We start from the raw sequence: 57671 nt of genomic DNA on the forward strand, positions 1-57671 counted from the left end.
CTGCACAGAAAGGTGCCCGTGAGGTTCACCCCAATGACCCGCTGCCAGTGCGCGTCCGGGGTGTCGACAAAGCTGTCGACTGAACCGACACCGGCGTTATTCACCAGGATGTCGAGGGCGCCGAAACGGGCTTCCAGCCTGTGCATCGCCGCCGCCACCGAGTCGCTGTCGGCGACGTTGCACGCCAGCGCCAGGGCGTGCTCACCGAGCCCTTCGATCGTCTGCTCGGCAGCCTGCAGGTTGATGTCGGCCGCCACCACCCGTGCGCCGGCCTCGGCAAAGCGCTGGGCAATCGCCCGCCCCATGCCTTGCCCGGCGCCCGTGATCAGGGCCACTTTGTTCGCTAACTTCATCGTTGATCTCCCGCAAGCCTTGGCTTCCCCAATCACCGGCACAACGCGCTGGATGATCGAGCACGGGACAAATCATTAACCCTGTACAAAACCGCAACATCGTCCGATAAGACTACGCAGCCGCGCTTGCCCGAAGTGCCGCAAGCAAGTGGTCTGAATGGACGATGTGCCCGAGCGTGATCGGCGCCACGCTCCTGCTCACTAGAACAAAACCGGGAGCACCCGTCGTGAACTCTTCCAACCGCGTTACCTGGCGTAGCCACTACGCACTGTTCGTGCTGGCCGTGATTTACATCTTCAACTACATCGACCGGCAGCTGATGGCGATCCTGATCGAGCCGGTCAAGGCGGAGTTCGGCATTTCCGACACGGGCATCGGCCTGCTCTCGGGGGTGACATTTGCGGTGTTCTATACCCTGTTCGGCTTCCCCCTGGGCCGGCTTTCCGACCGTATCGGGCCGAAACCGGTTATTGCCGCCTGCTGCATTGCCTGGAGTGTGATGACCATGGCCTGCGGCCTGGCCACCAGCTTCTGGCTGCTGGTGTTGGCGCGGATCGGCGTAGCCGTTGGTGAAGCGGGCGGCACGGCGCCTTCGGTGGCGATGATTTCGCAGCTTTACCCAGCAAAAAATCGCTCCACTGCGCTGTCCATCCTGATGCTCGGCTCAAGCTTCGGCGCCATATTCGGCCTCGGATTCGGTGGCTGGATCGCCCAGCATTACGGCTGGCGCTCGGCGTTCCTGATCATTGGCGTACCGGGCATCCTGCTGGGGCTGCTGCTGTGGCTTACGGTCCGTGCGCCGAAAATTGCCAGCGAAGTGCAGACCAAGGTCCAGGTCGTTCAGGAAGGCTGGGCAAAGACAGTGGCCAAGCTGATGGAGACCCCATCGTTCCTTTGGCTGGTGCTGACCGGCGCGTCCAGCGCCATCGCCGGCTATGCGATTGGCACCTGGAGCCCGAGTTTCCTGATCCGCTCCCACGGTTTGAACCTGCAGGATGCAGGCTTTCTGGTCGGCGTGGTGGGCGGCAGCGGTGCCACCTTCGGCACCTTGGCCTGCGGCATCATTTCCGACCGCATGGCCCGCCGTGATGCCGGCTGGCAGATCGGCGTACCGCTGCTTGCCACCCTGGTCAGTATCCCGTTCGCGTTGGCGTACTTCCTCTGGCCAACCGGCATTCTGTTCCACCTGGGTAGCACCCCGGTACCGACCGCATTTCTCTTCTATGCAGGTTTTGCCTTCTTTGGTACCTGGTGGGCGACCCCGTGCCTGGGCGCCGTCACGCATTTGTTCCCGGCAGCGCGCCTGGCCCAGGCAACTTCAATCTTCGTCATGGCCATGACCCTGCTGGGTGTCGGCGTTGGCCCGCTGCTGATCGGGGTACTCAGCGATCTGTTCGCTCCGGCCCTCGGCACCGAGGCGCTGCGCTACGCGCTGGCCGCCTCCATTTCGATGCTGATGCTCTCGACCGTATTCCTGGGCATGGCCCTGCCCCGCTACCGCGCCCAACTGCAGCGATCGGCTGCACCGACTGCCACCCCTGAAAATGCCGTAACTGCCTGATCAATGGAGATTCGAAGATGTCAGAACAAGACCTACCGTTGCCTATCGGCCACTTCGTCACCCTCGACAACGGCCTGCGCCTGCATTACCTCGACGAAGGCAGCGGCCCCGTCGTGGTGTGGTTGCATGGCAGTGGCCCGGGCGCCAGTGGCTACAGCAACTTCAAGGGCAACTACCCCGACTTCGTTGCGGCCGGCTTTCGTAACCTGGTGATCGACCTGCCCGGCTTCGGCCGTTCGGACAAGCCCGACAACGTCCAGTACAACCTGGATTTCTTCGTCAACGCCGTGTCCGGCTTGCTCAAGGCCCTTGAAGTGCAACGTTGCACGCTACTCGGCAACTCCCTGGGTGGCGCCATCGCCATTGGCCTGGGGCTGGCCGAACCGCAATTGCTCGACAAGCTGATCCTCATGGCCCCGGGCGGTGTCGAAGAGCGCGAAACCTACTTCAAGAAGATCGGTATTCAGCGCATGGTCGAGCTGTTCAATGCCGGCCCGCTCGACATCGACAAAATGCGCCAGATCATGAGCCTTCAGCTGTTCGATGCCTCGCAACTGCCCGACAGCCTGCTGGCCGAACGCGTCGCCGTAGCCCAATATCAGCCGCACTGCCTGTTCTCGACCATGATGGTGCCGAACATGACTGAGCGCCTCGAGGAGCTGCGGGTACCGATTCTGGGGTTCTGGGGCACCAACGACAACTTCAACCCGGTCGGTGGCGCGATGAAAGTGCTCGACAACGCCCCTGACGCCCGCTTTATTCTGCTCAATCGCTGTGGACATTGGGTTCAGGTGGAGCACCGTGAGTTGTTCAACCGTTCCTGCCTCGAGTTCCTGCGCCAAGCCTAGTCGTCGTACGCAACGTACCTTGCGACAGCAGCAACCTGGCCGCTGTCGTATCGACTGGCTTCTACCAAGGGCTGACATAACAATGACAAAACTCTCCCACTTGCTTGCGCCTGGCCGCATCGGCCCCCTTCAACTGCGTAATCGCATCATCATGGCGCCCATGGGCTCCAACTTCGCCGAAGCCGACGGGCACTGTGGCGAACGTATCCAGGCCTACTACGAAGCACGTGCCGAAGGCGGTGCCGGGCTGTTGATCATGGGCGTGTGCGCCGTCGCCTTCCCCGCCGGTACCGCCGAGCCGTACCAGGTCGGTGTCTCTTCTGATGAATTCATCCCGGGCCTTGCCCAACTGGCTGAACGCGTGCACAGGCACGGTGCAAAGATCGCCATGCAGCTGCAGCACGCCGGCAAGAACGCCATACGGGACATGGCTGCGGGCCGGCCGCTGTGGGTGCCGTCGTTGCCCCCGGCCAGTACCTCCGACATGATGCAGGCCTTGACCCCGGAAGAGCTCGCCTCCTTTGTCAGCGCCGTACGCGGTCGCAAAGGCGGGATCGAGATGCGGGTGATGGACCAGGACGACATCGCACAGATGGTCGAGTGGTTCGCAGCCGCTGCCGAGCGTGCACAGCGCGCCGGGTTCGACGGTGTGGAAATCCATGCCGCGCACAACTACATCATCGCCGGCTTTTTATCGCCGTATTACAACCGCCGTGCAGACGCATACGGTGGCACAGTGGAAAACCGTGCGCGCTTGCTGCTTGAGGTCCTGGCCGCCATACGCGCGCGGGTTGGCACCGGCTTTGGCGTCTGGTTGCGGCTGGATGCCGAAGAACTGCTCACCCCCGGTGGCATCACCCTCGACGATGCCAAGGCGGTTGCCCGCCTGGCTGAGGGCGCCGGCGCCGATGCAGTCAGTGTCTCGGCCTACGCCATGACCAGTAGCGGCGTGGCCTTTACCGAAGCGCCGCTGGTGCAAAAGCCCGGGGCTTTTCTCCAATGGACAGCGGCCATCAAGCAATGCGTGAGCATTCCGGTTATTGCCGTCGGGCGTATCGAACCAGAAACCGGCGACGCCGCGATTGCCGCCGGCCAGTGTGATTTCATCGCCATGGGCCGCAAGTTGCTGGCCGACCCACAATTGCCCAACAAACTGCAGGCTGGTGAGCTGCAGGCCATTCGACCGTGCATTTACTGCTATGTGTGTGTCAGCCAGATCTTTATCAACGAGCGGGTCAAATGCGCGGTCAACCCGCAAACCGGCCATGAAAGCGAGCGCATCATCGCGCCGGTTGCAGCCCCGCAACATGTTGCGGTGATCGGCGGTGGCCCGGCGGGCTTGGAAGCCGCGCGCGTGGCGGCATTGCGTGGCCATCGCGTGACGCTGCTCGAGCGCAGTGACCGCCTGGGCGGCACCCTGTTCTTTGCTGCCCTCGCCTACCCCGAAAACGGACGCCTGCTCGACAACCTGCTGTACCAGGTGCGGCAACTGCCCATCGATGTACGCATGGGCAGTACGGTGGATGCAGCCTTGCTGCGCGACCTGGGCGTCGATCAAGTGATTGTTGCCACCGGCGCACAGCGCGCCGCACCGGGCATCCCAGGCGCCGAGCAGGATCATGTCTGGAGTGGTGATGAACTGCGCCGGCTGATGACCGGCGACCGTGCCGAAGAGATCGCCCGGCGCAAGCTGTCGCTGACGCAGCGCACCCTGATGAGGGCCGGCAACCTGATCGGCGTCACCGACAGCACCGACGCCATGCAAAAGCTGTCACGCGTGTGGATGCCCCTGGGCAAGCGCGTGATCATTGTCGGCGGTGGGCTGGTGGGGCTGGAGCTGGCAGAGTTCCTGATTGTACGTGGGCGTCAGGTGTGTGTGCTGGAAAGCAGCGGCCACCTGGGCCGCGAACTGGCCATTGTGCGGCGTTGGCGGGTGCTGCATGGCATCCGTGTGCACGGTGGGCAGCTGCTGACTGGGGTGAGCGTTACCGCCATCGACGGTACCCGCGTGCGCTATCAGACAGCCGAAGGTGAAGCTGCCGAGGTGCGCGGTGATTCGGTGGTGCTGGCCAGTGGTGCGACGCCTGATACCCGCCTGAGCGATGCACTGAGCAGTGCCGGGTTAAAGGTTGTCAGCATTGGTGACTGTGAGAGCCTGGGTTACATCGAAGGCGCCATCGCCGCGGGCAATCGCGCTGGGCGAGAAGCCTGAAGCCAAAAAAACCCAGGTTCTCGCCTTGATAATGTTCACTTAGGGCTGCTGCGCAGCCCATCGCGGCACAAGGCCGCTCCTACCACGACCGCGTTAGCCAATCTTCACGGGGCTCACGCGGATTCTGTAGGAGCGGCCTTGTGCCGCGAAAGGGCCGCAGAGCGGCCCCGACGATCTTAAGTGAACAGCATCAAGGTGCTTACCTAGGTTTTTTTGGCTTTGTCGTTACCGCCCCATCGCCCTCGCCGCATCGGCGGTGTACATGTCCGGGGTGAATTTGGCTTCGTTGAGAATCGGTCCTTTCTTCGATTCGTTGGTCATGGCGTAGCCGGTGTACTGGCCCGAGTTCAGGTCCATGAAGAACTGCGAACCGGCCTGCCAGGCGCTCATGTCCGGGTGGTAGTAGTAGTTGATCATCGCGTGCTTCCACAACGCACCACGGCTGTCATAGTTGTCCGCAACCACTGCGTTCCAGGTGTCTTCGTCAATAAACAGCACACGCTTGCCGTACACATGGCGGTAGCCTTCTTTCAACTTGGCCTCAAGCACCCACACACGGCGCAGCTCGTAGCGCATGTAGTCGGGGTTGGGGTGGTTGGGGGTAAGCATGTCGGCGTACTTGATGTCACCGGTATTGGGTTTGAAGGCGTTGGCCGGCACGTAGACTTCGCGCTTGCCGATCAGCGTCCAGTTGAAGCGCTCGGGCGAACCGTTGTAAAGGCGGTCTTCGTCAACCGTCATGGTACCGTTGGTGCCGATCATCGGCTGATCGTACCCGTAGCCAGGCAGTTGCCGCACACGCCGGGTGGACGGGCTGTAGCTCCAGGCCTGGCGAGGGTTGGCGAGGAAGTTATAGGGCTCTTGCGAAATACTCACCACACCGTTGTCGCGCACTGGCTTCAAGGTGGTGTTCCAGCTCATGGCCTGTATCTGGCCTTCGGTTTTTGGCTCGACGGTCGGTGAGTTGGCTTGAGAGAGGTTGCGCGCATAGGCGCGGCCCCAGCCGATGCTGCCGTTTGGCAACACCGAAGCCAGGTCGCTGACCTTTTCTTCGGTGTAGGCCCGTGCCGGCAACTGGTGGTTCCACAGCAGCTCCATGCCGTTTTTCGGAATCGGGAACGGGACTTGGCCAATCCCCTCGATGCCCATGCCGTCGTCGACCAGCTTGGCGCTCAAGGCGTTCTTCATCGCCCGCTCGCAGACATAGTCCGGGTAACGGAAGTCCCGGTGCCCCGGGTAGATGTTCATTTTGTAGGTGGTGGGGTAGCGCTTGAGCAGGGCCTTCTGGCCTTCGGTCAAATGGCTCTCGTACTGGCCCATGTTCTGCGCGGTGATCACCAGGATGGGCTGTTCGTTCGCGTAAGGGTCGACAGGTTGATCGCCAGAGAACTTCACATGGTTCCAGCCCGGCACTTCGCCAAGGTACTTGCCGGTGTAGGGCGGAATGGTGCCCTCGGCATTACCGGCTTTCTCGGCACCGACACAGGTCAGTTCCTTGCCGAGTTTGGCAGCCTCTTCAGGCGACACTTGCGCAAGTGCGTTGCCTTGCAGGCCGACATTGGCGGCCACTGCAGCTACGAACATCACGCCTTTTGTTGTTATTTTCATCGGTTGACTCCTTCGCAGACCAGGACTACTGGGGTACCTCCATTGTTCCTGATCTGCGGGGGAGTACATCGTCCGGAAAGACTAATCAGTCAGGCGCCGACCAATGATTCCTTCAGTTGCCCCTTGATCACCTTGCCCGACGCATTACGCGGCAGCGGATCGCGGCGCAGGTGTACCTCGGCTGGCACCTTGTAGGCCGCCAGGCGCTGGCCGATAAAGGCGCACACCTGCTCGTGGGTCGGCGCTGGCTGCAGGTCGCTGCGCAACACCAGGGCCAGGCGCTCGCCCAGTTCCTCATCGGCCAGGGCAAAGGCGGCCGCTTCGGTCACTCCAGGCATTTCGCAGATACACGACTCCACTTCACTGGCGGATATCTTCTCGCCCGCCCGGTTGATGAGGTCCTTGGCACGGTCGGTGATGTACAGGAAACCCTCGTCGTCCAGATGGCCAATATCACCGGTGTCGAGCCAACCGTCGCGCAAGGTCTCGGCACTGGCTTCGGGCAACTGCCAGTAGGCGTTCATCAGGGTCGGCGAACGTAGCCAGATCAAACCGCTGCGCCCCGCGGGTAGCGGTGAGTACGGGTCCGGGCCGATGCATACATCTACGATCGGCAGCGGCCAGCCCACCGAGTCGGGCTTGTAGACGAACTGATCGCCGCCCACTGCGGCACCGATGCCGTTGCTCTCGGTCAGGCCATAGCCACTGCCACCAATTGCATGGGGCTTGCGCTTGCTGATGTGCGCCAGCAGCCGGCTGGAAGCCACAGCCCCGCCCAGGCCGAGGCCGTACAGGCTGTCGCTGTCGGTGCTGGCAAACCGCGGCGAGCCAAGCAATTGCTGCATCATCACCGGTGCACCATTGAACTGGGTACAGCGCTCGTCGCGAATCAGGTCGAAGGCTTTGTCCACGTCCCATTTATACATCAGCAACAAGCGCCGGCCGCTGCGCAGCCCCAGCAAAAACTGCGCGTGCAGGCCACTGACATGGAACAGCGGCACCGCCATCAGGTTGGTCGGCGCCAGGCCACTGGCGATCACCGCCTGGATCCGCTCGGGCGAACTCACGGCGCAGAACGCCGACTGGAACTCCAGCGCTGCCAGTGCCTGGCAAATGGCCCGATGGCTGGACAGCACACCCTTGGCCCGGCTGGTGGTGCCAGAGGTGTAGAGGATAAGCGCCGGGTCAGCCGGATTGATCTCGATGGCCGGCAGCGCCAGCAGCGGCCCCTGGATCAGCTCTTCGAAACGCTGGCAGTTGGCCGCTAATGCTTGCCCCGCCGGCATGCCAACCACAATGCTGACCAGTCGCTGCGCGAGCAGGTCGCTGGTCAGCAACTGCAGGCGTTGTTCGTCACAGACCAGCACCTGCGCACCGCTGTCTTGCAGGCCATGGAACAATTCGTCACGCAGGCCCCAGCTGTTCAACGGCACGCACACCGCGCCACAACGCTGCACCGCGACAAAGGCCACCAGCCAGGCAGGCTGATTGCGCATGGCAATGGCCACTCGATCACCCTGCTTTACCCCGAAGCGCTGCGCCAGTTGCGCAGCCAGGCGGTCGACCTGATCGAAAAAGCCGGCGAACGTCAGCCGTTGCTGCTCCCACACCAGAAACTCACGCTCACCGTGCGCACGGCCTGCATCGATGGCTTCGAGCAAGCTCGCAGGTGCATGGCGAAAATACCGCAGGCCGTCGCTGGGCGAAGACACCACCTCGAACGGCGAACCAGGGCCAATCAATTGCTGCCAGGCGTTGCGCCACTGTTCCAACTTCATGTTCTTAGTTCTCCAAAGACGCAAAAGCGGCGTAGCGCGCGCACTGGAAATCACTGTCACCCAGGCACGCCTGGGCCACGCGAACCCGCTTGAGGTAAAGGCCGACGTCCAGTTCATCGGTGACACCGATGCCACCGTGCATCTGTACCGCCTCATCGCTGACCTGGGCGGCCACCTCGCCGGCCTTCCATTTGCCCAGGCTCACCAGCCGCCCGCGCTCGGCCGCGCTCAACGCGTTGTCATCGAGTGCGGCCAACGCCGCCATCACCGCGCTGCGGGCCAGCTGCAACTCCACATGCAAGCGCGCGGCCCGATGTTGCAGTGCCTGGAACGAACCGATGGGCACATCGAACTGCACGCGGGTCTTGAGGTATTCCAGGGTCATGGCAAACAGTTGCTCGGCAGCGCCGAGCAACTCGGCGGCCAGGCAAGCACGTCCCCGGTCCAGCGCCTCGTCCAGCACCGACCAAGCCCCACCGACCGTACCGAGCAAAGCTTCGCTGGCCACTTGCACGGCATTCAGACGCAGCCGCGCGCAATTGCGCGAGTCGATCAGCGTCAATGCGCTGACCTGCAAGCCCGGTGTGTTCGCCGGGATCAGGAATACACTGATGCCCTGCTTCTCACCCGCGCGGCCACTGGTGCGCGCCGCTACCAGGTAGGCATCGGCGCCCAGGCCATCGATGACGAAGAATTTCTCGCCATCCAGACGATAACCACCAGCCTCGGCCGTCGCCGTCAGTGCCGTATGCTCAGGGGCATGGCGCGGCTTTTCATCCAGTGCCAGGGCCACGCGCCGCTCGCCACTGATCACCGCCGTCAGCCACTGGTCCTGTTGCGCCGCGCCGCCAGCCAGGTGGATCAGCGAGCCACCGAGTACCACACTGGACAACAAGGGTGAAGCCGAGAGGTTTCTGCCCATGGCCTCGAAAATCGGCCCCAGGCCCATGCAGCCGAATTCAAGCCCGCCCAACGCCTCGGGAAATGGAATGCCACTCCAGCCCAGGCCCACGGCTTCTTGCCACAGCTGCGGGTCATACCCTGGCACGCTTGCCTCATCGCGCAGACGCCGCTGCGCCGCCACCGGGCTGCGCGCCGCGAGGAATTCGCGGGCGCTGTCGGCCAACAGGCGTTGCTCTTCGCTATACACCAGACTCATGTTCAAACTCCCCTCAAGCGCTGGGCAGGTTCAAGACCCGCTTGGCGATGACATTCAACTGCACCTCCGACGAACCGCCGGAAATGGTCAGGGCATAGCTGTTGAGCCAGCCACGGGTAATCGCCAGTTCCTGGCTGCTGAACGGCTCGCCTTCAACGCCCAGCGCGCGGTAGCCAAGGGCATCGAGGAGAATCTCGAACTTGTCGCGCTCCTGCTCGGTATGCACCAGTTTCATGATGGCCATGATCGCGCTGATATCCAGGCCAGCCCGGGCCTCCTCGCCCATGCGCTGCACGGTCAGGTTGTAGGCATGTTCATTCATCGCGCAGGCCTGGGCCCGAGCACGCAGGGCCTGGTCGGCAGGCGCCTGGCTGTCGGGCAGGTAGCGTTCGATCAACGGCAGCAGGTGAAAGTGCGTGGGCAGGCTGAACTCGCCGAACTTGGACATGGCCTTGCGCTCGTGCTGCAGCAGGCTCTTGCCCAGGTTCCAGCCACCGTTGAGCGGCCCGATCAACTGGCTTTGCGGAACACGCACGTTATCGAAGAACACTTGGCAAAAAGCCGATTTGCCGCTGATCAGGTCAATCGGTGAAACACTCACCCCGGGGCTTTTCATGTCCAGCACGATCAGGCTGATCCCCTGGTGCTTGGGCGCTTTCGGATCAGTGCGCACCAGGGCGTACATCCAGTCGGACTTGTCGCCATAGGAGGTCCAGATCTTGGTGCCGTTGATCACGAAGTCATCGCCATCGGCCACCGCCGAGGTTTTCAGGCTGGCGAGGTCGGAACCGGCATTGGGTTCGGAGAAGCCCTGGCACCATCGCACTTCGCCGCGACACATCGGTGGCAGCAGCGCCTGCTTCTGCGCTTCGCTACCGAACTCCAGCAGCACCGGGCCGAGCATCCAGATGCCCAGGTTGATCTGCGCGGGCCGACACTTTAGCCGGCGCAGCTCGCTTTCCAGCACCGCGTTGTACTCGGCGCTCAACCCGCCACCGCCGTATTCGCTGGGCCATTGCGGGCAGAACCAGCCTTTGTCACGCATACGCTCGAACCAGAGCCGGGCGTCTTCGCTGGGAAAGTCTACTTGACGGCCACCCCAGACGATTTCGCCGTCGGGGGTGGGCGTGCGCAGCGATGGCGGGCAATTGGCCTCCAGCCATTGGCGCGTCGCTTGCCTGAACTGCTCGATTGCGCTCATTCGTTCACCTGAAAGGGACGTTATTGTTATTCGCTTCAAGGGTACAACGGTGACTCAGCGTTGCGTGCGCGGCATGCCCAGGCCGAACTGGGCAATCAACTCGCGCTGGATTTCATTGGTACCACCGCCGAAGGTCAGGTTCACCGAGGCGCGCACTTCGTACTCCAGCTCGCCGAGCAGATAAGCCGCCGCAGAACCCGCCCGCGTCAGGCCGCTGGCACCGACAATGGCCGACAGCTTGCGCAGGATCTCGATCGCCGATTCCGAGCCGTAGACCTTGGTGGTCGAGGCCAGCGCGACATCGACGCGGTCATGCTCAAGGTCCGCGGCAATACGGAAGTTGATCAGGCGCATGGCTTCGAGCCGGGCATAACACTCGGCCAGATCGCGGCGCACCCAGGCATGGTCGGTAGCACGCTGGCCCTGCTCATCGGCACAACGTGCCCACAGGTACACCCGGCTGAACAGGCTGACGACCTTGTCTGACCAGGCCCCGAGGCCCAGGCGCTCGTGGTTGAGCTGTGCGGTGATGAGTTTCCAGCCACCGTGCAGTTCGCCCACCAGCATATCCCTCGGCACCCGCACGTTATCGTAATACGTGGCGGCCGTGGGGTTTCCGGAGGTCGGAATCAGCGTACTGGAGAAGCCTTCGGCCTGGGTATCGAGAATCAGGATCGAGATGCCCTTGTGCCGCGCCTGCTCCGGGTCGGTACGTGCCGCCAACCAGATGTAGTCGGCCGAGTCGGCGCCCGAGGTCCACAGTTTGCTGCCGTTGACCAAAAAGCCGTCGGCGTCTTCGCGCGCGGTGGTTTTCAGCACGGCCAGGTCGCTGCCGGCACTGGCTTCGGAGTAGCCGATGGCAAAGTTGATCTCGCCGGCGGCGATACCGGGCAGGAATTTTTCTTTTTGCAGCGCCGAGCCGTGGGCCATGAGGGCCGGGCCAACGGTGCTGATGGTCACGAACGGCAGCGGTGCGCCAGCGATGTTGGCTTCTTCGAAGAAGATCAATTGCTCGGTGGCCGCGTAACCCTGGCCGCCATAGGCCTTCGGCCAGCCAACCGCCAGCCAGCCGTCACGGCCGATCTGGGCGATGGTGCGGCGAAACAGCTCGCCGCCTTCGGTGCCGCGCATCTGCTGGCGAAGCTCGGGGGTCATCAGGTTCTGGAAATAGTCCCGGACCTTCAGCCTCAGGGCATGCTGTTCGGGGGTGAGATCGACGAACATGGGACGCTCCTTATACCCCGCCGAGAATCAGGCCGCTGGTGGGCACGCCGGTTCCGGCGGTCACCAACACGTTTTCGACACTGTCCACCTGGTTGGCCGCCGTACCCCGAACCTGCCGCACGGCTTCGGCGATGCCGTTCATGCCGTGGATGTAGGCTTCGCCCAACTGCCCGCCGTGGGTATTGATTGGCAGTTTGCCGCCACGGGCGTGGTGCCCGGCACGGATGAATTCCTTGGCCTCACCGCGCCTTGCAAAGCCGAATTCTTCCAGTTGCGGCAGTACGAATGGCGTGAAGTGGTCGTAGATCACGGCAGTCTGCAACGCCTCCGGGCCCAGGCCCGACTGGCTGTAAAGCTCTTTGGCGACCACACCCATTTCCGGCAGCCCGGTAATGTCGTCGCGGTAGTAGGAGGTCATCACTTGTTGCCCGGCGCTGATGCCCTGGGAGCCGGCCTTGATGATCACAGGCTTTTGCTTGAGGTCTCTGGCCCGCTCGGCCGAGGTGATCACCATGGCCACCGCGCCATCGGACTCCTGGCAACAGTCCAGCAGGTGCAACGGCTCGCAGATCCAGCGCGAGGCCTGGTGTTCTTCAAGGGTGATGGGCTTGCCGTAGAAAAATGCCTGGGGGTTGGTGGCGGCAAAATCGCGCACTGCCACCGCCACCCGGCCAAAGTCCTCGGAGGTAGCACCGTAGGTGTGCATGTAGCGCTGGGCAAACATGCCGACCCAGGCCGCCGGGGTGTGAAAGCCGTGCGGCATGTACCAGCCGTAGTTCACGTTCTCGAAGGTCGGCGTCGAGGCAAAGCCATAGCTGCCGGTACCGAAGCGGTACCAGGAGCGTTCGTTCATCGCCCGATAGACCACCACCACCTTGGCCACCCCGGTGGCCACCGCCATCGCCGCATGCATCACCGGCCCGCAGGCGGCGCCGCCACCGTGGGGCACCTGGGAGAAGAACTTGACGTCTTTGCAGCCCAGCAGGCGGGCAATTTCGTACTCCGGTACCTTATCGACCGAATAGGAACTGAAACCCTCGACTTCGCCAGGGTCAATTCCGGCGTCCTCGAGCGCTGCCAGGGTCGCTTCCATGGCCAGGCGCAGTTCGGTGCGCCCGGAATTCTTGGAAAACTCGGTCGCGCCTAGCCCTGCAATGGCGGCGCGCCCGGAAATCGACGAATTCGTCATCTGTGATGTCTCCCGCGGATCAAGGCAGAACCAGCGCGACCGTGCCGGTCACGTGATTGCCCATGGAGTTTTTGCCCTTGAGGGTCACTTCCAGGCTGCGCGTAGCGGCATCCTGATGGGTCACTTCGCCGCTGAAGGTCATGCTGTCGCCGGGGTAGTTCGGCGCGCCCAGTTTGATTTTCAGCGTACGGAACTGCACCTGCGGGCCGCTCCACTGTTCGATGAAGCGTTGCACCAGGCCGTTGGTAGTCAGGATGTTCATGAAGATATGGGGCGAACCCAGCTCGCGCGCCGCGTCCAGGTCATGGTGACCGGGAAAGTAGTCGCGTGTGGCTATCGCCCCACCGGCAATCAGGCCAACCGTGATCGGGATCGTCAGCTCGGGCAGTTGCTCGCCAGGGCGCACGTCTTCAAAGCGCTTGGTGTTCATCGAGGTCATATTTCCATCCCAAGGTAGTGTTATCGCTCAACCAGTCGCCCAGACGCTCCAGGATCATCGACGACCCTCCCAATGCGCTGCTCAGGGCGCGGCTCCAATAGAGAAAGCGATGGATCGGGTACGTCAGGTCGACGCCGATGCCGCCATGCACATGCTGTGCGGTGTGGCCGATGCGGTGCCCGGCTTCGCACGCCAGGTACGCGGTGGCCAAGGCTTGCGAAGGGGCCGGCAGACCGGCGTCGAGGCGGTAGCACAATTGCCACAGGGCACTGCGCAACACCTCCAGGTGCACATGGGTGTCGGCCATGCTCATTTGCACGGCCTGGAAACTGCCGATGCAGCGGCCGAACTGTTGACGCTCACTGACGTAGGCCACGGTGCGGTGCACCTGCTCGCCGCTGACGCCCAACTGCAAGGCCGCCAGGGAGGCGATTGCACGCGGTGCCAGCCAGTCCAGGGCGGCGGCCGGCAGCACTTGCTGATTGCTCAGGGTGACGCCGCGCAAGTCCAGGTCGGCTATGGCTTCGCCGTGGGTCATGACGCCCGCTACACGGCTGATGCCCGACTGGCTGAGGTCTATCAGGACCAGCCGGGGCTGTCCCATCACCCGGGCCAGTACCAGCGCTGCCACCGACTGCTCGGCCAAGGCGAGTGCCGCAACCCGGCCATCGAGGCGCCACCCGCCCTCTTCGGCTCTGGCCTCGAGCTCGATGCCGCGCACCGTGTTCAGGCCATCGAGGCTCAGGGTCAGCAAGCCTGAGCCCGCCACAGCCTGTTCCACCCACGGTGCCAGGGCCTTGTCGCCGAACTCGGCGAGGGTGGTCGCGGCCAATTGATGACGCCACAACGGCACCTGCGCCAGGGCACCGCCCTGGGCATCGAGGATCTGCACCAGCTCGGTCATGCCCAGCCCGCTGCCACCAGCAGCTTCGGGGATAGCCAGGGCATGCAGGCCGGTTTGTACGCAGCTGTGCCACAGGTCTTGCATATAGGCTTGCCCGCAGAGGTCCCAGTCACGCAGGCGCTCGTCGGTGCAGTAGTCGCTCATCAGGCTGCCCGCCATTTCGGCAATGGCACGCTGCTCTTCGCTGAGTTCAAAATCCATGGTGCCCCCTACTGTGCCGATGGACGGAACATCGGCAGCGCCAGGTCGTCATCGAAGGTCTGGAACTCGACCTCCACACGCTGGCCAATGCTGATGTCTTCACGTTTGACGCCAACCAGGCCGGCGATCAGGCGTACGCCCTCGTCCAGTTCGATCAGACCGATCGGGTTGGGGTGATCGAACGGTGCCACCTGCGGGTAGTGCATCACCACGAAGGAGTACAACCGGCCCTTGCCGCTGGCCTGCTGGGTATCCCAGTCGAAGCAATGGCACTCGATGCACACCGGTGCCGGCGGATGGCGCAAGGTGCTGCACTGCGTACAGCGCTGGATCAACAGCTTGCCTTCCTTGCAGCCGTCCCAGAAAAATCGTGTGTCGTCGCTGACACCGGGCGCCGGACGCTTCGCCTGCGCCGGCTCGGCCACGGCCTGGGGCTGCGCCTGGACCTTGTGCGCGTTGGCCGGGCGGAACTTGAACACCCGGAACAACAGCTCGCCGACTTTTTCGTCGCCCGTGGCCTGCTGCGAGAAGTAGCTCATGACCAGGGTGACAAAAAAGCCAGTGCCAAGGCCGGTGGTCTTTTCCTCGCCGACCGAGTCCAGGCGCGTGGTGTAGTAGAGCTTTTCGCCCAGGCGCAGGTTGCGCTCGAAGGTCAGCTCAGAGTTCACTGCCACCACCGACGGGTAGCCATAGCTTTCGATCACACCGAGCACTTCATAGGGGTTTTCGGTGGTCGAGCCTGGTGCGTAGTTATTGATGTGAAAGCCTTCCATGCACCAGATCTGCAGCATGGGTGGCGGCGCAATGATGCCGTCATTGCTGCTGTTGGCAGCTGCCACAGGGTCGGTGTAGAGCGGGTTTTCAAGGCCGATGACTTCGCACCACTGGCGAATCATTGGCGCATTGACGTCGTCCCAGGCGTTTACACGGCCGTATTGGCGCCCAACCAGGGCGCGCACTTTGGATAGCAATTCTGGATCAGCCAAGTTCGTCTCCTGCGTGTTCAAAGCGGCGCCCGCAACGCAACGCCGACGTGGGTCGATCAGTGCGGGGTAGCCTGCGCCGCACCGAGATAAGCCGGGCGTTCACCACCGCCATGCAGCAACAGGTTGCAACCGCTGGCGTAAGTGGCCAGCGGTGAAGCGATATAGAGGCAGGCGTTGCCGATGTCCTCAGGCACCGCCATGCGCCCGGCCGGGATACCGGCGCTGACTGCAGCGATACCTTGCTCGTCGCCATAGTGCAGATGGGCAAGCTCGGTGCGCACCAGGCCTGGGCTTATCGCCACCACCCGCACCTTTGGCGCCCACTCCGCTGCCAGCGACTGCACCAGGGCCAACACCCCGGCCTTGGCTGCGCCGTACGCTGCTGTGCCTGGCGAGGCACGCAGGCCGCTGATGCTGCCAATAAACACGATGCAACCGCCGTCGGCCTGGGCCTGCATCAGCAGGTTGGCTTGCTGGGCGACATTGAGCGGTGCGATCAGGTTGAGGCGGATAATGCCCTCATGAAAACGCGGCGAGGCGCTAGCGGCGTCGGCCGAGGGGCTGCCGCCGGCGTTGTTGACCAGCACATCGAGGCGGCCGTAGTTGCTGCGGATGCTGTCAAACAGGCCTTGCAAGGAGGCCTGGTCGCGCACATCGGCGGCGATGAAGTCCGCCTGGCCCTGAGCCACGCGCGGCAATTGCTCGGGCAGGTTGCGCCCACACACGATCACCTTGGCCCCGGCAGCCAGAAAGCTGCGGGCAATGCCAGCGCCAATGCCTTTGGTACCGCCGGTGACCAGTACCACCTTGCCGTTGTAATCCAGCCCCGAGTGACCACTCATGGCACGCTCCTCATGCTTGTGTTGAGGGCCACTCTAGGGGCAAAACTGCTCGGCCACGTCGTCTGAACGGACGATGAAGCGTGGCGTGGCGCTGGCAACAATCCGCGCAATGGCGCCCGCTCTGCGGTGCCTACTGCCAGAGGTTGATCATGTCCGATTCACTTACCGCGCCGGTGCTGCTGGAGTACCCGGCCCCAGGTGTTGCCCTGGTGCGGCTCAACCGCCCGCACGCCACCAATGCCCTGAGCCTGGAGCTGCAGGCGCTGCTGTCGCACCATTTCATTGAGCTGGGGAGCAATGCTGATGTGCGCTGCATTCTGCTGACCGGCGGCGACAAGGTGTTCGCCGCCGGGGGCGATATCAACAGCCTGGCCGGTGTGGGTCCCATTGATATCTATCAGCGCCACACCGAGCGGGTCTGGGCGCCGATCCAGCACTGCCCCAAACCTGTGATCGCGGCGGTATGCGGTTACGCCTATGGCGGTGGCTGCGAGCTGGCGATGCTCGCCGATATCATTGTTGCCGGGCAAAGTGCACGCTTCTGCCAGCCGGAGATCAAGATCGGGATCATGCCCGGGATTGGCGGCACCCAGCGTTTGGTGAGGGCGGTCGGCAAGGCCAAGGCGATGCGGATGGCGCTGACTGGTCAGCCGATCACGGCTGAGGAGGCCTGGATTGCGGGGCTGGTCAGTGAGGTGGTGGCCGATGATCAGGTGCTCGCGCACGGCTTGAAGTTGGCGCAGGTGGTTGCGGCAATGCCGCCGTTGGCTGCCGAGCAGATCAAAGAGGTGATTCTTGCGGGGATGGATGCGCCGCTGGAAGCGGGTTTGGCGCTGGAGCGCAAGGCCAATGCCTTGTTGTTTGCCTCACGTGACCAGAAGGAAGGCATGCAGGCGTTTATTGATAAGCGGCCCGCCCGGTTTGAAGGCCATTGATCGAGCTGCCGGTCCAGCGCCAATGAACGCTCCAGGGGCCCTACGCTGAACTTCGGGCCCCCTCGCTGCTGCGGTGCTACACGATATCACTGCAGTTCAATGAGGGCCTCATCCCGAGGCCCGCCCGCCCTCAGCCTGCAGAACCGCCTCACGCAGCTCAGGTTTGACCACCTTGTTCGAGGCATTCACCGGCAATGATTCGAAGAACCGAACCTGTCGCGGCACCTTGTAGTTGGCCATCCGCTCCCTGGCCCAGGCGATCAGAGACGGCCCATCCAGCTGCTGGCCTGCACGCAATACCACGCAGGCACACCCCACCTCCCCCATGCGCTCATCTGCAACCCCGATCACCGCTACCTGCGCGATGGCCGGATGCTGAATCAAACCAGCCTCTATCTCTGCCGGATAGCAGTTGAAGCCACCGACAATGAACATATCCTTGAGGCGGTCGGTAATTTGCAGGTTGCCATGCACATCCAGATTGCCGATATCGCCCGTGTGGAGCCAACCCTCGGCATCAATGGCTTGCGCGGTCGCTTGCGGGTCATTGAAATAACCCCGCATCACATGAAAACCGCGCAGGCAGATTTCCCCCGACACGCCCGTGGCGACCGGTTGGTTATCCGCCGAACGGATGCACACTTCAGTGCCTTCGATGGCCCGGCCACTGGTGCCGGCAACAATGTCGGCGGGGTCATCCGGGTTGCAGATGGTCGCCAGGCCCCCACACTCAGTCAGCCCATAGGCGGTGGTCACCACATCTACCCCGAGCTCCCGCCGCATGCGCTCGATCAGCACCGGCGGGATCGTCGATGAACCGGTCACAGCGATGCGCAAGCTCGACAGATCAGTCTGGGCCAGGTGCGGGTGGGCCAGCATCGACAAGTACAGCGTGGGCGGCCCTGGCAGCACGCTGATGCGCTCGGCGGCGATGCGCTGGAACACCGCTTCGGCATCGAACACCGCATGCGGCAGGATAGTCGCGCCAGCCAGCAGGCACGTCAGCCATCCGGCCTTGTAGCCAAAGGCATGAAAAAACGGGTTGATGATCAGGTAACGGTCACCCGGCTGCAGGCCAATGACCCGCACATATTCGTTGTACGCCCGCAGGTTCTGCCCATGGGCACTCATCACACCCTTGGGTTTGCCGGTGGTGCCGGAGGTGAACAGCAAGTCGGACAAATCCCGCGGCCCCACCGCCACCGCACGCTGGCGGGCTTGCAGCTCACTGACAGACTCGCCCCTGGCGAGAAAACCGGCCCAATCCAGGTCGCTGGCCAACTGCGGCGGCTGTGTACCGAACACCACCAGCTGTTCCAGGCTGGCCGGACGTAGCGGCGCCAGCATGGCCGGGTAGTCCAGCCCCAGAAATACCCCTTGGGTCAACAGCACCCGCGCCTGGCTGCGCGCCAGGATATCGGCCGCCTCGGCGCCTTTCATGCGGGTATTGATCGGTACCAGCACAGCCCCCGCGCAATGCACGCCCAAGGCGGCGATCACCCAGTCGCGGCAATTGGGTGCCCAGATCGCCACGCGGTCGCCCGCCTCGATCCCCAGTGCCATCAGGCTGCGGCAGACACCCAGTGCCAACCCCGGCAAATCCCGGTAATCGGTGACAATGCCGTCTTCCTCGATCGCTGCCCGACCGGCAAAGCGTTCGGCACTGGCGAACAACAAGGCAGGAATCGACAAAGGCAACAAGTTCCAGGCATGCACGCTGCCCGGTAATGCTGAACATGCAGTCATAGTGACAAACTCGCCATCGGGTTATTCGGGAAAGAGCACCCGCAGGTGCTCGCTGCGGGCCAGCGACTGGCAAGCCAGCGTCCAGCCCTGGTCTATCTCCTGCTGGTCAAGGGCATCGTTGCGCAACATCTGCACCTCACCCCGTTCGACCGTGCACATGCAGGTGGCACAGGAGCCGACCAGACAAGAACTTGGCGGGCTCAGGCCGGCCCGGCGCATGGCGTTGAGCAGGGTTTCACCTTCGGCGCAGGGCACCTCGAACTCTTCACCATCCAGGCGCACCGAGAGCTGGCTGCTCGGGCGGCGGGTATCGACAGCTGCCGGCACTGCGACCTCGCCCTCTTCGGGCAGCGAGACAAAGCGCTCGACATGGACCTGCGCACTCGGCATGCCTAACGTCTGCAAGGCAGCGACGGCAGCATCCATGAACGGTCCGGGGCCGCAGATGAACGCCTCGGCACTCGCGAACGGGCGCGCCAGTTCGGCCAACTGGCTCACCGACGCAATGCCCTGCACCGAGTCGAGCCAGTGGATCACTTGCAGGCGCTGTGGGTGCGCGCTGGCCAGGGCCTTGAGCGACTCACGGAAAATCACCGATGCTTCGTCGCGGTTGGCGTAGATCAGCAGAATGCGCCCAGTGCCCGCCAACAGCGCCGAGCGCAGGATGGACAGCACCGGGGTTATGCCACTGCCGCCGCCGAACAGCAGCAGGTCGGTGTCCAGCTGGCGCGGCACAAACACCCCGGCCGGCGCCAGCACCTGCAAGGTATCGCCCGCCTGCACCGCGTCACAGAGCCAGTTCGAGGCGCGCCCGTCGCGCACCCGCTTGATCGTGACCCGCAATGGCTCGTCGAGCAGCGGCGTGCTCGACAGAGAGTAACAACGCGGCAACCACCCCCCCTGGTGAGGCACTCGCAGGGTCAGAAACTGCCCAGGTCGATAGCGCAAGCGCTCGGCAAGCGCTTCTGGCAGCTCAAACTCCAGGGAGCGGCTGTCGGCGGTCTCTTCAATCACGCGGGTTACACGTACTGACAGGTAATCCAGGCTCATATCAATTGCTCGCTGGGTTCGATTTCGACGTCAGCCGTGGCCGCGGTCAACGACCTTCCGGCACGTCGCCCGGAAAACACACAATCGGCCAGCGACAGGCCGCTGACGTACAAGTGGCAAGGAATGCCGATGGCGGTACGGCCGGCGGCGTACAAACCGGGTACCGGCAGGCCTTGAGGGCCCAGCACCGCGCCGCTGTCTTCATTGACCTTAAGGCCGCCCAGAGTCAACGCCCCGAGGGGGAACAGCGGGTTGCTGACAGAAATGTCACAGGCATAGTAAGGGCCCTGATCGAGTACCTGACGGCTGCTTTGCGACTTGCCGAAGGCATCCTCGGCGTCCCCCCGGGCGGCTGCGTTGTAGGCGTGCAATGCACTGCGCAATACATCAGCACGCATGCCCGTGGCCTGGGCCAACTGCTCGATGCTCTGGCCCTTGCGCACACCGCGCAGCATCAGCAGCAATGCCGGCAAGCTCTGGAACCACCAGTAACCGTCGAACAGCGCTTGCTTGATCGACTGCTTGCGCAGGCGTGCGTCCAGCACCAGCCAGGCCTTGCCGCCCTGCTCTTCACACAGGGGCTGGCCCAAGGTGGCGCCGTAGACTTCTTCGTTGACGAAGCGCTGCCCGAGGGTGTTGACCACAATGCCCTTGGGCCAGCACAACGGTGGGTTGATAAACCGCCAGGCCGACACCCGATGCAATCGGTCGCTGACCCCACCGACACTCACGCCCAGGCGTACGCCACTACCATCGCAGCCGGTCGCGCCGACTTTGAAGTTGCGGCGAAACTTGGGGGCATGCTCGCTGACCATTTCGCGGTTGAAGATGAAGCCACCGGTGCTCAACACCACCCCTCGCCTGGCGCGTACCAGCCGCGGCCGGGCAAAGTCGACTTCCAGCTGGCGCACGCGTTTGCGCAAGGTATCGCAGTAGCGTGGGGCAAAGTTCTGCAGCCGTTCGGCACGCGCAGCCAATTTGGCATGCAACCGCGCCTGGGCACTACCGGCCGGCAGGCACCACAGTTCCACGCCGACGACCCTGCCGGTGTGATCGCTCACCAGACGCCGCGCAGCGGACTGCACTTGCGGGCGCACACCGTTGCGCAGGCAAGCAGCCTTGAGGTGCGCGTACAGCACCGCGCCACATTGGCCCTTGCCTACCGTGCGATGGCCACGCGGGGCCGGCGGCAACTCGCTACGGTGCGACGGCACCAGCTCATTGCCGGAGTAATACAGAAACTGGCCGTCGGCTGGATACGAGGTTTTGCCGCCGGGCGGCATACTGTGGGCATAAGGCACGCCATGGCCCTCGAGCCAGGCCAGGTTGGTGGCACTGTCCTGGCAAAAACGCAGCAAGGTGGCATCGGCGACCACACCTTGGGTTTCGTGCTTGAGGTAGGCGAACATCGCCTCGGGCGTGTCGCTAAAGCCTGCGGCCTGCTGCTGGCGAGTGCCACCGCCGGCATACAGTACGCCACCGCTCTTGGCACTGGCACCGCCACCGGTGAAACGGTCGGCGACCAGCACGTCAGCACCCTGGGCGCGTGCCTCAAGGGCAGCGCAGGCGCCGGCCGCCCCCCAGCCGATCACCAGCACATCACAGTGGTCATCCCAGCGCATGGCGTCGGCATCGGCCACCTGCAACGCCGGCTGGATATCGGTACATGTCGATTTGACAGCGGCTGGCATGGCAACTCCTCAACGGTTGGCAGCAATGTGATGCGCTGCGATATAGCCGAACGTCATGGCCGGCCCCAGGGTGCCGCCCGCACCGGGATAGCTGGTGCCCATGACCGACGCCGAGCAGTTGCCAATGGCATACAGGCCAGGAATAACCTCGCCGTCCTGGCTCACAACCTGGGCGTGTTCGTTGGTCAATAGCCCACCTTTGGTGCCGATATCGCCGGCGTCCAGGCGCATCGCGTAGTACGGCCCCTTGCTCAGGGGCGCCAGGCACGGGTTGGGTTTGACGTTGCTGTCGCCGTAGTAACGGTCGAAAACGTTGCCGCCACGGCCGAAGTCGGCATCGACGCCGCTGCGGGCGTAGGCGTTCATCTTCTGCACGGTCTGCTCGAGCCCTGCGCGGTCGACGCCAATCTGCGCCGCCAGCGCCGCCAGGCTGTCAGCCTTGAAATACAAGGTATTGAGCCATTCCTTGCGCAGTCGGCTGTCGGGCATGACCTGGGCCGGCATCAACGGCCCCATGGCGTAGTTGAAGCGAAAATGGCCATCGAAGATCACCCAGGATGGGATCGACTTGCCGCCGGTGTGCTGGTTATCGCGGTACATGGCGTCGACAAATTCCAGGTACGGCGCAGCCTCATTGACAAAGCGCCGGCCCAGGCTGTTGACCACGATGGCACCAGGGAACGCCCGCTCGGCAAATACCCCACGGGGTTTGTCTTCGCCGGGCACGGTAATGGTCGGCGCCCACCAGGCCCAATCCATCAGGGCGGTCGCCGCACCCAGTTCGATACCGGCTTGCAACGCAGCACCGGTGTTATTGCCCGGTGGCGTGGCGCTCCAGTCACGCAGGGTCGGCTGCGGTAGATAGCGCTCGCGCAACGCCTGGTTCTGTTCAAACCCCCCGGAGCCGAAGATCACCGCATGGCGGGCATGCAGCTGCAGCGTCTGCCCGTCACGACAAACCTGCATGCCAATGACCCGGCCGTTGTCGGTGATCAGATTCTGGAAGTCGGTGTTCAACCACAGTGGGATGTTGCGGTCCATCAGCGAACGGCGCAACGAGGCGACCAGCGCACTGCCCAAGGCGGCGCGGCGGTCGCGCCGGCTCTTGCGGCGCCATTTGAAGTCGAGCTTGTAGCGCAGCATCAGGCCGAGAATCAGCAGGCGCCAGCCAAAGGAGCGCGACATGGCCTTGTGCGCATGCCGTGCGGTCCAGGCGATGCGCCCCATCAGCAGGGTCGAGGGTGACGGTGTGCGCAGGTTGGCCAGTTCATCACCGAGCAGGCTGGTATCGAACAGTTCCGGGTCGAGGGTGCGCCCACCCGCCAGCGAGCCTGGTAGTTGCGGGTAGTAGTCGGGGTACTTCGCCGCCACGGCGTAGCGCACATGGCTGTTGTCCACCAGGGCCCGGATCATCTGCGGCGCGTGCTTGACGTAGGCACGCAAGCGCTTGTCATCGCCATGCTCACCAGTGGCAGCTTTGAGGTACTGCAGGGCCAGCTCCACACTGTCGCCACCGCCTTTGGCGGCAAAGTAGTGGTTATTGGGAATCCAGATGCCGCCGCCGGAGATCGCCGACGTACCGCCGAACTTGTCGCTTTTCTCGACAACCAGTACCGATAGACCCTGCTCGGCAGCAAACAGCGCCGAGGTCATCGCACCGGCGCCGGAGCCGACGACGATCACGTCGTAGTGTGAAACAGGCTGAGCTTTAGCTGTCATTGTTGTTGTGCCTTGGCTGTGATCGGAAATATCCCGGCGTGCCGGCCAGGGGTGCGCATACCCGGGCCTGCAGCCAGGCCCGGGCACGGCTCATACGTAAGGATCAGGGTTGGGCAGGCCCAGTTGCACGGCGCCAAGGCTGCGGCTGAAGGCCATGTAGTTGTTGGCGATATGCCCACGTGCCTGGTGCAGGTCGCGGAACAGGCGCGCCACTGGGTTGGTGTTGTACAGCCCGGAAGCGGCCATGCAGCGCAGCAGTTCGTTGACCTTCTCGGCGCAGATATTGGTCACATAGGAGGATTGGTAGCGGTACAGCAGGCGGGTTTCCACGTCTGGGTACTCACCCGCTTCAGCCAGCGCCATCAGGTGCGCGTAGTTGCGCTCCAGCACCAGCCTCAGGCTGTCGACGATGATCGTCGCCTCGGCAACGGTGGTTTGCGCCACCGGGTCATCGGCGGTTTTCATGCCGTGCTTGCCGATGTGCGCAGCCGCATTGGCGCGAAATTCGTTGATCGCCCCCTGCAAGGCACCGATGGCCGATGACGACACCGCGCGCGTGAACACCTGGGCGAAAGGAATGGCATAAATCGGATTGGTGTTCACCAGGCGTCCTGGCGTCGCTTCCAGCGTGCAGTTATTGGTGCGCTGCACGCGGTGTGCCGGCACGAAGGCATCTTCGACCACAATGTCGTGGCTGCCGGTGCCGCGCAGGCCCAGCACGTCCCAGTTGTGCTCGATGCGGTAGTCGCTGCGCGGGATCAGGAAGGTGCCGTGCTCCGCCGGCTGCTCGCCATCGGCGGGCAGCACCCCACCAAGGAAGCACCATTGGCAGTGTTCGCTGCCGCTGGAAAAGCCCCAGCGACCACTGATGCGATAACCGCCTTCAACCACGGTTACCTTGGCCACGGGCATGTAGGTGGACGAGATCAGGGTGGTATGGTCCTGGCCCCATACATCGCGCTGGGCCTCGATCGGGTAACGCGCCAGCTGCCAGGGGTGTACGCCCATCACGCCATAAATCCACGCTGTGGACATGCAGCCCTCGGCGAGGATCATCTGGATTTCGAAAAATGTCCGCGGATCGACCTCGTAGCCGCCAAACGCACGTGGTTGCAAGGCCCGCAACAAGCCGGCCTGTTGCAATTCGAAGATGGTTTCGTCAGGTACCCGGAACTCGCGGTCAGCGCGCGCGGTGCGGCTTTTGAGCGCCGGCACCAGGCGCCGGGCGTGTTCAAGCAGTTCGATTTCTTCCGGCGTTTTTACTCGCATGCTGTCCATCCGTTCGTTCTCCCAATCTCGTTGCGCGGTTGCGCGAGTCTTGGTTGATGATCGAATGCAGCAGGCGAATATTCATCGTCAAAGCGGACTAGAGAAACGCGGTACGGCGCCGTCCCTGGCGCGTTTCAGGCTCAGATCGCGGCGCGCCTGGCGGCCCACGGGCGGTCCTGCTCCAGCTGCGAGGCCAGGCGCAGCAGCACGTCTTCCCCGCCCAGGCGAGCGGTGAACATCATGCCCACTGGCAGGCCGCTGTCACTCATGCCCAACGGCAAGGAAATAGCCGGCTGGCCGCTGACGTTGGCCAGCACGGTGAACGCGGCACTGCCCATGGCCTTGCGGGCGTAGCTTTCGTAAGGCTGGTTGAGCGAGAGCTCGCCCAAGGCCGGTGTCAGGCTGGCGGTGACCGGCGAGAGGATCACATCAAAGCGCTCGAACTGCTGTTCCATGGCCATGCTGATGTCTTCGAACGCATGCCGGGCACGCACTACACCCTCACCCGTGGCCTTCGCTGCACGTTCCAGCACACCAAAGGTGATGCTTTCCAGGTCCTGTGGCCCCAACGCGCGGCCCAGGGCTTTCTCGCGGTCATTGACCGTGACCAGCAACGAGTTGCCGATGGCCACGCCGTGGGCGCCGAACAGCTGCTGGGCCTGAATTGGCAAGCGCAGTTCTTCCACTTCGTGGCCAAGGCCCAGCAGTTGCTTGATGGTGTCCTCCAGAACCTTGGCAATCGCCGGGTCCAGCGGTGCCCCGGTCAGCGATTCCCGCACCAGCGCAACCCGTAAACGGCCCGGGTCACGGCCCAGCTCCTCAACGTAGGGACGTACCAGCGGTGAGCTCCAGTACGGGCTCCCTGGTTCGTGACCCTGACCGGCATCAAGAAACAACGCGGTATCGCGCACGCTGTGCGAGACCATGTTGGCGACACTGGCGCCAAACGAGCCTTCCAGGCGGGCCGGCCCGCTCGGCGTGCGGTAGCGTGTCGGCTTGAGACCGACCAGCCCACAATAGGACGCCGGGATCCGGATCGAGCCGCCACCGTCGGTGGCATGGGCGACCGGGACGATACCGGCGGCCACCGCCGCAGCGGAACCACCGGACGAACCACCCGAGCTCAACGCCAGATTCCAGGGGTTGCGGGTCTGCCCCCATGCCAACGACTCGGTGGTGGTGGTCAGGCCGAACTCAGGGCTGGTAGCTTTACCAAAAGGCACTGCCCCGGCGGCTTCATAACGGCGGATCAAGGTACTGGTAACGCTCGACGGTGGCGCATCCTTGAACAGCCGGCTGCCGTTGCTGGTGGTCGTGCCCTGCAAGTAGGTGTTGAGGTCCTTGAGCAGGATCGGCACGCCCGCCAGCGAGCCCTGGGTCAGGGTGCCGGCCTTCTGCCTGGCTGCCAGCAACGCGCGGGCATAATCGTCATGGCGCATGTTGACTGCGTTGATCTTCGGGTTGACCAGGTCACAACGGGCGAATGCTGCGCCGAGCAAGTCTTCGGCAGTGAAGTGACCGGCCTGCAAGCCCTTGGCCATGGCCCAGGCATCCAGGCCCAGGTAATCGCTGGCCGACAAGCCGCCTGCGGCCCGGGCATCGGCGAAGCGCCCCAGTAACCCGACGCCCAGCGCCACCGCGCCGGCCTTGAGCACCTGGCGGCGCGGCCATCCGTCAGCGGCGTCGGCACCCGCTGTGGCAAGCGTGTCGGCCAGTGGCAATGCGTTTTTTTCCATGTGCAGAATTCCGTTTTTTATTGTGTCTGTTCGATTCGCTCAGCGCGCGCCGGTTTCCCCGATCAGTCCGGGGTGATCTGCGCTTTCATCGCGGCCAGGAAGTGTTCGCTGTAAGGCGGCAGCAGGCCCCATTCACCGCGCGGGTCATGTTCGGGCGCCTTGAGTACTGTGCGCAGGTGGCTGAACTCGATAAAGCCTTCGCGACCGTGGTAGTGGCCCATGCCTGACCCACCAACCCCACCGAACGGGGCATCATGCAAGGCGGCATGCATCATCACATCGTTGAGGGTGACACCGCCGGACAATGTGTGCTCCAGCACCTGGCGCTGCTCCTTGGCGTCGCTGCCAAAGTAGTAAAGGGCCAGAGGCCGCGGGCGGCTGTTGATCTGGGCGATGACCTGGTCAACCTCATCAAAGGGCAGCACCACCATTGCCGGGCCGAAGATTTCTTCATGCAGAATCAGGCTGCCTTGGGGCGGGTCGATCACCAGTTGCAGCGGTCGGCGGCGGTTTTGCTCATCAGCCGCTTGCGCGTAGGGCAGGCTCACTACCCGGGCACCGGCTTGCAGCGCCTGCTGAACCAGGTTTTCAACACGGGAAAGGTGTTGGGCATTGACCACCGCGACCACGTCCGGGTTGTCGCTCACCTCAGGGATGAACTGGCGGTAAGCGCTGGCAAAGGCCTCAAGAAAGGTTTCCAGCTGCTCGCGTGGCACGTAGACCAGGTCCGGGTTGATGCAGACCTGGCCACTGTTGGTGGTCTTGGAAAGCGCAATACGAAACGCTGCGGTGCCCAGATCGGCGCTGCGCGCGACGATGACCGGCGACTTTCCGCCCAGTTCCAGCGTCAACGGGACCAGGTGCTCTGCCGCGTTACGCATCACGGACCTGGCCACCGCGGTACTGCCGGTAAACACCAGGTGGTCGAACGGCTGTGCGGTGAAGGCCTGGGCCAGGTCGGCGCCACCGGTGACCACAGCCACTTCGAGCGGATCGAACGCCTCGGCAAACAGCTTCGCCACCAGCGCAGCAGTGCGTGGCACCACCTCCGAAGGCTTGAGGATCGCCCGGTTACCCGCCGCCAACGCCGAACCCAGGGGGCTGAGCAAGGTATACAGGGGGGCGTTCCAGGTGCCCAGAATGCCCACCGTACCCTTGGGCTGATACATCACCCAGGCCTTGGCGCCCAGCTGATCGTAAGGGCTGAAGACGGGCCGCGGCTCATCCTGCATCCATCCCTCGAGGTGGTCGCGCGCATGCTTGAGCGAACCCAGCGAACCCAGCACATCATTCATCAACGAAAAACCCTGGGGGCGGCCGCCAAAGTCGGCGTCCATCGCCTCGGCCAGCGCTTCGTGGTGCGTCACCAGCATGTCGATTACCCGCTGGATCCGCGCGCGGCGGGCCACGGCAGTGACAGCCCCTTGAGCGTTGAACGCAGCCTTTTGTTCACGCAGCAAGGCCGACAGCGTGTCGACGGAAGAATTTGCACAACTCATTGGTGCCTCCTCAACTGAACAAGGGCCAGCATGTCGCCTCTGTGCCCACCATGGCCGTCGTTGCACGACGCCCTGCCCCGCAAACTAGCCCCAGGCCCCGGAGACCGCCTCGTCCAAGTGGACGATCGAGCCAAAAACGTTAGTCCGTTGAGACGATGCAAAGCCCCGTGACGCTGGGAATACTGCCAGCACGCACACTCATTCCATGAGGCCCATCATGGCAACGCCCGCCTGTTTCGACCCTCAAGCGTTTCGCGCCGCGCTCGGCACCTTTACCACGGGAGTGACCATCATCACTACCCAGGCCGAAGACGGCTCGCCGGTTGGCATCACCGCCAACAGCTTCAACTCGGTCTCGCTCAACCCACCTCTGGTGCTCTGGAGTCTGTCTAAGAACGCCCGCAGTCTGCCGGTGTTCAGCGGTGGTCGCCACTGGAACGTGCACGTTTTGTCGACGGAGCAGGAAACCCTGTCCGGCCGTTTTGCACGCCAAGGGGAAGACAAGTTCTCCGAGATCCAGCTCGACACCGGCATCAGCGAGGCACCGCTGCTGCAAGACTGTACGGCGCGCTTCCAATGCCGTACGGCCTTCCAGTATGAGGGCGGCGACCATGTCATCTTCGTCGGCGAGGTGCTCGCCTTCGACCATAGCGATCGCGCGCCGCTGGCCTTCCAGAGTGGCCAGTACGCCCTGGCAATGCGCAAACCGCGCAACGAGCTGCGCCTGGCAACCACCCCGCCACCGCCCGAGTGCAGTTACACCGAAGACTTGCTCGGCTACCTGCTCGGCCGCTCGCACTACCAGATGCTGTTTGCACTGCGCCGCCTGCTGAAGAACCAGCAGCTCGATGAACACGCGTTCTTCATCCTCTCCACCCTGTGCATTCGGGACAACCTGACCCTGGACGAGATCAACGCCTTCGTCGGCTACACCGGTCATGTGGTCAGCGCCACCAGCATGCGCTTCCTGGAACGCCAGAACCTGGTCGCCCGTGAGCTTGATAATGAGCAGGTCCGCTATGTACTCACGGCCGACGGGCGGGAGGCTTCGTTGCAGGAGGTGGCCCTGGCCAAAGCCGTCGAGGAGGATATCGCTGCCCGTCTCGGCGCCGGTGACAGCCAGGCACTCAAGGTGTTGCTCAAGCGGCTGATCGCCACCTCCGACCCGGGCTTGCCGGACCTGTGGGCGCCGCGCTAGGCACTGTGACTTCCCTGAACCATTAGAACAACAAGGACAGCCATGAGCATTCTGCAACGCTTCAACCTCACTGGCAGTGTCGCCATTGTCACCGGCAGCGGCCGCGGCATCGGTCGTGCCATTGCCTTGGCCTACGCCGATGCCGGCGCTGATGTGGTCTGCAGCGCCCGTTCGCTGGCAGATGTCGAGGCCGTCGCCGAGGAGGTGCGCAGCCGAGGGCGGCGCGCCCTGGCCTTGAGCTGCGATGTCACCTACAGCGAACAGCGCTGCGCCTTGGTCGCCAACGCCGCCGAACAGCTGGGGCGCATTACCCATCTGGTGAACAATGCCGGGGGCGGCGGCCCCAATGACCCCCTGAAGATGAGCCCGCAAGACTTCGAACAGGTATTGAGCTTCAACGTCAGCGCCGCCTATGCCCTTTCACAGCTGTGCGTACCCCTGATGCGCGACGCCGGGGGCGGCAACATCATCAACATCACCTCGGTCGCCGCCCGTTATGCCCAGCGCCATTTCAGCGCCTATGGCACCGCCAAGGCTGCGCTGACTCACTTGACGCGCCTGCTGGCACAAGAGTTCGCGCCGCAGATCCGGGTCAATGCGGTGGCGCCAGGGCCAATCCTGACCGACGCCCTGGCCGGGGTCATGCCCGATGCCATGCGCAAGACCATGGAAAGCAACACCCCGCTCAAATGCCTGGGCCAACCAGAGGACATCGCCGCCGCGGCCCTTTACCTGGCAAGCCCCGCCTCGGCCTGGGTCACCGGCAAGATCATCGATGTCGATGGCGGCGCCGATTCCAGTGTCTGGCCGGGTTGAGGCCTGTTTGCCGGGCGTGCCTGCAGATGGCCCGGCCTGTTATCCACTTGCCACAGAGCGATCTCCCTATGGATGCGCAACTGATTGAAACACTGGGCGACGAGCTGTTCCACGCCCTGAACGCACGCCAGAGCCTTACGCCGCTGACCCAGCGTTACCCGGCTATCACCCTTGACGACGCCTACCGGATTTCCCGGCGATTTCTGGCGCGTCGCCAAGCGGTGGGCGAGCAGGTGATCGGCAAGAAAATCGGTGTTACCAGCCGCGCCGTGCAAGAAATGCTCGATGTGCATCAGCCCGATTTTGGTTTTCTAACCGACCGTATGCAGGTTGCCGATGGCAGCGACATCAGCTTTGCTGCCCACCATCTGGTACAGCCACGGGCCGAAGGCGAGATTGCCTTTGTACTGGGCGAAGACCTGCAAGGTACCGATATCAGCGCCAACGATGTGCTGGCGGCCAGCGAATGGGTTATGCCGTGCTTCGAAATTGTCGACTCGCGTATCGAGAACTGGCAGATCCGTATTCAGGACACCGTTGCCGACAACGCTTCATGCGGTGTTTTCGCCCTGGGCCAGCAGCGCATCGATCCTCGTGAACTGGACCTGGCCGAGGTCCAGTTGCACCTGTTCAAGAACGGCCTGCCGGTGGGCAGCGGCCTGGGCTCGGCGGTGCAAGGCCACCCCTGCGCCGCCGTGGCCTGGCTGGCCAACACCCTGGGCCGACTGGGCATCCCGTTTCGCAAGGGCGAAATCATTCTGTCCGGCGCCCTCGCGCCACTGGTACCGGTCGCACCGGGTGACTTCGTCAGCCTGTCGCTGAGCGGCATGGGCGAGATGCACCTGAACTTCGTGCCCTGAGCCTGCGGCCCTCCCTTCTTCCGATCGAGAACAACGCCATGAGCAAAAAGATCAAATGTGCCCTCATCGGGCCCGGCAACATCGGTACCGACCTGCTCTACAAGCTCAAGCGCAGTGAAGTACTGGAGCCCGTCTGGATGGTGGGTATCGACGCCACCTCCGAAGGCCTGGCCCGCGCCGCCGCGCTGGGCCTGAAAACCACCAGCGAGGGCGTCGACGGCCTGCTAACGCATGTACTGGAAGACGGCATCCAGATCGCCTTCGATGCTACCTCCGCGTATGTGCATGCCGAAAACAGCCGCAAGCTCAATGCCCTGGGTGTGCTGATGATCGACCTGACTCCGGCAGCCATCGGCCCCTACTGCGTGCCACCGGTCAACCTGAAACACAACCTTGGCCTGGGCGCGATGAACGTCAACATGGTGACCTGTGGCGGCCAGGCGACCATCCCGCTGGTGGCCGCGGTGTCCAGCGTGCAGCCGGTGGCCTACGCCGAGATCATTGCCACGGCGGCCTCGAAATCGGTCGGCCCGGGCACGCGCAAGAACATCGATGAATTCACCCGCACCACCGCGGCGGCCGTGGAACAGGTTGGCGGCGCAAAAAAGGGCAAGGCAATCATTATCGTCAACCCCGCCGAGCCGCCGCTGATCATGCGTGACACCGTGCACTGCCTGACCGAAACCGAGCCTGACCAGGCAGCCATCACCGCCGCGATTGCCGACATGATCAAGCAAGTCCAGCGCTATGTGCCCGGCTACAAGCTGGTCAACGGCCCGGTGTTCGACGGCAACCGGGTGTCGATTTTCATGGAAGTCGAAGGCCTGGGCGACTACCTGCCCAAATATGCCGGCAACCTCGACATCATGACCGCCGCCGCCGCGCGCACCGCCGAGATGTTTGCCGAAGCACTGCTCAAAGGCGATTTGACCCTGCGTGCCAGCATCCCACAACCTGCCATCGCCTAAGGAGCGCACCATGGACCTTCACGGCAAATCCATCACCGTCCACGACATGTGCCTGCGTGACGGCATGCACCCCAAACGCCACCAGATCACCCTGCAGCAAATGAAAGACATTGCCTGTGGCCTGGACGCCGCCGGTGTGCCGTTGATCGAGGTGACCCACGGCGATGGCCTGGGTGGCAGTTCATTGAACTATGGTTTTCCGGCGCACAGCGACGAGGCGTATTTGTCGGCGGTCATCCCGCTGATGAAAAACGCCAAGGTCTCCGCACTGCTGCTACCGGGCATCGGCACGGTCGATCACCTGCAGATGGCCTACGAACTGGGCGTCAGCACGATTCGCGTCGCCACCCACTGCACGGAAGCAGACGTGTCCGAACAGCACCTTGGCGCGGCACGCAAGCTGGGCATGGACAGCGTCGGGTTCCTGATGATGGCCCATATGAACAGCCCGCAAGGCCTGGTCACCCAGGGCAAGCTGATGGAAAGCTACGGGGCCAATTGCATCTACATCACCGACTCGGCCGGCTACCTGCTGCCCCATGACGTCAGCGCGCGGGTCGCGGCGCTGCGTGCAGCGCTCAAGCCCGAGACTGAAATCGGCTTCCATGGCCATCACAACCTGTCGATGGGCGTGTCCAACTCGATCGCGGCCATTGCCGCTGGCGCTACCCGTATCGATGCCGCGTGCGCAGGCTTGGGCGCGGGTGCCGGCAATACCCCCATGGAAGTGCTGGTGGCCGTCTGCGACCGCATGGGCATCGAAACCGGCGTGAGTGTGTTTGGTATCCAGGACGTTGCCGAGGACCTGGTGGTGCCGATCATGGACTTCCCGATCCGCAGCGACCGCGATGCCCTGACCATGGGCTATGCCGGTGTCTACGGCTCGTTCCTGCTGTTTGCCAAGCGTGCTGAAAAAAAGTACGGCGTCCCGGCGCGGGAAATTCTTGTCGAAATGGGCCGGCGCGGCATGGTCGGCGGGCAGGAGGACATGATCGAAGACACCGCCATGACCCTGGCCAGGCAACGCCAAGCCAGCGCCTGACCGCTTCACGGGGCCCAGGCACAGCTTGGGCCATTGCCCATCTCTGCGGTTTGACCGGGAGTCATCCATGAGCAGTACGCACCCTCAACCCATCGGCTGGCGCAGCCATGGTCTGCTGTTTGTGCTCGCGATGATGTACGCCGATAACTTTGTCGGGCGGCAGATCATTGCCGTGATGATCGAACCGCTCAAACAAGAGTTCGGTGCCAGCGACACCGCCATGGGCCTGGTGTCGGGCCTGGCCTTCGCTGCCGTCTATGTGCTGCTGGGCCTGCCTGCCGGGCGCCTGGCCGACCGCCTGTCACGCACACGCCTGCTGGCCATCACCTGCTCGTTGTGGGCGCTGGCAACGGTGGCCTGCGGCCTGTCGACCAGCTTTGCGATGCTGGTGATCGCGCGCATGGCGGTAGCAGTCTTCGAGTCACCAAGCACCTCGACCTCGATGTCGATCATTGCCGATATCTACCCACCGCACCGGCGTTCTTTTGCCATCAGTTGCTACACCGCCGCGCCGACGTTTTCGACCATCGTTGCCCTCAGTGCCGGCGCCTGGGTGGTCGACCAATATGGCTGGCGCAGCGCTTTTTTTGCTGTCGCCCTGCCCTCCCTGCTGATCAGTGCGGTGTTTGCCTTTGTGATGCGCGACCCGGTACGTGGTCGCTTCGACCTCCCCCATAGCCACGCCAGCCAGGCTGCACCGCCCATTCAAAGCCTGCTGGGCTGTGCTCGTGCACTCATGGCACAACCGGCCTACCGTTGCCTGGTACTGGCTTGCGGCATCACCACCTTCAGCGCCTACGCCTTTGCCATGTGGAATGCCAGCTTCCTGGTGCGATCGCATGACCTGCCCCTGCACTACGCCGGCCTCCTGGCCGGCTTGGTCGGTGGCACCTTTGCCGGGCTCGGGGCGTTGTTCAGTGGGTGGCTGACTGACCGCTTGGTGATCAGGAGCCAGCAGTGGCAAATCGGCATTCCGCTCATCGGCCATGTGGTTGGCAATTGCGCGTTGGTCATTTACCTGCTTTGGCCACGTGACATCCTGCTGCATGCGGGTCCGGTTCCGGTACCCAGCGCGATGCTCTGGTGCGCGCTGGGCAGCTTTTTCTCGGTATGGTGGGTGGGCCCGTGCTTCTCGGTGTTGACTCAGTTGGTGCCCGCCCACCGCCGGGCGACCGCCGTCGCCCTGCAGACCATCATCTCCACCTTGTGCGGGGTCGGTATCGGCCCATTGGCAACCGGGCTACTGAGCGATGTACTGATGCCATTGCTGGCGGACGAGTCGCTGCGCTATGCCCTGCTGCTGGTCAGTCTTACCATTGTCATACCGATCGTGCTGCTCTGGCGGACCTATCAGCACCTGGCCGCCCCCTCGCGGCTTTCTGCCTATGCCTGAAACCTGAACATTGGCGCAGAATCGCCGATGAACTAGTTGAAACGGACGATCCACCCGCACATTCCCTACGTTACCGTCCTTGTCAGACCCCCGCTGCCCCGCGTTCGCAATATCAATGACTGGAGAGCTTATGAGGATACTGGTAAGCGTCAAACGAGTGGTCGACTACAACGTCAAGGTTCGGATCAAGGCGGACAACTCCGGCGCCGACCTGGCTAACGTCAAGATGGCCATGAACCCCTTCTGCGAAATCGCCGTGGAAGAAGCCGTGCGCCTGAAGGAAAAAGGCGTTGCGACCGAGGTCGTCGTCGTTTCCGTCGGCCCGACCACTGCCCAGGAGCAACTGCGTACCGCCCTGGCCCTGGGTGCCGATCGTGCCATCCTGGTAGAAGCCGCTGACGAGCTGAACTCCCTGGCGGTGGCCAAGGCGCTGAAAGCCGTTGTCGACAAGGAGCAGCCGCAGTTGGTCATCCTTGGCAAGCAGGCCATCGACAGCGACAACAACCAGACCGGCCAGATGCTGGCTGCGCTGACCGGCTACGCCCAGGGCACCTTCGCCTCCAAGGTCATCGTTGCTGGCGACAAGCTGAACGTCACCCGTGAAATCGATGGCGGCCTGCAGACCGTGTCGCTGAACCTGCCAGCCATCGTTACTACCGACCTGCGCCTGAACGAGCCACGCTATGCGTCGCTGCCGAACATCATGAAGGCCAAGAAGAAGCCGCTGGAGACCGTTACTCCAGACGCGCTGGGCGTTTCCCTCGCCTCCACCAACAAGACCCTGAAAGTCGAAGCGCCGGCTGCCCGCAGCGCTGGCATCAAGGTCAAGTCGGTGGCCGAACTGGTCGAGAAGCTGAAGAACGAAGCGAAGGTAATCTGATATGACTATCCTGGTTGTCGCTGACCTTCTACAAGGTCCGGAAAACGGTGCAGTAGCCCCGTCCACCCTGAACACTGTCGCCGCAGCCGCCAAGATCGGTGGTGATGTGCACGTGCTGGTTGCTGGCCAGAACGTCGGCGGCGTTGCCGAAGCCGCTGCCAAGATCGCTGGTGTGGCCAAGGTGCTGGTTGCCGATAACGCCGCCTACGCCCATGCTCTGCCGGAAAACGTCGCGCCCCTGATCGTTGCTCTTGTTGAACAAGGCGGGGCAAAGGGCTACAGCCACGTGCTGGCCCCGGCCACCACCAATGGCAAGAACATCCTGCCGCGCGTTGCCGCGCTGCTGGACGTGGACCAGATCTCCGAGATCATCTCGGTCGAGTCCGCCGACACCTTCAAGCGCCCGATCTATGCCGGTAACGCCATTGCCACCGTGCAATCGAGCGCTTCGATCAAGGTCATCACCGTGCGTACCACCGGCTTCGACCCAGTCGCCGCTGAAGGTGACTCGGCTGCTGTCGAAGCTGTGAGTGCCGCGCACAACGCCGGTATCTCGGCCTTTGTCGGTGAAGAGCTGGCCAAGTCCGACCGCCCAGAGCTGACCGCTGCCAAGATCGTCGTTTCCGGCGGCCGCGGCATGGGCAACGGTGACAACTTCAAGCACCTGTACAGCCTGGCCGACAAGCTTGGCGCTGCTGTGGGTGCGTCGCGCGCCGCAGTCGACGCAGGCTTCGTGCCGAACGACATGCAGGTCGGCCAGACCGGCAAGATCGTTGCGCCACAGCTGTATATCGCCGTCGGTATCTCCGGCGCAATCCAGCATCTGGCCGGCATGAAAGACTCCAAAGTGATCGTTGCGATCAACAAGGACGAAGAAGCGCCGATCTTCCAGGTGGCCGACTACGGCCTGGTCGCTGACCTGTTCGAAGCGGTGCCAGAGCTGGAAAAGCTGGCGTGACCCGCCTGCCTGGTTTTTGAAGAAGCCCGGCCCTCTCACAAAGGGTCGGCTTGCAAATGCTTCTTCAAAAAAGCCCGGGTACGATCCTGCACCGGGTTCCTCAGGATGTCCCCCGGAGCCCCTTGTTCCACAACAACCCCGCCATCCATGAATACGATCTGGTCAGCAACCTCGCCGGCAAAGCGCATCTCATGCGTGACGATCAACATGGTCATGTGCTCCGCTGCCAGTTGCTTCATTACCAGGTTCACCTCTTCCACAAGCTCCGGGTCCAGGGCTGAGGTCGCTTCATCGAACAACATCACCTTGGGTTGCATGGCCAACGCCCGGGCAATGGCCACGCGCTGCTTCTGCCCACCGGACAAGCGCGACGGATATTCGTCGATCTTGTTGGCCAGCCCGACCTTTTGCAGGTACTCCAGGGCCAGCGCTCTGGCCGCAGTTTTCGAGTAGCCTTTGAGCTTCACAGGCCCTATCGCGACGTTTTCACAGACGGTGAGGTGCGGGAACAGATTGAAGTGTTGAAACACCATGCCCATTTGCTGGCGCACCCGATTGATGTGCTGCTCGAAGGCTCGGCCTTTCAAGGGCCGGTTGACCTGAGCACCATCCAGCCAGATTTCACCGCCATTGAGCACTTCGAGATGGTTGATCGACCGCAGCAAGGTGCTTTTGCCAGAGCCACTCGGGCCGATGATAGCGAAGATCTGCCCACGCGAGACCGACAGGTCGATGCCCTTGAGCACCTCAAGTGCGCCGTAGGCTTTGCGAGCGCCCTTCACTTCTACCATAGCGTTGTTGTTCATCGTGACATCTCGACCTTGGCTTCAATAAGATGCAACCCGGCCTCGAGTACCAGATTGGCCACGTAGTAGATCACTGCGACGGCGATATAGAATTCGAACGGGCTGTACGTTTCGCTGACGGCCAACTGGGCGCTGTAAACGAGTTCGGCGATACCGATGATCGACACCAGTGAAGTGTCCTTCAGCAACACAATGAGGTTGTTCCCCAGTGGCGCAATAGTTTTTCTGAGCGCCTGCGGAACAATGATGTAGCGCTGGGTCATGGCTTTGCTAAGGCCAATCGAGCGCGCGCCCTCTATCTGGCCTGGGTCGACCGCCTCGATCCCGGACTTGATCACCTCGGCGTTGTACACCGCAAAATGCAGGCTTAGCCCGATTATTCCCGCAGCCAGCGCCGGAATATCGATACCGACCTGAACCAGCCCGTAATAGATCAGATACAGTTGCAGCAACAATGGCGTGCCCATCAACAGCCAGGTCACGAAACGCACCGGCAATGCCATGGCTTTCGGCGCATACAGGTCGATCAGGGCAAACAGCACACCCACCGCCAGGCTGATGACGCTGGAACAGAGAAACATGACAACCGTCCACCATAGGCCGGTTGCCAGCATTTCATAGTAAGGCGTGATAACACTCAGGTTGAACCCTTCCACTGGCACTCCTCACTGGGTTGCGTAGCGCCGGTCCAGCACTTCCACCAGGTACTTGACCGCGTAGACCATGACGATATAAAGCAGCGCCGACACCATGAATATCTCGAACGGTTTGTAGGTCGAACTGATGAAGCGCTGCGCGGTGTAAGTCAGTTCAACCACCGAAATGGCCGACACCAGGGCAGAACCCTTGATCAGCCCGATAGCATTTACGCCAAGCGGCCTGATCATCAGCTTCATTGCCTGGGGAATGATGATGAACAACAGCGTCTGGCTGCGGCTGAAGCCAATCGACCGTGCGCCCTCCGCCTGGCCTGGGTCGACATTATCGATAGCCCCTCGAATGGACTCCGACATATACGCCGCTATATTCATGCCTAATCCGATCACCGCAGCAGCAAACGGCTCAAGCTCAATACCTATTTGTGGCCCACCAAAATAGATAATGAACAACTGCACCAGGCAGGGTGTACCGCGAAATACGCTGACGTAAATCTTGGCTGCCCACCGCAAGATAATAAATGGCGATAACCGGCACGCCACCAGAACGATTGCAAGGAGTAAACCCAGCAAGAGTGAGAGCAACGAGATTTGCACAGTTACCCAGGCGGCTTCCAGGAAGAACGGGTAGGTGCGATGGATCAATGACAGGTCCATAAAAACCACTCACAGAATTCAGCCAACCCGGCCCAACCTGTCGTCAGGCCAATCCAGGTGTGCATCAGCGAATGTCGCTACCCACCCATTTCATGGAGATTTCTTCATAGGTGCCATCGGCCAGGATCTCGTCCAGGGCCTTCTGCAACTGGGCCTTGAGTTCAGGGTTGTTTCTGCGAATGGCAATGCCCAGGCCTTCACGACCACCCTGCTCGTCCGGCAGGCTGATGATCCGCACCTTCTGCCCGGTCTCTTTTACCGCAACCATGACCGGAATACTGTCCATCACTACCGCGTCGATACGACCGGCTTCCAGGTCCACCAGCATTTCCGGTAAGCCTTTATAGGTGCGCACTTTAAGATTGCCGCGATTACGCGCCCATTTGTCATGCGAGTCGCCCAGCGTAACGCCGACGGTGACATCCTTGAGGTCATCAAGCCCCTTGATCGGAGAGTCTTCCTTGACGCCGATGGTACGGCCTGCGTGGTAATAAGGGCCTACAAAGTCAACGGCTTTCAGCCGCTCGGGCGTAATGGTCATTGAGGCGATGACAGCGTCATATTTCTTGGCCAACAGCCCGGCGATAATGCCGTCAAACGGTGTGGTAATAATTTTTATATTCACGCCCAAACGCTGAGCGAGTGCTTCACCAATAGATGCATCGAAACCGACAATTTCATTCTTTTCATTGGCAAAGCTGAAGGGGGAGTACTGGCCACTCATTGCCACGCGCAGTACTTTTGAATGTTGAACGGCCTGCAAATCATCGGCGTGCGCCATGCCGTGAGAAAATAATGCAGCCGCTGCAACAGCGGTGGAAGCCAGTAGCATCCTGGTTTTTCTTGCCAGCATCGAGGCACTCCTTGGAAGTTTCTATTTCTTATTTTCCTGGGCGCTGAAGTCCCAACCTTCACTGAGAGCTTTGCACACTGAAACCTTGAAATCACCCTGCAATGTGCGTGTTCGGGTGGCACATTGCCGGAATCGGCCGACATAGTGTCGGCGCTACTTCGGGCTTTGGAATAACTGGAGTAATGTCTGGCGGTGCACTAAAAACAATCGAGTACTCGGCTGGTTTGCCCCCTGCACTTTACCGGGGCAGCCGGTCATTTACCGGTGATCAGGCGGGAGTGTCAGCATTGCGCGAATTAGACGTCAAAGATCGGGAAATCCTCGAAATACTCTCCAAGGAAGCGCGTGTGGCACTTAAAGCGCTGGCAGCAAGAGTTGGCCTGTCAAGAAGTGCCACCAGCGAGCGGGTTTTGCAATTGGAGCGTACTGGGGTCATTCGCGGATATCGCGCCGACATCGGTGAAATCGATGCCAATGTCATACGAGCAATCATCCTGGTAGCGCTGAAACGTACACCGGCACTTGGGTTGTTGGACCTTCTGGCACAGAACGCCCAAGTCAAACGGGTTTCATCGGTCAGCGGGCAGCTCGACCTGATTGTGGAGGTTGAAGCACGGACGATTGATGATTTGAACCGTGTACGGGACGCCGTGGCGTGCCACGACTCTGTAGACGACATCACCACGGCGGTAGTGCTGCGGCGTGACATAGACCGGCAGAAGGCGTGATGCAGGAGCGGCCTTGTGTCGCGAAAGGGCTGCGAAGCAGCCTGCGCAGCCCTATCGCGGCACAAGGCCGCTCCTTGTATGTTGTGCCTAGCCTGAGCGATTGAGCCATTGCCGGCAAAATTGCCACGATGGGTATCCGCACCGGTGAGCAGACCATCTTCGATTACCTGATCTAGCCGCCGAACCGGGCCAAGGAGGCACTGGTCTCAAGTCATGCAAAGTACCTGTAGGAGCAGCCTTGTGCTGCGAAGAGGCCATGGCTGGCGAAGATGATCTTTTGCCTTGCCGGCCTCTTCGCAGCACAAGGCTGCTCCTACAAGGGCATGGCAAGCCTGAGCGATTGGGCCATTGCCGGCAAAATTGCCATGGGGATATCCGCACCGGTGAACCATTTGATACGGCCAAGCTTTTCAGCTCTGAGCACCTTAGAAAAGCTTGACCGCCAACAGAGCATTTACAGGGACCGCGCAATCTGTAAGGGCTACTTCAAGGCTGCCACAAAGCTGTCTTTCAGCACCTCGAGAAGGAAGTCGGCATTGGCCCGGCTGAAAATCATTGAAGGACGCATTTTCAGCACGTTGTCATGCGGGCCTTCAGTGCCGATCAATACGCCGCGTTCCCTGGCGCCATCAGCCACTTTCCGGGCCAGGGCCGTGGCCGGCGCCTTCGACTTGCGGTCGGTCACCAGGACGATGCCGAGAAACAGCCCCAGCCCGCGCACATCACCAATCACTTCAAATTGCTGCTGAAGCTTGCGGAAACCCTCGAGCAAGTAATTGCCGACGTTCAAGGCGTTTGCTTTCAACTGGTCGCGCTCGATTGCATTGAGCACCGCCAGGCCTACCGCGCAAGACACGGGGTTGCCGGCGAAGGTATTGAAATACTCCATGCCGTTATTGAAGGCATCGGCAACCTCACGGGTGGTCACAACCGCCGACATCGGGTGGCCGTTGCCAATCGGTTTGCCCATGGTGACGGCATCCGGCACCACGCCCTGGGTCTCGAATGCCCACCAGTGGCTACCGACGCGGCCAAACCCGACCTGCACCTCATCGGCCAGGCACAGCCCACCCTCGGCGCGAACCATGGCGTAGACCTCCTTGAGGTAGTTGTCAGGCAGGAACACCTGGCCTGCCACGCTGGGGATCGACTCGGCAAGGAAGAACCCGGGGCCCTTGCCTGCCTTGCGCATGGCATCCAGCTGCTCTGCTACCGACTCGGCAAAGCGCTTGCCGTGCTGTTCCACTGGCCAGTGCTCAGGCGCGTAGTAGCTGTCCGGGACCACCGCCTCGTATACATGCGCTGCCCTGCCCTTGCCGGCCTTGCGTTTGTACTTGTAAGGGCTAAGGTCGATGAGTTCTTGCGTAGTGCCGTGGTAGGCCCAGTCCAGCACGATCGCCTGGTCACTGCCGGTGTAGTTGCGCGCCATGCGCAGCATCAGGCTGTTGGCTTCACTGCCCGAACAACCAAAGGAGGCTACGCAAAGTCCCTCTGGCAGCGTACCCGTCAGGCGTTCGGCGTATTCGACGATGTTGTCGTGCAGGTAGCGGGTGTTGGTGTTGAGTAGCGCAGCCTGGCGGGTCAAGGCCTCGACCACGTCGGGGTGGCTATGGCCCAGGTGGCACACGTTGTTGAAGCAGTCCAGGTAGGCGCGCCCGAAGTTGTCGATCAGCCATACGCCATCACCGCGCACGAACTTGATCGGGTCGCTGTACGAAATCGACAGGTTCGGTAGCAGCAGTTCCTTGCGCCTGGCAATGATCTGGGCCTTGGTCAGCCCTTGCTGGGTGTAGGTCTCTGGCGGGATACCCGCCAAGGTCGAGGCATCGGGGAACAGGTCGGCCCACACTTCGCGGTACTCTGGCTCACCCACGCCAATGACCTCGCTCGCGCTCAGCTGAGTATCGGTGGTCATCTGCAGGTGCAGGTGGGGAATCCAGCCGCCGTTTTCAAGATCGGTGCCCATGTAGCCGACCAGGTCGCCAGCTTCGAGCTTGTCACCGGCTTTCAAGCGGCTTAGCGCTTCATGGGCCATATGCCCCCACAGGGTCAGGAATGGCGGGCAACCGGGTGGCGTGTGCTCGATCATCACCAGGCCACCATACCCCAGCGGGTCTGGTTCAACCTCCACGCTTCTGACAGTGCCGGCGACCGGCGCGTACAACGGCGTACCCGCTGGCATCACCAGGTCGACACCGACATGCAGTGTGCGGCGTTGCCCCTTGATGAAGCGGGACTCGAACGCGCTGTCGGTGTAGATGGTGCGCAACTCGCCCCAAGGCCCGATGGCCAACGGCACCTTGTGAGCAGCAGAGAACTCTTCCCACCAACGGGTTGCATCTGCAGGGCGTTGCTCAGCCGAGGCGATGGTCATCTCGTGGGTGGCGTCGCCAAACGGGGCAATCACCTTGTTCAGGATGGCGGCAGACGGGCGTACCAGGTCGGCGAAGGATTTGTGGTTGTCCGCAATCCAGCGGCGGACATCACCCGCGCCTTCGATGGCATCAAAACCACAGGCCTTGCGCAGGATGCCGGTGGCCAGCCGTGGGTTCATCGCATCAAGCTGTTCCAGCAGGCGCCAGGCAGGCGCTTCACTGATCGCCAGGTAGGGGTTGTCGTCTGTCTGGTCATGCCGGGAAGCGGAGAAAGTGACGCTGATGACCAGGCGCATGGCGATCAGGTTGAACAACACATCAAGCTCTTGCGCTTGCAGCGGGTACTTTTCATGGAAACCGGCGACCAGCGCAGCAGCGGCGCCGATTGGGTCGTCCATGTCGAGAATGGCGTAGGCACTGGCGATCGCAACCTCGGCTATCAGCACGGTATGCACGGCATCGCCAAAGTCGATGAAGCCAGTCACGGTACTGGTAGTTTCGGCATCGACCAGAATGTTCCAGTCGTTGGCATCGTTGTGGATCACCTGGGCCCGCAGGGAAGCCAGCCTTGGCTGTACAGACTGTTCGAACTGGGTGATGAAGCGCTCGGCAATGGCCCGGCGTTCAGGGCTCTTTATGAAGTGCAGGCGCGAACGGGAGCGCGCAGCATGGCGCAGATCCCAGTCAAGGTCGCGGACCGCGCCCGGGTGCATGAAGCCCTGCAGCGCGCGATCGAGTTCGCCGAGTGCCTGGCCGAAGTTGCTCATCAGTGCAAATGAGCGCCTGGCCTCGGCAAGTGGCGTGCCGGCCAACCAGCTGACCAGGCGCACTGCGTGCTTTTCACCTGTGGCACCGGTCACCGACGGCAGGTAGTCGCCAGCCACGCTGGCCCGCAAGTGAGGCACGCCCAGATGCCCGCCGTGCACGGCCAGGTGATCGAGCAGCGCGGTTTGAAACTCGCTTTCTACCCTGGGCTCGCTGGCATTGACGATTTTGAGTATCCAGCCCGCATCCAGGCCCGTCTGCAGCCGGTAATTGCGATCACGCTCCCCGTCCAGGGGCGTGGCAGTGCCACAGACATTGAACAAATCTTTTGCGAGGCCCTCTGCATCGCTTGCCGAAAACCGAGGTGCCGGGTGGGAAAGGTCTGTCATATCATCACGTTCCGAGCGAGCAAATTGTTTTTTCAATAGCTTGTCATGCACCACCGAAACCGACACCCTGCATACGGTCGGGATCAACAGGCATTATGCCGGTTCTGACCGGCATAAAGACGGCGAGCTAATCAGGTGCTGCAATGCGTGAGCTGGATGCAAAAGATCGTGAGATTCTTGAAGTACTTTCGAAGGACGCGCGCATTGCGCTCAAGGCATTAGCCGGCCGCATAGGCCTTTCCAGAAGCGCCACGACCGAACGGGTTGCCAACCTTGAACGCAGCGGGATCATTCGTGGTTATCGGGCGGATATCGGCGAGATTGACGCCAATGTGATACGCGCGATCTTGCTGGTAACGTTACAGCGCACGCCTGCCATGGGGCTGCTTGACCAGCTGGCTACGGACGCCCGCGTGCGACGGGTTTCCTCGGTGAGCGGTCAGCTTGACCTGGTGGTTGAAGTGGAGACCCGGACCATCGACGACCTCAACCAGGTTCGCGACAATGTGGCACGCCACGAATCCGTGGATGACATTACCACGTCGGTAGTCCTGCGCCGTGATATCGACCGCCAGGGTGCCTGACGACCTGCAAGATGGCACGGGCTTCACCGGTGCCATCCACGCCGGGTGTATCAAGTTTCGCGTATATGCCGCCCCTGGCGTTCCTGCCGCTCCTTGGCCTCAATGCTCAGTGTCGCCGTTGGCCGCAGCAGCAAGCGCTTGAGGCCGATGGGCTCACCGGTGTCCTTGCACCACCCGTACTCACCCCGTGCAATGCGCACCAACGCTTCGTCGATCTTGTCCAGCAGCTTCTTTTCCCGCTCAAGCAAGCGCAGCTGCCATTGCCGCTGCTCTTCCACAGTGCCCAGGTCAGATGGGTCGCTGGTTGGCTCGAATGCGCGCATCAGCTCGAACTCGCTGGATATTCGCGCTTGCAGCTCATGGCGCTGCGACAACAACAGGTCGCGGAAGAACCCCTGCTGGCGGGCATCCATGTAGGTCTCTGCAGGCATGCAAAGCAGTTCTTGTTCGGTCATGTCTATACGCTCGCGGCAGCATTCGAAGGTCGGGCCCGGGTTGCAAATGAATCGTCACTTGGCTTATTTTGTTACTGTATAACATTCGCTAAGGAGTTCTACAATGAAACCAGGCATTCACCCCGACTACCGCCCCGTTCTGTTTCACGATGTGGCTGCCAGTGCCTTCTGGCTGATCCGCTCGACCATCGAAACAGACAAGACCCACGTGCACACCGATGGCGTCAGCTACCCCTACGTCACCCTCGACGTTTCCAGTGCCTCGCACCCGATCTATACCGGCCAGGAACGCAAGGCGAAGGCCGAGGGCCGGGTGGCTGGCTTCAACAAGCGGTTTGCAGGTTTTACTGCCAAGTAGGAAAAAGCCGCTTTCGGATCAGGGAAAGCGGCTTTTCCAACCCATCATCGCGCAGCCTCAAGCCGCCCAGGTTTCCTGAAGATGGCGCCATAACACGCGTCCCTCTACAGCACTGAAAAGTGCGGTCGAGATCCGTGCCTTCGCTTTCTGGCCGGGCAAATGGTGCGTCTCGCGATAGCACACCACTGCACCCTCCGGCCATTGTGCGATGGTTTCCAGTTCGGCGACCTCAATGCTCAACCCTGGCTGAGACCCTGCACGCTGAGCAAACAGGGATGAAACATCGCCCAGGCCTACTTGAGCCCCGGCAGGTGTGACCATCGCAAAATCCGCGTGAAACCGCTCGACCATGGCTGCAACAGAACCCTCCCCCCTGGCAAAGAGCGCCTCGATCAATACGTGCAGATCAATGACTTCTTTCAGATACCGATTCATCGCGTTCCTTTCGTTTGACAAGTGAGCGTATCCGCAGACAGAACAGGACTGCCAGGCAGGTTGCCTGCACCCCTCCTGCCAGCATGAATGTGGCTTGGTAGGCTTGCCGAGCCCCCAAGAGCATGGTCAGCAAGCTGAATACCAGGCTGACGGCTGTCACGCCCAGGCAGAAGCTCAACTGCCGGTTCAGGGCCCACAGGGTACTGGCCTGGCCAAGTTCGGATGAGGCCAATGCTGCAAAGGCAGCGCTTTGCGCGACGCTGGTGCATAAGCTCCCCCCGACACCGAGCAGCGCGTAGGCAACCATGAGAGAAGACGTGCTGGAAGCCAGCGCCAGCAGCGCATAACCCGGTATCTGCAGCGCCAGCCCCAGCAGCAGTAACGGAGTGGGCCCGAATGATCTGTAACACCAGGTGGTGCACGCGATCGCCAGCGCTGCCCCCAAGGTCCAGGTCAACATCAGGCTGCCCGCTTCGCTTGCGGTCCATCCAAGGTCGGCCTGAAGGTAAAGCATGGCCAACAGGTTCACCCCGATGAACAGGCCCGGCACAGCCAGGTACAACATCATCGATCCGGCGAAAACGGGCTCGCGCATCACCGAAAAGTCCAACAGGGGTGCAGCGATACGCCGTGAGTGACGCAGGTAGCTGCCGAGCAAGATTGCCGCCAGTGCGGCCCAGGCCACAGCCATGCCACCCTGGCCACCACCCGCATCAGTCATACCCAGCAAGCCGCTGGCCACCCCTCCCCCAGCCAGTAGCAAGCCTTTGCCATCAAAGGGTTCATTGCGCGCGGATGCCGGTGAGCGCGGTAACCAACAAGCACCCAGAAGCAAGGCCAGCAGTGCCATGGGAAGACTGGCGAGCAGCACCCACTGCCAAGACATCCGTTGCGACAACCAACCGCCTGCCAGGGGTGATACGGCTGGCGCTAGCAAGCCTATGGCCATGATCGCCATGGTCACCCTTGGCCGCTCATGCGCCGAATACAGGCGGTAGACCAGTGCCTGGCCCAGGGGAATGAACAGCCCGGCTGCAAAACCCTGCAGGCCGCGTAAAGGTAACAGCGTTGCCATCTGCCCCGACCAGGCGATCAGCAGTGTGGCGCCTGAGAAAAACACCAGTGAGCCGAGCAGCACCGGGCGCTCGCCCATGCGCTGCCCCAGCCATCGGCTGGGCAACATCCCCAGCATCAGCCCGAGGAGATAGGCCGTACTCACCCAAGCCAGCGTGGCGACATCAGCGTGCAGGGCTTCACCTATTTTCGGTGAAACCACGGCGGTGATGAAGGTATTGATCAGGTCTACGAAGAAACCCAGCAAGTAGAACAGCGTGATACGACGACGCAGGTTGAGTAAGGCCACGGTGAACTCCAGTCAGCGAGCGTGACTGTACCCCTGCACCGACAGCGACATAAGTGCTGTAATATCGCCCAGACTGTTAACTGATTTTTGACAATCATGCTCGACCTCAATCGCGTTGCCAGCTTTGTCGCCGTTGCAGATAGCGGCAGCTTTACCAAGGCTGCCCAGTTGCTGGGCCAGTCCAAGGCGCGGATCAGCTTCAATGTACGGCGTCTGGAAGCTGAGCTGGGCGCCAGCCTGCTGGCCCGTAACACCCGCCGCACCGTGCTGACCGATTGCGGTGAACGGTTTCTGCTTGAAGCGCGTCAGCTGTTTGACCAGGTGGAGCGCGCGACAGCCAGCGTGCAACAGTCATCCGCGGGGCTTGGCGGGCGGTTACGCGTCACCAGTACCTCCGCCTTTGCACAGCGTGCAGTGCTGCCGGTGCTGGCAGACATGGCAGAAGCTCATCCCGATCTGTCGATCGAGCACGTAGCGTCATCGCACCTCTGTGACCTGGTTGCGGAACGCTTCGACGTGGCAATCCGGCTAGGCGAGTTGGCGGACTCCGATTACAAGGCCGCCAGGATTGGCGACTATGCCTTGCAGCTGGTCGCCAGCCCGGCGTATCTGCTACGGCACCCGGTTGGCTCAACGGAGGCGCTGGTCAACGTGCACTGGCTGGCTCATACGCACCTGAGCGATGCACCCTGGCGCTTCTTCAACTCACAGTCCATGACCCAAAGCTGCCAGTTCGTGCGCCCGTCCCGCTTTCAGGCAGATAGCGCAGAGGCGTTGCTGGACATGGCCTTGCGCGGGCTCGGGGTTGCGCTTCTGCCAAGCTGGTTGGTAGACGACGCCATCGCGAAGGGTAAGCTCAGCGCCGTCCTTGACCCACAACACTTTGCGCGGCAACCCATTCATGCGTTGTACCGCAACAGCATGTATGTACCTGCTGCAACACGCGTTTTCATTGACCAGCTGGCAGCCCGATGGGCCCTTGAGGAAACCGGGCTGTAACAGCCATATCACGTTGCTGGCACAGCACGCATGCGTGCAAGCACGCCCTGAATCTCGCCAACCAACTGCCGGGTTGCCTCGTCGATCGTCCCTTCATTACGGCACAGCACCCAGCCGTGCGCTGCAACGGCACGCTCGAACGCCGCGGTACAGGCCACCTGTTCATCCAGGTTGTGGATCACCGTACTGCCCAGCCCACGCGTACGCGACGCGGCCCGTGCCCATGAGGTTTCAGGGGCTGTGACAACCCCGACATGCAAATCCGGTACTTGCACCTTTCGTTCGAAGTTCAGGCGCAAGATCTGGTCAAACGGTACCGTGCGGCGGAACGCAGCGTCAGAGGGGTACCAGCGATCAATCAGGATGATGCTGTCAGCTGGCTGCCTGGGCAGCACATGCCGGGAAATCCAGGCGCGGCTCTCGGCAAAGCGCTCGCACACCTTGAACTCCAGGTCCCGGCATGGGCTTCTGGCAAGCTGGTTGACCAGAGCCATGGTCTCGCCCCGGCAAGGGTCGTTCTTTCTTTCACAAAGGCGGATCACCTTGTTCCCGTCCAGCCGCAAGGCTTGAGTGACGGCCTCCAGCAGCGTGGTCTTGCCGGTACCCTTGGGCCCATCAATGGAAACAAACAGCGGGCGGTTCATCGTTCAATACCAATAGGCTCAGGCGCGGGATAAGACCATTGATCGTGGCTCGTCTTCAAGAAATTCTCTTTCTACGTCAACCCTGAGCCTTCCAACCCACTTGTTCAAGGGCCGCCAGCAACCGCTTACCGTCCAGGCCCGGCACCTCTCGCCCATCCTCTGCCTGCATGGTCCTGCCTGCCAGGATCGCGTTGACGATGGCCTCTTCTACCGCCTCGGCTGCGGCCGCGAACAGTGGCGATATATGGTCGTTGTTGACCATCGCCACTTGCGCCGTCCTCGGCAGATCGCGGCGATTGTAGTCGGCAGGCGCCAGCCCGGTGTTCCCCGTCGAGAATGCCAGGAAGATATCGCCACTGGAGTCATCGGTGCCGCCGCCCGTGCGGGCAATACCCAGCGCAGCACGTTGCGCCAGGCGTTGGCACTGATGCGGCAGCAGCGGTGCATCGGTGGCCAGTACCACCACGATCGAGCCCATGCCGGGGGTATCCTGCTGGTCAAATGGCGTGGGCAGGTCAAGCAACACCCGGCCGACGGGATAGCCATCCACCCGCAGATCGCGGCGCTGGCCATGGTTGGCCTGGACAAAGGCCCCCACGGTCCAGCTACCCTGCTCTGCCGGCAATACCCGCGACGCGGTGCCGATGCCGCCTTTGAATTCATGGCAGATCATGCCGGTACCGCCGCCTACCGCACCCTCGGTCACCGGCCCGCCACAGGCAGCCCCCAGTGCTTGCTGCACCAAGTCCGCATTTACATGCTGGCCCCAGATGTCGTTCAGCACGCCGTCGTAGGTCTCCATCACCACCGGCATGCACCAGTAGGTCGACGCGTCCGCCAGGGTTGCATGCTCATGGGCGATGAGTGCATCGCGCACCACGCCGACACTGTGCGTGTTGGTGGTGGCAATGGCTGTCGTCAACAGGCCCGCTTCACGAATCCACTCCAGGCCGGTGGCGTCGCCATTGCCATTGAGCACATGGCAGCCGGCAAAGCACGGTTGGTGGCGCGCCGCTCCTTCGCGGGGCTCGATGACACTGACGCCGGTGCGTACAGGCTTGCCGCCGTGGTGCTTGTCCAGGGTGGCGTGGCCAACCCGTACACCCGGCACATCGGTAATGGCGTTGTGGGGGCCAGGCCGACCAAGGCCCAGCGTGATACCGAAATCGCGTGCTCGCATCTTGTCTCTCGCTCAAAGGTTCTGGAAGGCCGGGCTCAACTTGCCATACGTGCCGTACAGCAACACGGAGGTAAGCAGAATGCCAAGAATGATGAAAATGTCCCTGGCTGAAGCCGTACTCAACAGGGTCGTCAACAGGTACCCGGCCCCGGTCACCGCAGCCAATGCCGGCAGTGGCCACAGCGGCATCCGGTAAGGATGCTCACGGTCGCGGCGCAGTACGCGGCTGAACAGCGCGCACAGCCCGACTACCAGGTACACGCACAGGATCAGCAGCACGGTGAAGGACGTGAGCTCGGACAGGTTGGAACTGAACGTCAAGGCAGCGGAAGGCACGGCGAGGAACAGCGTGGCCAGCCAGGGCGATTCCCACTTGGGGTGAATGCGGATGAAGGCACGGTTCAGGGTCGGCATCCACAACGCATCCCGCCCGCTGCTGTAGATCACCCGCCCACTCTGGATGACCAGGGCAATGATGGCATTGAACACCGATAGGAAAATCCCGGCGCTGACCAGGCGCGACAGCGTTTCGTTGCCATGGGCCGTCAGCAGGTAACCGATAGGGTCCGGGCTGGCCAGCATTGCCTCAAGCGAGGGTGCACCCACCAGCAGCGCAACCAGCGGGATCACTTCGATGGCCACCACCAGCACCAGTGACCACAAAACTGCCTTGGCAATACCACGCCCGCCACATTTCATGTCTTCGGCCAGCAACACGGCGCCACCATAACCGTTGAAAGAGAACAGCGCAGTGCCCACCGCACCAATCACCAGCGCCCAGGGCGCCGCGTGCAGTATCCCGTTATCGAGTACCAGCGGGCTGACAAGGCTGCTGACCGGTTGCTGGGCGTGGCCAAAGCCCAACACCACGATCACCATCAGTGCTGCCACCTCAAGGAACAGGCAAATGCCGGTGACCCACGCGTTGAGCTTGATGTTGAGAATGCCAAGCAAATAGCCCAGTGCCACAATCACCAAGGCCACCGTCTGCCCGTCAAGCTCGGTGCCGAGCGCTGCATTCAGGTAAGTGGCTGCCCCCGTGGCCAAGACCGGTGGAATGAACACCAGCATCGCCAGCACGGTAAGGAAAGTGGCGTAACCGGCCATCCCGCCAAATACCCGCTTGGCAAACACGTATTCACCCCCTGCCGCACTGTGCGCGCGGCCCAGTTCGGCATAGCAAAGCGCAAACATCAGCGCCAGCACACCCCCCAGCATGAAGGCCCAGATCACACCTGTACCTGCCTGGGCGATAGCAAAGGGCGCAATGACGAAGACGGAGCTTGCGGGTGTGACCGAAGACACGGTGATGGCGACTACATCTGCGACGCTCAGCGTCGGTTTAAGTTTTGGGGTGGGTGCACTACAGGACGTCATTTGTTCATCCTCACGTTGTTGTTAGTGTCGAGGCAGAACCAGGAAGCGAAACGTGGCGGGCTCGACGGCCCGCTTGATAGGTATGAAATCTATGCGGCGCCACCCGCCAGGACAATTCCCACTAAGGGGTACCCCCGGTTGACAGCTGAGGCAAAGCGGGTGCCAATGCGCTACTTCTTTCAAGGACGCTGTCGTGGAAATTCTCTTTCATGAGGTTGCCGGCCACACCGCGCTGGCCAGAACGATCGAGCAGATTGGCAGCCCGCGCTTCTGGCGTCAGCTGATCCTGGTGCTGAGGCACTGGGTGCCGTTCGACAACGCGCTGGCGATGCACTTCCCTCCCCAGGGCGCCCCACAAGTGCTGGAGGAATACGATGCAGCGCCAGCCCCCGCAGCGGGTGAGTTGTACCTCGACGGGTTGTACCTGCTAGACCCTTTCTACCAGGCCGGCCGCGAAGGCTTGGCCAGTGGTTGCTACCACCTGGAAGAAGTGGCCCCGGACCATTTCTGGCAAACGGACTATTACCAGAACTACTTCCAGGACCATGTGCTGGTCGACGAAGTCCAGTTCCTGTTGCAGCTGCCCGATGGGGTGTTGTCGCTGTCACTGGGCATGCGCCGCGCTTTCGACGCAACAGAGCTGGGCAAGCTCAACCTGATCAGTGCCTGGGTGCTGGCACTGCTTGGGCAGCACTGGGCGCGTAGTGGCGTGCCGGTGCCCGTGCAGGCACCGGTTGGCGATGCGTTGGCCAGGTTTGCCCAAGGCCTGTTGTCCGAGCGAGAACTGGAAATCGCCCGCCTTATCCTGCGCGGCTACTCGTCGAAAGCGATGGCGCAACGGCTGGGGATCTCGCCAGAAACCATAAAGGTGCACCGGCGCCACCTGTACGCGAAGCTGAACATCTCGTCTCACCCCGAATTGTTTTCGATGTTCATACGGGCGCTGGGGTTCGCAGATGAACGGGGGGAGACCCCATCAGCCTGAAAAGGCAACCACCCGGCAATGCCCAAGGCGGACAATGCCTGCTAGGCTGACGATGGCGGCCGTCCTGGCAGCCTACTCTTTACCCTTAGGCACGGGCCAAATGACCTTCGACCCACAAGTAAACCTGACCAACTGCGACCGCGAACCCATCCAGATCCCTGGCAGCATCCAGCCCCACGGCTGCCTGCTGGCCTGTGATGCGTCCGCGACAGTGGTGCTGCGCCATTCGGTCAACGCCCCGCATCTGCTGGGCCTGGCAGGCGATATCAACGGCCAGAAGCTGCACACGGTGCTAGGGGACGAGGTAGCCCATACCCTGCGCAACGCACTGGCCCGTACACGCGAAGCCTCGCGCCCTGCACTCAGCTTCAGCGTGATGCTGCCCAACGGCCAGGCCTTCGATATCGCCGCCCACCTGTTCAAAGGTACGGCAATCCTGGAGTTTGAACCGGCCGGTGCCAGCATCGCCGAGCCCATCGAGCTGGCCCGTACCCTGATTGCCCAGCTGCGCGAAATCGACCAGACCAGCAAATTGTTCCGCGACGCTGCCCGCTTTGTCCGGGCCGTACTGGGCTACGACCGGGTGATGATCTACCAGCTCGGCGCAGACGGTGCCGGCAAGGTGGTCGCAGAAGCCAAACGTGGCGACCTTGAAAGCTTCATGGGCCAGTACTTCCCCGCCTCCGACATCCCGCAGCAGGCCCGTGCGCTTTACCTGCGCAACCCGATCCGGGTGATTTCCGACGCCCAGTTCAAAACGGTCGCCATCGAGCCGGTCCTTGACCCGTCAGGCGAACCGCTCGACCTGTCCTACGCGCACCTGCGCAGCGTGTCGCCGGTGCATTGCGAGTACCTGTGCAACATGGGCGTGGGCGCCTCCATGTCGATATCGGTCATCGTCAACGGCGAGCTGTGGGGGTTGATCGCCTGCCACCACTACGCACCACGTACGCTGGCCATGGGGCAGCGGGTGGCCGCCGAAATGTTCGGCGAGTTTTTCGCACTGCATATCGAGACCCTGCGCAGCCGGCAAAAACTCGAAGCCGCCGTACGGGTTCACAAAGCACTGGACACCATCGTGCGCAATGCCAACCAGTCAGCGGACCTCGATGGGTTCTTCCACTCACGCCTGCCGCGGCTGATGTCGCTGATCCCCTGCGATGGCATCGGCATGTCGCTGCAAGGCCGCTGGGCAACGGCCGGGCTGGCAGTGCCCAAAGCTGCCGTGCCCGACCTGTTGCGCCTGGCGGATATGGTCACCGATGGCCGCACCTGGGCGTCCAACCGCCTGTCGATGGTGCTTCCCTCTGCCCAGGCGTACTTCAGCGACGTATCCGGCGTGCTGATCATCCCGATGTCGCAGCAGCCGAGGGATTACCTGATCTTCTTTCGCAAGGAGGTCATCGAGACGCTCGACTGGGCCGGGGACCCGAACAAGACCTACGACAGCGGCGCGCTGGGTGATCGCCTCACGCCACGCAAAAGCTTCGCCATCTGGAAAGAAACCGTTCACCAGCAGTCGCTGCCCTGGACCGAACAGGATCGCCAGTTCGGCGATGCCATCCGCACCGCCATCGTCGAAGTGGTGCTGCACAACAGCGAGCTGCTCGCCAGCGAGCGCTCGAAGGCTGAAGTCCGCCAGCGCATCCTTAACGAGGAGCTCAATCACAGGGTCAAGAACATCCTGTCGCTGATTGGTGCGCTGGTTGCCCACCCGACCTCCGAGAGCCAGACCCTCCAGGACTATGTGGCCACCCTCAAAGGGCGTATCCAGGCATTGTCACTGGCCCACGACCAAGTGGTGCGTGGTGATGGTGGCGGCCGCCTGGCAATGCTGCTGGAGGCCGAGCTTTCACCCTATCGCACGGCTGCCGGGGTGATCGAGCTGCAAGGCCCGAACGTCATCCTCGACGCGCGCGCCTACTCGGTGATGGCCCTGGTGCTGCACGAGCTGGCCACCAATGCGGCCAAGTATGGTGCACTGTCGCGGGCCGGCGGCAAGCTTGCGGTGAGCTGGGCGGTCGACGCCGCCAGCGCCTGTGTCATCAGCTGGCGCGAAAGTGGCGGGCCCACGGTACGCCCGCCCAGCCGCACTGGCTTTGGCTCGGTACTGATCGACCGCAGTATCCCGTTCGACCTGGGCGGCACCAGCACGGTGGAATATTACCCCGAAGGCCTGCAAGGCGTTTTCAGGATCCCTGCCAAGCACCTGACCGTCGCCGAACCGTTCGTACCCGCCATCCCGGCCACGGCCATCGCCCGCGTAGGCGATACCTTTGCAACACGGGCGGACTTGTGCGTGCTGATCCTCGAAGACCAGTTGGTGATTGCAGTCGGCTTGGAGCAGATTCTCAACGATGCTCAAATCAAAGATGTGATCACCGCCAATTCCGAAGCCGAGGCGATGCAATTGCTCTCCCGCCGCACACCGGACGTTGCGATACTGGATGTCAACCTGGGCACCGGCACATCCATTTCCGTGGCCGATGAACTGGTACGCCGTCAGGTTCCATTCCTGTTTGCCACAGGCTATGGCGATGGCATCAGCATTCCCGAGCACTTGAAGGGCGTCCCCGTAGCGCGCAAGCCTTACGACGCCAACAGCATCCTGGCCAGCCTGCAGGGCCTGTTGGATCGCTGAAAGGCGATACCAGGCCGCTCCTCAGGGAAAGGCGCCAGCCTTGCGCTGGCGCCGTACCTCAGGGCTTACACCGCCAGCGCGCGCTCACGCAGCTCGCTGTTGAGGATGCGGTCGTTCTCGCTGTAATCGACCGGGCAGTCGATCACGTGCACGCCTGGGGTCTTGATGCAGTGTTCCAGCAGTGGCAGCAGGCCTTCGGCGCTTTCCACGCGGTGGCCGTTGGCACCGTAGGCTTCGGCGTATTTGACGAAGTCCGGGTTGCCGTAGTCCAAGCCGAAATCGGTGAAGCCCATGTTGGCCTGCTTCCAGCGGATCATGCCGTAGCCATCGTCACGCAGGATCACCACGGTGATGTGCATGCCAAGGCGTACTGCGGTTTCCAGCTCCTGGCTGTTCATCATGAAGCCGCCGTCGCCGCACACCGAGATCACCGGGCGGTCCGGATGCACCAGGTGCGCCGCCATGGCCGATGGCAGGCCAGCGCCCATGGTGGCCAGGGCGTTGTCCAGCAGTACGGTGTTCGGCTTGTGCGCTTTGTAGTTACGGGCGAACCAGATCTTGTAGATGCCGTTGTCCAGGGCAACGATGCCTTCGGACGGCAGTACGCGACGGATGTCGGCAACCAGGCGCTGCGGGTAGACCGGGAAGCGGTTGTCGTCACCACCTTCGGCGATCTGCGCTTCGTTGGCTTCGCGGATGGCCATCAGGCGGGTGAAGTCCCAGTGCGACGTGTCGTTCAGCGCTTCGCTGATCTGCCACACGGCGTTGGCGATGTCGCCGATCACTTCAACCTGCGGGAAGTAAACGGCATCCACTTCGGCAGAGCGGAAGTTGATGTGAATGACCTCGGTGCCACCACGGACCATGAAGAACGGTGGCTTCTCGATCACGTCGTGGCCGATGTTGATGATCAGGTCGGCCGCTTCGACGGCGCGGTGCACGAAGTCACCCGACGACAGTGCAGCGTTACCCAGGAAACGCGGGTGGCGCTCGTCGACCACACCTTTACCCATCTGCGTGGTGATGAACGGGATGCCAGTCTTGTCGATCAGTTGCTTGAGGACCTTGGCAGTCATCTTGCGGTTGGCGCCAGCGCCGATCACCAGAATCGGGTTACGGGCGGTCTTCAGCTTCTCGACGGCAGCTTCGATGGCCACGTGTTCGGCCAGCGGGCGGCGGTGCAGGCTGCGCGGGATCGGCAGTGCGTCGGTCTGCTCGGCGGCGATGTCTTCCGGCAGTTCCAGGTGTACCGCACCCGGCTTTTCTTCTTCAGCCAGGCGGAAGGCTTCGCGCATGCGCGACGGGATGTTGTCGGCCGAGGCGAACTGGTGGGTGTACTTGGTGATGGGGTCCATCATGCCGCACACGTCAATGATCTGGAAGCGGCCCTGCTTGGACTTCTTGATCGGCTTCTGCCCGGTGATCATCATCATCGGCATGCCGCCCAGGTAGGCGTAGGCGCTGGCGGTGACCAGGTTGGTGGCACCAGGGCCGAGGGTGGACAGGCTGACGCCGGTCTTGCCGGTCAGGCGGCCGTAGGTGGCAGCCATGAAACCTGCAGACTGCTCGTGACGGGTCAGTACCAGCTTGATCTTCGACTTGCGCAGGGATTCGAGCAGGTCGAGGTTTTCCTCACCAGGAATGCCGAACACATACTCGACACCTTCGTTTTCCAGACATTGCACAACGACATCGGCGGCCTTGGCCATTTGGGGTACTACCTCAAAATCTTTGTGGGATTGCAGCTTTATGACGCTGCGTGACTGAGATATTGCAGGATGTCTCAGTGGCGCGCATCGTAGGCCCTCTGGTTAATAATAATAAATATATTGTTATGATGCTTAGCATCACAGTTCGTTATGAATGGTAGAACGCCTCAATGAACCTCAAGGCATTGCGCTGCTGCGTCGAGATCGTGCGCCAAGGCAGCTTCACCAAGGCTGCGCAGCATTTGCACATCGCCCAGCCTGCGCTGAGCATGGCCGTAACCCGCCTGGAAGAAGAACTGGGCGTGACCCTGTTCAACCGCACCACGCGCAAAGTCATCCTTACCGCCGAGGGCGAACAGTTCCTGCCACGCATTGCGTCGGCGCTGCGCGAGATGGATGTTGCCCGGCAAGAGCTGCGCGACATGGCCGACCTGAAACGCGGTGAAGTGCGCCTGGGCATCCCGCCCATGTTCGGCCTGCACTATGTACCGGGGTTGATGAACGCCTTCCGCCAGCTGTATCCAGGCATTGCCATGACCGTGTTCGAAGGCAGTGCCGAGGACATTGGCCATCGCCTGGAACAACGGGAAATCGACCTGGCACTGCTGGAGTCCAGGCGCGTACCGCCCGACAAGGAATCGATCCTGCTGGGCAGTGACGAGATGCTGGCGTGCATGCACCCCGACCACCCTTATGCCGGCAAAGCCTTTCTCACGGCGCAAGACTTGCGTAATACCGACATGGTGGTGTTCGACCGCACATTCGTTCAACGTCACCTGCTGGACGCGTTCTTCGCCGAACATGGCATTACTTACCAGGTGGCGTTGCAGAGCAACTTTGTCTCGCTGGTGGTGCAGGCCGCGCTGGACAACATGGGCGTGGCGACCCTGCTGCGCTCGGTCCAGCAGCGCACGCCGGGCATCGTCGGGGTGCCGTTTCGGCCCGCGCAGCAGATGAGCTTCAGATTGTGCTGGCGCTCGGGGGAATACCTGTCGCTGGCCAGCAAGCGGTTCATCGACTTTGCTGCGCAGACGCATTACCTGGAGCGGTGAGGCTGGCCTGTTCCGACCCTTTCGCGGCTAAAGCCGCTCCCACAGGTACGGCACATGCCTGAAGCCAGTGCGATCCATGTGGGAGCGGCTTCAGCCGCGAACACCGGCAACGCCGGTGCCAGACCACCGCAGCCGTTCTAGGGTAGTGCGGTTTTCAACGCCAGATGGGCGATCACCTGCTCAGCCGCCCGCCCCAGGCAACCCTTGAAAAAGTGGTTTGCACCCGCGTACACCGACACCGCCCGTTGCTCTGGGCCGGCCCATTGCAGCAGGTTGGCCAGCGGCGCCATGTCATCCTGTTCGCCATGCAGCAGCAGGCAATCTGCAGGCACCGGCAATGGCTCGTAATAGCGCCCGCCCGGTACATCACCCACCGGCAGCCCCAGCAACGCCA

General features: G+C 62.2%; 50 protein-coding genes (2 of these 50 running past the window's edge). 19 read left to right on the forward strand and 31 right to left on the reverse strand.

Annotated elements, in window-relative coordinates; all coding sequences use genetic code 11:
• Positions 1-353, reverse strand: the 5' portion of a protein-coding gene (locus ABI582_RS19755; RefSeq protein WP_028612907.1) for an SDR family NAD(P)-dependent oxidoreductase. It extends 382 nt beyond the left edge of the window; only the first 353 of its 735 coding nucleotides appear in the window; its start codon is at positions 351-353; its stop codon lies off the left edge, out of view.
• A gap of 227 nt (positions 354-580) precedes the next feature.
• Here ABI582_RS19755 and ABI582_RS19760 point away from each other — a divergent pair, with 227 nt between their 5' ends.
• The 3 genes from ABI582_RS19760 to ABI582_RS19770 all read left to right on the forward strand — a co-directional run bounded on the left by ABI582_RS19760 (position 581) and on the right by ABI582_RS19770 (position 4975).
• The gene (locus tag ABI582_RS19760; RefSeq protein ID WP_442120033.1) at positions 581-1915 is read left to right on the forward strand and encodes a spinster family MFS transporter; all 1335 of its coding nucleotides are present in this window, start codon (positions 581-583) and stop codon (positions 1913-1915) included.
• 17 nt (positions 1916-1932) lie between these two features.
• Positions 1933-2763: an alpha/beta fold hydrolase gene (locus tag ABI582_RS19765; RefSeq protein ID WP_132845723.1), complete on the forward strand. Its 831-nt coding sequence runs from the start codon at positions 1933-1935 to the stop codon at positions 2761-2763.
• Positions 2764-2845: 82 nt separating this feature from the next.
• Positions 2846-4975, forward strand: coding sequence for an oxidoreductase (locus tag ABI582_RS19770; protein ID WP_442120034.1), 2130 nt, complete (start codon positions 2846-2848; stop codon positions 4973-4975).
• A 225-nt stretch (positions 4976-5200) separates the two neighbouring features.
• On the opposite strand, the gene ABI582_RS19775 is transcribed toward ABI582_RS19770, so the two are convergent.
• The 10 genes from ABI582_RS19775 to ABI582_RS19820 all read right to left on the reverse strand — a co-directional run bounded on the left by ABI582_RS19775 (position 5201) and on the right by ABI582_RS19820 (position 16506).
• On the reverse strand, positions 5201-6583 hold the full coding sequence (locus tag ABI582_RS19775; RefSeq protein WP_338747405.1) for a DUF1329 domain-containing protein: 1383 nt from the start codon (positions 6581-6583) through the stop codon (positions 5201-5203).
• An 89-nt stretch (positions 6584-6672) separates the two neighbouring features.
• A complete protein-coding gene (locus ABI582_RS19780) occupies positions 6673-8361 on the reverse strand; it encodes a class I adenylate-forming enzyme family protein (RefSeq protein WP_442120035.1) in 1689 nt (562 codons plus the stop codon).
• 4 nt (positions 8362-8365) lie between these two features.
• Positions 8366-9520, reverse strand: a complete 1155-nt coding sequence (locus ABI582_RS19785) for an acyl-CoA dehydrogenase family protein (protein ID WP_442120036.1) — start codon at positions 9518-9520, stop codon at positions 8366-8368.
• Positions 9521-9533: 13 nt separating this feature from the next.
• Positions 9534-10721: an acyl-CoA dehydrogenase family protein gene (locus tag ABI582_RS19790; RefSeq protein WP_063424349.1), complete on the reverse strand. Its 1188-nt coding sequence runs from the start codon at positions 10719-10721 to the stop codon at positions 9534-9536.
• 54 nt (positions 10722-10775) lie between these two features.
• On the reverse strand, positions 10776-11945 hold the full coding sequence (locus tag ABI582_RS19795; RefSeq protein WP_442120037.1) for an acyl-CoA dehydrogenase family protein: 1170 nt from the start codon (positions 11943-11945) through the stop codon (positions 10776-10778).
• A 10-nt stretch (positions 11946-11955) separates the two neighbouring features.
• On the reverse strand, positions 11956-13134 hold the full coding sequence (locus ABI582_RS19800; protein ID WP_442120038.1) for a lipid-transfer protein: 1179 nt from the start codon (positions 13132-13134) through the stop codon (positions 11956-11958).
• 19 nt (positions 13135-13153) lie between these two features.
• Positions 13154-13573, reverse strand: coding sequence for a MaoC family dehydratase (locus ABI582_RS19805; RefSeq protein ID WP_016499783.1), 420 nt, complete (start codon positions 13571-13573; stop codon positions 13154-13156).
• On the reverse strand, positions 13545-14678 hold the full coding sequence (locus tag ABI582_RS19810; protein WP_442120039.1) for an acyl-CoA dehydrogenase family protein: 1134 nt from the start codon (positions 14676-14678) through the stop codon (positions 13545-13547). The genes ABI582_RS19805 and ABI582_RS19810 overlap by 29 nt, the downstream gene beginning before the upstream one ends.
• 8 nt (positions 14679-14686) lie before the next feature.
• Complete coding sequence (locus tag ABI582_RS19815; protein WP_442120040.1) at positions 14687-15664, reverse strand: bifunctional MaoC family dehydratase N-terminal/OB-fold nucleic acid binding domain-containing protein; 978 nt, start codon at positions 15662-15664, stop codon at positions 14687-14689.
• A gap of 56 nt (positions 15665-15720) precedes the next feature.
• Positions 15721-16506: an SDR family oxidoreductase gene (locus tag ABI582_RS19820; protein WP_442120041.1), complete on the reverse strand. Its 786-nt coding sequence runs from the start codon at positions 16504-16506 to the stop codon at positions 15721-15723.
• 149 nt (positions 16507-16655) lie between these two features.
• Between ABI582_RS19820 and ABI582_RS19825 the strand changes: the two genes are divergently transcribed.
• Entirely contained in the window at positions 16656-17441 is a 786-nt protein-coding gene (locus tag ABI582_RS19825) for an enoyl-CoA hydratase (RefSeq protein WP_442120080.1), read from the forward strand.
• A gap of 108 nt (positions 17442-17549) precedes the next feature.
• On the opposite strand, the gene ABI582_RS19830 is transcribed toward ABI582_RS19825, so the two are convergent.
• From ABI582_RS19830 to ABI582_RS19860, 7 genes are all read right to left on the reverse strand, one after another.
• Positions 17550-19187, reverse strand: a complete 1638-nt coding sequence (locus ABI582_RS19830) for a FadD3 family acyl-CoA ligase (protein WP_442120042.1) — start codon at positions 19185-19187, stop codon at positions 17550-17552.
• Positions 19188-19208: 21 nt separating this feature from the next.
• Positions 19209-20237: a 2Fe-2S iron-sulfur cluster-binding protein gene (locus ABI582_RS19835; protein ID WP_442120043.1), complete on the reverse strand. Its 1029-nt coding sequence runs from the start codon at positions 20235-20237 to the stop codon at positions 19209-19211.
• Positions 20234-21928, reverse strand: coding sequence for an FAD-binding protein (locus tag ABI582_RS19840; RefSeq protein ID WP_442120044.1), 1695 nt, complete (start codon positions 21926-21928; stop codon positions 20234-20236). The genes ABI582_RS19835 and ABI582_RS19840 overlap by 4 nt, the downstream gene beginning before the upstream one ends.
• Positions 21929-21937: 9 nt before the next feature.
• On the reverse strand, positions 21938-23647 hold the full coding sequence (locus tag ABI582_RS19845; protein ID WP_442120045.1) for an FAD-dependent oxidoreductase: 1710 nt from the start codon (positions 23645-23647) through the stop codon (positions 21938-21940).
• Positions 23648-23737: 90 nt separating this feature from the next.
• Complete coding sequence (locus tag ABI582_RS19850; RefSeq protein ID WP_442120046.1) at positions 23738-24925, reverse strand: acyl-CoA dehydrogenase family protein; 1188 nt, start codon at positions 24923-24925, stop codon at positions 23738-23740.
• A 131-nt stretch (positions 24926-25056) separates the two neighbouring features.
• Positions 25057-26652 (reverse strand): amidase, encoded by a 1596-nt coding sequence (locus ABI582_RS19855; protein ID WP_442120047.1) that lies wholly within the window; start codon positions 26650-26652, stop codon positions 25057-25059.
• A gap of 62 nt (positions 26653-26714) precedes the next feature.
• Complete coding sequence (locus ABI582_RS19860; RefSeq protein WP_442120048.1) at positions 26715-28151, reverse strand: coniferyl aldehyde dehydrogenase; 1437 nt, start codon at positions 28149-28151, stop codon at positions 26715-26717.
• Between the two features lie 217 nt (positions 28152-28368).
• On the opposite strand from ABI582_RS19860, the gene ABI582_RS19865 reads away from it, so the two are divergent.
• The 8 genes from ABI582_RS19865 to ABI582_RS19900 all read left to right on the forward strand — a co-directional run bounded on the left by ABI582_RS19865 (position 28369) and on the right by ABI582_RS19900 (position 36266).
• Positions 28369-29349, forward strand: a complete 981-nt coding sequence (locus ABI582_RS19865) for a flavin reductase (RefSeq protein ID WP_016499795.1) — start codon at positions 28369-28371, stop codon at positions 29347-29349.
• A gap of 42 nt (positions 29350-29391) precedes the next feature.
• Positions 29392-30165 (forward strand): glucose 1-dehydrogenase, encoded by a 774-nt coding sequence (locus ABI582_RS19870; RefSeq protein ID WP_442120049.1) that lies wholly within the window; start codon positions 29392-29394, stop codon positions 30163-30165.
• Between the two features lie 68 nt (positions 30166-30233).
• A complete protein-coding gene (locus ABI582_RS19875; RefSeq protein ID WP_442120050.1) occupies positions 30234-31025 on the forward strand; it encodes a fumarylacetoacetate hydrolase family protein in 792 nt (263 codons plus the stop codon).
• Between the two features lie 38 nt (positions 31026-31063).
• Positions 31064-31993 (forward strand): acetaldehyde dehydrogenase (acetylating), encoded by a 930-nt coding sequence (locus ABI582_RS19880; RefSeq protein ID WP_442120051.1) that lies wholly within the window; start codon positions 31064-31066, stop codon positions 31991-31993.
• A gap of 10 nt (positions 31994-32003) precedes the next feature.
• Positions 32004-33035 (forward strand): 4-hydroxy-2-oxovalerate aldolase, encoded by a 1032-nt coding sequence (gene dmpG / locus ABI582_RS19885; protein ID WP_442120052.1) that lies wholly within the window; start codon positions 32004-32006, stop codon positions 33033-33035.
• Positions 33036-33102: 67 nt separating this feature from the next.
• Positions 33103-34428: a spinster family MFS transporter gene (locus tag ABI582_RS19890; RefSeq protein ID WP_442120053.1), complete on the forward strand. Its 1326-nt coding sequence runs from the start codon at positions 33103-33105 to the stop codon at positions 34426-34428.
• Between the two features lie 130 nt (positions 34429-34558).
• Positions 34559-35308 (forward strand): electron transfer flavoprotein subunit beta/FixA family protein, encoded by a 750-nt coding sequence (locus tag ABI582_RS19895; protein WP_442120054.1) that lies wholly within the window; start codon positions 34559-34561, stop codon positions 35306-35308.
• A gap of 1 nt (position 35309) precedes the next feature.
• Entirely contained in the window at positions 35310-36266 is a 957-nt protein-coding gene (locus tag ABI582_RS19900) for an electron transfer flavoprotein subunit alpha/FixB family protein (protein WP_442120055.1), read from the forward strand.
• Between the two features lie 35 nt (positions 36267-36301).
• Here the strand turns inward: ABI582_RS19900 and ABI582_RS19905 are convergent, their stop codons facing one another.
• The 4 genes from ABI582_RS19905 to ABI582_RS19920 all read right to left on the reverse strand — a co-directional run bounded on the left by ABI582_RS19905 (position 36302) and on the right by ABI582_RS19920 (position 39238).
• Positions 36302-37057: an amino acid ABC transporter ATP-binding protein gene (locus ABI582_RS19905; protein WP_442120081.1), complete on the reverse strand. Its 756-nt coding sequence runs from the start codon at positions 37055-37057 to the stop codon at positions 36302-36304.
• 11 nt (positions 37058-37068) lie between these two features.
• Positions 37069-37686, reverse strand: a complete 618-nt coding sequence (locus tag ABI582_RS19910; protein ID WP_422394571.1) for an amino acid ABC transporter permease — start codon at positions 37684-37686, stop codon at positions 37069-37071.
• Positions 37687-37737: 51 nt separating this feature from the next.
• Positions 37738-38385, reverse strand: coding sequence for an amino acid ABC transporter permease (locus tag ABI582_RS19915; protein WP_442120056.1), 648 nt, complete (start codon positions 38383-38385; stop codon positions 37738-37740).
• 64 nt (positions 38386-38449) lie between these two features.
• Entirely contained in the window at positions 38450-39238 is a 789-nt protein-coding gene (locus ABI582_RS19920; protein ID WP_442120057.1) for an ABC transporter substrate-binding protein, read from the reverse strand.
• Positions 39239-39525: 287 nt separating this feature from the next.
• Between ABI582_RS19920 and ABI582_RS19925 the strand changes: the two genes are divergently transcribed.
• Complete coding sequence (locus ABI582_RS19925; protein WP_338747381.1) at positions 39526-39966, forward strand: Lrp/AsnC family transcriptional regulator; 441 nt, start codon at positions 39526-39528, stop codon at positions 39964-39966.
• A gap of 481 nt (positions 39967-40447) precedes the next feature.
• Here ABI582_RS19925 and ABI582_RS19930 read toward each other — a convergent pair whose 3' ends face one another.
• On the reverse strand, positions 40448-43495 hold the full coding sequence (locus ABI582_RS19930; protein WP_442120058.1) for an aminotransferase class III-fold pyridoxal phosphate-dependent enzyme: 3048 nt from the start codon (positions 43493-43495) through the stop codon (positions 40448-40450).
• A gap of 143 nt (positions 43496-43638) precedes the next feature.
• On the opposite strand from ABI582_RS19930, the gene ABI582_RS19935 reads away from it, so the two are divergent.
• Positions 43639-44079 carry an Lrp/AsnC family transcriptional regulator gene (locus ABI582_RS19935; RefSeq protein WP_016714074.1) on the forward strand — a complete coding sequence of 147 codons (441 nt, stop codon included), beginning with the start codon at positions 43639-43641 and terminating at the stop codon, positions 44077-44079.
• Positions 44080-44129: 50 nt separating this feature from the next.
• On the opposite strand, the gene dksA is transcribed toward ABI582_RS19935, so the two are convergent.
• Positions 44130-44534, reverse strand: a complete 405-nt coding sequence (dksA, locus tag ABI582_RS19940) for an RNA polymerase-binding protein DksA (protein ID WP_442120059.1) — start codon at positions 44532-44534, stop codon at positions 44130-44132.
• A gap of 103 nt (positions 44535-44637) precedes the next feature.
• Here dksA and ABI582_RS19945 point away from each other — a divergent pair, with 103 nt between their 5' ends.
• Entirely contained in the window at positions 44638-44892 is a 255-nt protein-coding gene (locus ABI582_RS19945; protein ID WP_019473563.1) for a type B 50S ribosomal protein L31, read from the forward strand.
• 57 nt (positions 44893-44949) lie between these two features.
• Here ABI582_RS19945 and ABI582_RS19950 read toward each other — a convergent pair whose 3' ends face one another.
• A complete protein-coding gene (locus ABI582_RS19950; protein ID WP_442120060.1) occupies positions 44950-45327 on the reverse strand; it encodes a DUF4440 domain-containing protein in 378 nt (125 codons plus the stop codon).
• Positions 45299-46690 (reverse strand): MFS transporter, encoded by a 1392-nt coding sequence (locus tag ABI582_RS19955; protein WP_442120061.1) that lies wholly within the window; start codon positions 46688-46690, stop codon positions 45299-45301. Before ABI582_RS19955 ends, ABI582_RS19950 begins: the two co-directional genes overlap by 29 nt.
• Before the next feature lie 96 nt (positions 46691-46786).
• Here ABI582_RS19955 and ABI582_RS19960 point away from each other — a divergent pair, with 96 nt between their 5' ends.
• Entirely contained in the window at positions 46787-47689 is a 903-nt protein-coding gene (locus ABI582_RS19960) for a LysR family transcriptional regulator (RefSeq protein ID WP_442120062.1), read from the forward strand.
• An 8-nt stretch (positions 47690-47697) separates the two neighbouring features.
• Here the strand turns inward: ABI582_RS19960 and ABI582_RS19965 are convergent, their stop codons facing one another.
• The 3 genes from ABI582_RS19965 to ABI582_RS19975 all read right to left on the reverse strand — a co-directional run bounded on the left by ABI582_RS19965 (position 47698) and on the right by ABI582_RS19975 (position 50890).
• Positions 47698-48333 carry a dTMP kinase gene (locus tag ABI582_RS19965; RefSeq protein WP_442120063.1) on the reverse strand — a complete coding sequence of 212 codons (636 nt, stop codon included), beginning with the start codon at positions 48331-48333 and terminating at the stop codon, positions 47698-47700.
• Between the two features lie 76 nt (positions 48334-48409).
• Complete coding sequence (locus ABI582_RS19970; RefSeq protein ID WP_442120064.1) at positions 48410-49513, reverse strand: DmpA family aminopeptidase; 1104 nt, start codon at positions 49511-49513, stop codon at positions 48410-48412.
• Between the two features lie 12 nt (positions 49514-49525).
• Positions 49526-50890, reverse strand: a complete 1365-nt coding sequence (locus ABI582_RS19975) for an APC family permease (RefSeq protein ID WP_442120065.1) — start codon at positions 50888-50890, stop codon at positions 49526-49528.
• 193 nt (positions 50891-51083) lie between these two features.
• On the opposite strand from ABI582_RS19975, the gene ABI582_RS19980 reads away from it, so the two are divergent.
• Both ABI582_RS19980 and ABI582_RS19985 read left to right on the forward strand, forming a co-directional pair.
• Positions 51084-51875, forward strand: a complete 792-nt coding sequence (locus ABI582_RS19980) for a response regulator transcription factor (RefSeq protein ID WP_442120066.1) — start codon at positions 51084-51086, stop codon at positions 51873-51875.
• Between the two features lie 100 nt (positions 51876-51975).
• On the forward strand, positions 51976-54516 hold the full coding sequence (locus ABI582_RS19985; RefSeq protein WP_442120067.1) for an HWE histidine kinase domain-containing protein: 2541 nt from the start codon (positions 51976-51978) through the stop codon (positions 54514-54516).
• Positions 54517-54581: 65 nt separating this feature from the next.
• On the opposite strand, the gene ABI582_RS19990 is transcribed toward ABI582_RS19985, so the two are convergent.
• Positions 54582-56225 carry an acetolactate synthase large subunit gene (locus ABI582_RS19990; RefSeq protein WP_338747369.1) on the reverse strand — a complete coding sequence of 548 codons (1644 nt, stop codon included), beginning with the start codon at positions 56223-56225 and terminating at the stop codon, positions 54582-54584.
• A 170-nt stretch (positions 56226-56395) separates the two neighbouring features.
• On the opposite strand from ABI582_RS19990, the gene ABI582_RS19995 reads away from it, so the two are divergent.
• Positions 56396-57277 (forward strand): LysR family transcriptional regulator, encoded by an 882-nt coding sequence (locus ABI582_RS19995; RefSeq protein ID WP_019473596.1) that lies wholly within the window; start codon positions 56396-56398, stop codon positions 57275-57277.
• A 137-nt stretch (positions 57278-57414) separates the two neighbouring features.
• Here the strand turns inward: ABI582_RS19995 and ABI582_RS20000 are convergent, their stop codons facing one another.
• A protein-coding gene (locus tag ABI582_RS20000) for an alpha/beta hydrolase (RefSeq protein WP_442120068.1) crosses the window boundary here: on the reverse strand, positions 57415-57671 show its 3' portion. 394 nt of this gene lie beyond the right edge of the window; only the last 257 of its 651 coding nucleotides appear in the window; the start codon falls outside the window, past its right edge — the gene reads right to left on this strand; its stop codon occupies positions 57415-57417.

The organism is Pseudomonas sp. SAS7, assembly GCF_052112345.1.
Lineage (GTDB): Bacteria > Pseudomonadota > Gammaproteobacteria > Pseudomonadales > Pseudomonadaceae > Aquipseudomonas > Aquipseudomonas putida_Q.

Excerpts from the sequence above, each read along its gene's own strand:
- ABI582_RS19765 (WP_132845723.1), top strand. The coding sequence starts at position 1,933 with ATGTCAGAACAAGACCTACCGTTGCCTATCGGCCACTTCGTCACCCTC.
- ABI582_RS19770 (WP_442120034.1), top strand. The coding sequence starts at position 2,846 with ATGACAAAACTCTCCCACTTGCTTGCGCCTGGCCGCATCGGCCCCCTT.
- ABI582_RS19775 (WP_338747405.1), bottom strand. The coding sequence starts at position 6,583 with ATGAAAATAACAACAAAAGGCGTGATGTTCGTAGCTGCAGTGGCCGCC.
- ABI582_RS19780 (WP_442120035.1), bottom strand. The coding sequence starts at position 8,361 with ATGAAGTTGGAACAGTGGCGCAACGCCTGGCAGCAATTGATTGGCCCT.
- ABI582_RS19785 (WP_442120036.1), bottom strand. The coding sequence starts at position 9,520 with ATGAGTCTGGTGTATAGCGAAGAGCAACGCCTGTTGGCCGACAGCGCC.
- ABI582_RS19790 (WP_063424349.1), bottom strand. The coding sequence starts at position 10,721 with ATGAGCGCAATCGAGCAGTTCAGGCAAGCGACGCGCCAATGGCTGGAG.
- ABI582_RS19795 (WP_442120037.1), bottom strand. The coding sequence starts at position 11,945 with ATGTTCGTCGATCTCACCCCCGAACAGCATGCCCTGAGGCTGAAGGTC.
- ABI582_RS19800 (WP_442120038.1), bottom strand. The coding sequence starts at position 13,134 with ATGACGAATTCGTCGATTTCCGGGCGCGCCGCCATTGCAGGGCTAGGC.
- ABI582_RS19805 (WP_016499783.1), bottom strand. The coding sequence starts at position 13,573 with ATGACCTCGATGAACACCAAGCGCTTTGAAGACGTGCGCCCTGGCGAG.
- ABI582_RS19810 (WP_442120039.1), bottom strand. The coding sequence starts at position 14,678 with ATGGATTTTGAACTCAGCGAAGAGCAGCGTGCCATTGCCGAAATGGCG.
- ABI582_RS19820 (WP_442120041.1), bottom strand. The coding sequence starts at position 16,506 with ATGAGTGGTCACTCGGGGCTGGATTACAACGGCAAGGTGGTACTGGTC.
- ABI582_RS19825 (WP_442120080.1), top strand. The coding sequence starts at position 16,656 with ATGTCCGATTCACTTACCGCGCCGGTGCTGCTGGAGTACCCGGCCCCA.
- ABI582_RS19830 (WP_442120042.1), bottom strand. The coding sequence starts at position 19,187 with ATGACTGCATGTTCAGCATTACCGGGCAGCGTGCATGCCTGGAACTTG.
- ABI582_RS19835 (WP_442120043.1), bottom strand. The coding sequence starts at position 20,237 with ATGAGCCTGGATTACCTGTCAGTACGTGTAACCCGCGTGATTGAAGAG.
- ABI582_RS19840 (WP_442120044.1), bottom strand. The coding sequence starts at position 21,928 with ATGCCAGCCGCTGTCAAATCGACATGTACCGATATCCAGCCGGCGTTG.
- ABI582_RS19845 (WP_442120045.1), bottom strand. The coding sequence starts at position 23,647 with ATGACAGCTAAAGCTCAGCCTGTTTCACACTACGACGTGATCGTCGTC.
- ABI582_RS19850 (WP_442120046.1), bottom strand. The coding sequence starts at position 24,925 with ATGGACAGCATGCGAGTAAAAACGCCGGAAGAAATCGAACTGCTTGAA.
- ABI582_RS19855 (WP_442120047.1), bottom strand. The coding sequence starts at position 26,652 with ATGGAAAAAAACGCATTGCCACTGGCCGACACGCTTGCCACAGCGGGT.
- ABI582_RS19860 (WP_442120048.1), bottom strand. The coding sequence starts at position 28,151 with ATGAGTTGTGCAAATTCTTCCGTCGACACGCTGTCGGCCTTGCTGCGT.
- ABI582_RS19865 (WP_016499795.1), top strand. The coding sequence starts at position 28,369 with ATGGCAACGCCCGCCTGTTTCGACCCTCAAGCGTTTCGCGCCGCGCTC.
- ABI582_RS19870 (WP_442120049.1), top strand. The coding sequence starts at position 29,392 with ATGAGCATTCTGCAACGCTTCAACCTCACTGGCAGTGTCGCCATTGTC.
- ABI582_RS19875 (WP_442120050.1), top strand. The coding sequence starts at position 30,234 with ATGGATGCGCAACTGATTGAAACACTGGGCGACGAGCTGTTCCACGCC.
- ABI582_RS19880 (WP_442120051.1), top strand. The coding sequence starts at position 31,064 with ATGAGCAAAAAGATCAAATGTGCCCTCATCGGGCCCGGCAACATCGGT.
- dmpG (WP_442120052.1), top strand. The coding sequence starts at position 32,004 with ATGGACCTTCACGGCAAATCCATCACCGTCCACGACATGTGCCTGCGT.
- ABI582_RS19890 (WP_442120053.1), top strand. The coding sequence starts at position 33,103 with ATGAGCAGTACGCACCCTCAACCCATCGGCTGGCGCAGCCATGGTCTG.
- ABI582_RS19895 (WP_442120054.1), top strand. The coding sequence starts at position 34,559 with ATGAGGATACTGGTAAGCGTCAAACGAGTGGTCGACTACAACGTCAAG.
- ABI582_RS19900 (WP_442120055.1), top strand. The coding sequence starts at position 35,310 with ATGACTATCCTGGTTGTCGCTGACCTTCTACAAGGTCCGGAAAACGGT.
- ABI582_RS19905 (WP_442120081.1), bottom strand. The coding sequence starts at position 37,057 with ATGGTAGAAGTGAAGGGCGCTCGCAAAGCCTACGGCGCACTTGAGGTG.
- ABI582_RS19910 (WP_422394571.1), bottom strand. The coding sequence starts at position 37,686 with ATGCTGGCAACCGGCCTATGGTGGACGGTTGTCATGTTTCTCTGTTCC.
- ABI582_RS19915 (WP_442120056.1), bottom strand. The coding sequence starts at position 38,385 with ATGGACCTGTCATTGATCCATCGCACCTACCCGTTCTTCCTGGAAGCC.
- ABI582_RS19920 (WP_442120057.1), bottom strand. The coding sequence starts at position 39,238 with ATGCTGGCAAGAAAAACCAGGATGCTACTGGCTTCCACCGCTGTTGCA.
- ABI582_RS19930 (WP_442120058.1), bottom strand. The coding sequence starts at position 43,495 with ATGACAGACCTTTCCCACCCGGCACCTCGGTTTTCGGCAAGCGATGCA.
- ABI582_RS19935 (WP_016714074.1), top strand. The coding sequence starts at position 43,639 with ATGCGTGAGCTGGATGCAAAAGATCGTGAGATTCTTGAAGTACTTTCG.
- dksA (WP_442120059.1), bottom strand. The coding sequence starts at position 44,534 with ATGACCGAACAAGAACTGCTTTGCATGCCTGCAGAGACCTACATGGAT.
- ABI582_RS19945 (WP_019473563.1), top strand. The coding sequence starts at position 44,638 with ATGAAACCAGGCATTCACCCCGACTACCGCCCCGTTCTGTTTCACGAT.
- ABI582_RS19950 (WP_442120060.1), bottom strand. The coding sequence starts at position 45,327 with ATGAATCGGTATCTGAAAGAAGTCATTGATCTGCACGTATTGATCGAG.
- ABI582_RS19960 (WP_442120062.1), top strand. The coding sequence starts at position 46,787 with ATGCTCGACCTCAATCGCGTTGCCAGCTTTGTCGCCGTTGCAGATAGC.
- ABI582_RS19965 (WP_442120063.1), bottom strand. The coding sequence starts at position 48,333 with ATGAACCGCCCGCTGTTTGTTTCCATTGATGGGCCCAAGGGTACCGGC.
- ABI582_RS19970 (WP_442120064.1), bottom strand. The coding sequence starts at position 49,513 with ATGCGAGCACGCGATTTCGGTATCACGCTGGGCCTTGGTCGGCCTGGC.
- ABI582_RS19975 (WP_442120065.1), bottom strand. The coding sequence starts at position 50,890 with ATGACGTCCTGTAGTGCACCCACCCCAAAACTTAAACCGACGCTGAGC.
- ABI582_RS19985 (WP_442120067.1), top strand. The coding sequence starts at position 51,976 with ATGACCTTCGACCCACAAGTAAACCTGACCAACTGCGACCGCGAACCC.
- ABI582_RS19990 (WP_338747369.1), bottom strand. The coding sequence starts at position 56,225 with ATGGCCAAGGCCGCCGATGTCGTTGTGCAATGTCTGGAAAACGAAGGT.
- ABI582_RS19995 (WP_019473596.1), top strand. The coding sequence starts at position 56,396 with ATGAACCTCAAGGCATTGCGCTGCTGCGTCGAGATCGTGCGCCAAGGC.